The sequence below is a fragment of the Actinomyces sp. SKVG-SVH-4(1) genome, from assembly GCF_048514265.1.
GTDB lineage: Bacteria > Actinomycetota > Actinomycetes > Actinomycetales > Actinomycetaceae > Actinomyces > Actinomyces oris.
Genome location: NZ_JBGEVE010000003.1, coordinates 56,466 through 112,324 on the forward strand (window position 1 = coordinate 56,466; position 55,859 = coordinate 112,324).

At 69.7% G+C, this 55,859-nt stretch carries 50 protein-coding genes and 3 tRNA genes (2 of these 53 cut by a window edge); 25 read left to right on the forward strand and 28 right to left on the reverse strand.

Annotated elements, in window-relative coordinates:
• The 7 genes from gdhA to AB7V09_RS03645 all read left to right on the forward strand — a co-directional run.
• Positions 1-5 carry the end of an NADP-specific glutamate dehydrogenase gene (gene gdhA, locus AB7V09_RS03615; RefSeq protein WP_009405620.1) on the forward strand. It extends 1,333 nt beyond the left edge of the window, so the window shows 5 of its 1,338 coding nt (coding positions 1,334-1,338); its start codon lies beyond the left edge, outside the window; it ends in the stop codon at positions 3-5.
• 351 nt (positions 6-356) lie between these two features.
• Positions 357-2,786, forward strand: coding sequence for a 5'-nucleotidase C-terminal domain-containing protein (locus tag AB7V09_RS03620; protein ID WP_419142948.1), 2,430 nt, complete (start codon positions 357-359; stop codon positions 2,784-2,786).
• A 514-nt stretch (positions 2,787-3,300) separates the two neighbouring features.
• On the forward strand, positions 3,301-4,065 hold the full coding sequence (locus AB7V09_RS03625) for a DeoR/GlpR family DNA-binding transcription regulator (protein ID WP_314919958.1): 765 nt from the start codon (positions 3,301-3,303) through the stop codon (positions 4,063-4,065).
• Complete coding sequence (locus AB7V09_RS03630) at positions 4,062-5,072, forward strand: 1-phosphofructokinase family hexose kinase (RefSeq protein ID WP_419142949.1); 1,011 nt, start codon at positions 4,062-4,064, stop codon at positions 5,070-5,072. Before AB7V09_RS03625 ends, AB7V09_RS03630 begins: the two co-directional genes overlap by 4 nt.
• A gap of 252 nt (positions 5,073-5,324) precedes the next feature.
• Positions 5,325-7,487: a PTS fructose transporter subunit IIABC gene (locus AB7V09_RS03635; RefSeq protein ID WP_419142950.1), complete on the forward strand. Its 2,163-nt coding sequence runs from the start codon at positions 5,325-5,327 to the stop codon at positions 7,485-7,487.
• A gap of 616 nt (positions 7,488-8,103) precedes the next feature.
• The gene (locus AB7V09_RS03640) at positions 8,104-8,547 is read left to right on the forward strand and encodes a sterol carrier family protein (protein ID WP_419142951.1); all 444 of its coding nucleotides are present in this window, start codon (positions 8,104-8,106) and stop codon (positions 8,545-8,547) included.
• A 132-nt stretch (positions 8,548-8,679) separates the two neighbouring features.
• Positions 8,680-10,368, forward strand: coding sequence for an RNB domain-containing ribonuclease (locus AB7V09_RS03645; protein ID WP_419142952.1), 1,689 nt, complete (start codon positions 8,680-8,682; stop codon positions 10,366-10,368).
• A gap of 13 nt (positions 10,369-10,381) precedes the next feature.
• On the opposite strand, the gene AB7V09_RS03650 is transcribed toward AB7V09_RS03645, so the two are convergent.
• Positions 10,382-10,900 (reverse strand): TetR/AcrR family transcriptional regulator, encoded by a 519-nt coding sequence (locus tag AB7V09_RS03650; protein WP_419142953.1) that lies wholly within the window; start codon positions 10,898-10,900, stop codon positions 10,382-10,384.
• Between the two features lie 54 nt (positions 10,901-10,954).
• Between AB7V09_RS03650 and AB7V09_RS03655 the strand changes: the two genes are divergently transcribed.
• The 3 genes from AB7V09_RS03655 (at position 10,955) to purM (ending at position 15,042) form a co-directional block, all read left to right on the forward strand.
• Complete coding sequence (locus AB7V09_RS03655) at positions 10,955-11,803, forward strand: EamA family transporter (protein ID WP_419142954.1); 849 nt, start codon at positions 10,955-10,957, stop codon at positions 11,801-11,803.
• A gap of 76 nt (positions 11,804-11,879) precedes the next feature.
• A complete protein-coding gene (gene purF / locus AB7V09_RS03660) occupies positions 11,880-13,736 on the forward strand; it encodes an amidophosphoribosyltransferase (RefSeq protein ID WP_419142955.1) in 1,857 nt (618 codons plus the stop codon).
• A 154-nt stretch (positions 13,737-13,890) separates the two neighbouring features.
• Positions 13,891-15,042 (forward strand): phosphoribosylformylglycinamidine cyclo-ligase, encoded by a 1,152-nt coding sequence (gene purM, locus AB7V09_RS03665; protein ID WP_419142956.1) that lies wholly within the window; start codon positions 13,891-13,893, stop codon positions 15,040-15,042.
• A 273-nt stretch (positions 15,043-15,315) separates the two neighbouring features.
• Here purM and AB7V09_RS03670 read toward each other — a convergent pair whose 3' ends face one another.
• The 8 genes from AB7V09_RS03670 to AB7V09_RS03705 all read right to left on the reverse strand — a co-directional run bounded on the left by AB7V09_RS03670 (position 15,316) and on the right by AB7V09_RS03705 (position 25,397).
• Positions 15,316-15,519: a DUF3073 domain-containing protein gene (locus tag AB7V09_RS03670; RefSeq protein ID WP_003781441.1), complete on the reverse strand. Its 204-nt coding sequence runs from the start codon at positions 15,517-15,519 to the stop codon at positions 15,316-15,318.
• Positions 15,520-16,391: 872 nt separating this feature from the next.
• The gene (locus AB7V09_RS03675; protein WP_419142957.1) at positions 16,392-16,838 is read right to left on the reverse strand and encodes a DUF3618 domain-containing protein; all 447 of its coding nucleotides are present in this window, start codon (positions 16,836-16,838) and stop codon (positions 16,392-16,394) included.
• Entirely contained in the window at positions 16,835-17,311 is a 477-nt protein-coding gene (locus AB7V09_RS03680; protein WP_419142958.1) for a DUF3618 domain-containing protein, read from the reverse strand. The genes AB7V09_RS03675 and AB7V09_RS03680 overlap by 4 nt, the downstream gene beginning before the upstream one ends.
• On the reverse strand, positions 17,308-17,796 hold the full coding sequence (locus AB7V09_RS03685) for a phage holin family protein (protein ID WP_010613819.1): 489 nt from the start codon (positions 17,794-17,796) through the stop codon (positions 17,308-17,310). The genes AB7V09_RS03680 and AB7V09_RS03685 overlap by 4 nt, the downstream gene beginning before the upstream one ends.
• Positions 17,797-18,107: 311 nt before the next feature.
• A complete protein-coding gene (locus AB7V09_RS03690; protein ID WP_419142959.1) occupies positions 18,108-19,844 on the reverse strand; it encodes an ABC transporter ATP-binding protein in 1,737 nt (578 codons plus the stop codon).
• Positions 19,844-21,712, reverse strand: a complete 1,869-nt coding sequence (locus AB7V09_RS03695; protein ID WP_419143057.1) for an ABC transporter ATP-binding protein — start codon at positions 21,710-21,712, stop codon at positions 19,844-19,846. Before AB7V09_RS03695 ends, AB7V09_RS03690 begins: the two co-directional genes overlap by 1 nt.
• A 262-nt stretch (positions 21,713-21,974) precedes the next feature.
• Positions 21,975-24,557 carry an ABC transporter permease gene (locus AB7V09_RS03700; protein ID WP_419142960.1) on the reverse strand — a complete coding sequence of 861 codons (2,583 nt, stop codon included), beginning with the start codon at positions 24,555-24,557 and terminating at the stop codon, positions 21,975-21,977.
• A gap of 3 nt (positions 24,558-24,560) precedes the next feature.
• Positions 24,561-25,397, reverse strand: a complete 837-nt coding sequence (locus AB7V09_RS03705; RefSeq protein WP_419142961.1) for an ABC transporter ATP-binding protein — start codon at positions 25,395-25,397, stop codon at positions 24,561-24,563.
• Positions 25,398-25,702: 305 nt separating this feature from the next.
• On the opposite strand from AB7V09_RS03705, the gene AB7V09_RS03710 reads away from it, so the two are divergent.
• Positions 25,703-28,363 (forward strand): hypothetical protein, encoded by a 2,661-nt coding sequence (locus AB7V09_RS03710; protein ID WP_419142962.1) that lies wholly within the window; start codon positions 25,703-25,705, stop codon positions 28,361-28,363.
• A gap of 84 nt (positions 28,364-28,447) precedes the next feature.
• On the opposite strand, the gene AB7V09_RS03715 is transcribed toward AB7V09_RS03710, so the two are convergent.
• Together AB7V09_RS03715 and AB7V09_RS03720 are read right to left on the reverse strand one after the other, a co-directional pair.
• Entirely contained in the window at positions 28,448-29,788 is a 1,341-nt protein-coding gene (locus tag AB7V09_RS03715) for a glycoside hydrolase family 3 N-terminal domain-containing protein (protein WP_419142963.1), read from the reverse strand.
• A 69-nt stretch (positions 29,789-29,857) separates the two neighbouring features.
• Positions 29,858-30,289 (reverse strand): metallopeptidase family protein, encoded by a 432-nt coding sequence (locus tag AB7V09_RS03720; protein WP_075375560.1) that lies wholly within the window; start codon positions 30,287-30,289, stop codon positions 29,858-29,860.
• A 168-nt stretch (positions 30,290-30,457) separates the two neighbouring features.
• On the opposite strand from AB7V09_RS03720, the gene AB7V09_RS03725 reads away from it, so the two are divergent.
• The 3 genes from AB7V09_RS03725 (at position 30,458) to AB7V09_RS03735 (ending at position 30,762) form a co-directional block, all read left to right on the forward strand.
• A tRNA-Glu gene (locus AB7V09_RS03725) sits at positions 30,458-30,530 on the forward strand.
• Between the two features lie 38 nt (positions 30,531-30,568).
• A tRNA-Asp gene (locus tag AB7V09_RS03730) sits at positions 30,569-30,642 on the forward strand.
• Positions 30,643-30,689: 47 nt separating this feature from the next.
• Positions 30,690-30,762: transfer RNA gene (locus AB7V09_RS03735), tRNA-Phe, on the forward strand.
• Positions 30,763-30,839: 77 nt separating this feature from the next.
• On the opposite strand, the gene AB7V09_RS03740 is transcribed toward AB7V09_RS03735, so the two are convergent.
• The gene (locus tag AB7V09_RS03740) at positions 30,840-31,355 is read right to left on the reverse strand and encodes a permease prefix domain 1-containing protein (RefSeq protein WP_419142964.1); all 516 of its coding nucleotides are present in this window, start codon (positions 31,353-31,355) and stop codon (positions 30,840-30,842) included.
• A complete protein-coding gene (locus tag AB7V09_RS03745) occupies positions 31,355-31,684 on the reverse strand; it encodes a PadR family transcriptional regulator (RefSeq protein WP_419142965.1) in 330 nt (109 codons plus the stop codon). The genes AB7V09_RS03740 and AB7V09_RS03745 overlap by 1 nt, the downstream gene beginning before the upstream one ends.
• Before the next feature lie 165 nt (positions 31,685-31,849).
• Between AB7V09_RS03745 and AB7V09_RS03750 the strand changes: the two genes are divergently transcribed.
• The 4 genes from AB7V09_RS03750 (at position 31,850) to AB7V09_RS03765 (ending at position 36,123) form a co-directional block, all read left to right on the forward strand.
• Entirely contained in the window at positions 31,850-33,274 is a 1,425-nt protein-coding gene (locus AB7V09_RS03750; protein ID WP_419142966.1) for a mechanosensitive ion channel family protein, read from the forward strand.
• A gap of 97 nt (positions 33,275-33,371) precedes the next feature.
• A complete protein-coding gene (msrB, locus tag AB7V09_RS03755) occupies positions 33,372-33,842 on the forward strand; it encodes a peptide-methionine (R)-S-oxide reductase MsrB (protein ID WP_278698368.1) in 471 nt (156 codons plus the stop codon).
• Positions 33,839-34,810: an endonuclease/exonuclease/phosphatase family protein gene (locus tag AB7V09_RS03760; protein WP_075414771.1), complete on the forward strand. Its 972-nt coding sequence runs from the start codon at positions 33,839-33,841 to the stop codon at positions 34,808-34,810. Before msrB ends, AB7V09_RS03760 begins: the two co-directional genes overlap by 4 nt.
• Before the next feature lie 179 nt (positions 34,811-34,989).
• Positions 34,990-36,123: an AEC family transporter gene (locus AB7V09_RS03765; protein WP_419142967.1), complete on the forward strand. Its 1,134-nt coding sequence runs from the start codon at positions 34,990-34,992 to the stop codon at positions 36,121-36,123.
• A gap of 127 nt (positions 36,124-36,250) precedes the next feature.
• Here AB7V09_RS03765 and AB7V09_RS03770 read toward each other — a convergent pair whose 3' ends face one another.
• The 3 genes from AB7V09_RS03770 to xseA all read right to left on the reverse strand — a co-directional run bounded on the left by AB7V09_RS03770 (position 36,251) and on the right by xseA (position 39,995).
• Positions 36,251-37,192 carry a carbohydrate kinase gene (locus AB7V09_RS03770; RefSeq protein WP_314920116.1) on the reverse strand — a complete coding sequence of 314 codons (942 nt, stop codon included), beginning with the start codon at positions 37,190-37,192 and terminating at the stop codon, positions 36,251-36,253.
• A 599-nt stretch (positions 37,193-37,791) separates the two neighbouring features.
• Positions 37,792-38,142, reverse strand: a complete 351-nt coding sequence (locus AB7V09_RS03775) for an exodeoxyribonuclease VII small subunit (protein ID WP_256699556.1) — start codon at positions 38,140-38,142, stop codon at positions 37,792-37,794.
• A 464-nt stretch (positions 38,143-38,606) separates the two neighbouring features.
• On the reverse strand, positions 38,607-39,995 hold the full coding sequence (xseA, locus tag AB7V09_RS03780) for an exodeoxyribonuclease VII large subunit (RefSeq protein ID WP_419142968.1): 1,389 nt from the start codon (positions 39,993-39,995) through the stop codon (positions 38,607-38,609).
• A gap of 44 nt (positions 39,996-40,039) precedes the next feature.
• Here xseA and AB7V09_RS03785 point away from each other — a divergent pair, with 44 nt between their 5' ends.
• Both AB7V09_RS03785 and AB7V09_RS03790 read left to right on the forward strand, forming a co-directional pair.
• Positions 40,040-41,107, forward strand: coding sequence for a 4-hydroxy-3-methylbut-2-enyl diphosphate reductase (locus AB7V09_RS03785; RefSeq protein WP_419142969.1), 1,068 nt, complete (start codon positions 40,040-40,042; stop codon positions 41,105-41,107).
• A gap of 150 nt (positions 41,108-41,257) precedes the next feature.
• Positions 41,258-42,880, forward strand: coding sequence for an amino acid permease (locus AB7V09_RS03790; RefSeq protein ID WP_419142970.1), 1,623 nt, complete (start codon positions 41,258-41,260; stop codon positions 42,878-42,880).
• Positions 42,881-43,020: 140 nt separating this feature from the next.
• On the opposite strand, the gene AB7V09_RS03795 is transcribed toward AB7V09_RS03790, so the two are convergent.
• The 10 genes from AB7V09_RS03795 to AB7V09_RS03840 form a co-directional block, all read right to left on the reverse strand.
• Positions 43,021-43,392, reverse strand: coding sequence for a transcriptional regulator (locus AB7V09_RS03795; protein WP_419142971.1), 372 nt, complete (start codon positions 43,390-43,392; stop codon positions 43,021-43,023).
• Entirely contained in the window at positions 43,382-43,933 is a 552-nt protein-coding gene (locus AB7V09_RS03800) for an Asp23/Gls24 family envelope stress response protein (RefSeq protein ID WP_419142972.1), read from the reverse strand. The genes AB7V09_RS03795 and AB7V09_RS03800 overlap by 11 nt, the downstream gene beginning before the upstream one ends.
• Positions 43,930-44,586, reverse strand: coding sequence for an RNA polymerase sigma factor (locus tag AB7V09_RS03805; protein ID WP_419142973.1), 657 nt, complete (start codon positions 44,584-44,586; stop codon positions 43,930-43,932). Before AB7V09_RS03805 ends, AB7V09_RS03800 begins: the two co-directional genes overlap by 4 nt.
• Positions 44,576-45,223: a hypothetical protein gene (locus AB7V09_RS03810; RefSeq protein WP_419142974.1), complete on the reverse strand. Its 648-nt coding sequence runs from the start codon at positions 45,221-45,223 to the stop codon at positions 44,576-44,578. The genes AB7V09_RS03805 and AB7V09_RS03810 overlap by 11 nt, the downstream gene beginning before the upstream one ends.
• A 13-nt stretch (positions 45,224-45,236) precedes the next feature.
• The gene (locus tag AB7V09_RS03815; RefSeq protein WP_141407277.1) at positions 45,237-45,785 is read right to left on the reverse strand and encodes a DUF6286 domain-containing protein; all 549 of its coding nucleotides are present in this window, start codon (positions 45,783-45,785) and stop codon (positions 45,237-45,239) included.
• Positions 45,782-46,198: an Asp23/Gls24 family envelope stress response protein gene (locus AB7V09_RS03820; protein ID WP_009406016.1), complete on the reverse strand. Its 417-nt coding sequence runs from the start codon at positions 46,196-46,198 to the stop codon at positions 45,782-45,784. The genes AB7V09_RS03815 and AB7V09_RS03820 overlap by 4 nt, the downstream gene beginning before the upstream one ends.
• Before the next feature lie 2 nt (positions 46,199-46,200).
• A complete protein-coding gene (locus tag AB7V09_RS03825; RefSeq protein WP_003789010.1) occupies positions 46,201-46,377 on the reverse strand; it encodes a hypothetical protein in 177 nt (58 codons plus the stop codon).
• Positions 46,378-46,410: 33 nt separating this feature from the next.
• Positions 46,411-46,887, reverse strand: a complete 477-nt coding sequence (locus tag AB7V09_RS03830) for an Asp23/Gls24 family envelope stress response protein (RefSeq protein ID WP_009406062.1) — start codon at positions 46,885-46,887, stop codon at positions 46,411-46,413.
• 286 nt (positions 46,888-47,173) lie between these two features.
• Positions 47,174-47,431, reverse strand: a complete 258-nt coding sequence (locus tag AB7V09_RS03835) for a GlsB/YeaQ/YmgE family stress response membrane protein (RefSeq protein WP_075414783.1) — start codon at positions 47,429-47,431, stop codon at positions 47,174-47,176.
• 158 nt (positions 47,432-47,589) lie between these two features.
• Positions 47,590-48,885 carry a DNA recombination protein RmuC gene (locus AB7V09_RS03840; RefSeq protein ID WP_279012353.1) on the reverse strand — a complete coding sequence of 432 codons (1,296 nt, stop codon included), beginning with the start codon at positions 48,883-48,885 and terminating at the stop codon, positions 47,590-47,592.
• A gap of 372 nt (positions 48,886-49,257) precedes the next feature.
• Here AB7V09_RS03840 and AB7V09_RS03845 point away from each other — a divergent pair, with 372 nt between their 5' ends.
• The 4 genes from AB7V09_RS03845 (at position 49,258) to AB7V09_RS03860 (ending at position 54,028) form a co-directional block, all read left to right on the forward strand.
• Positions 49,258-50,859 carry an alpha/beta hydrolase gene (locus AB7V09_RS03845; protein WP_419142975.1) on the forward strand — a complete coding sequence of 534 codons (1,602 nt, stop codon included), beginning with the start codon at positions 49,258-49,260 and terminating at the stop codon, positions 50,857-50,859.
• Positions 50,860-50,940: 81 nt separating this feature from the next.
• Positions 50,941-52,026 carry a redox-regulated ATPase YchF gene (gene ychF, locus AB7V09_RS03850; RefSeq protein ID WP_065361938.1) on the forward strand — a complete coding sequence of 362 codons (1,086 nt, stop codon included), beginning with the start codon at positions 50,941-50,943 and terminating at the stop codon, positions 52,024-52,026.
• 294 nt (positions 52,027-52,320) lie between these two features.
• Complete coding sequence (locus AB7V09_RS03855) at positions 52,321-53,133, forward strand: FRG domain-containing protein (protein ID WP_419142976.1); 813 nt, start codon at positions 52,321-52,323, stop codon at positions 53,131-53,133.
• Between the two features lie 319 nt (positions 53,134-53,452).
• Entirely contained in the window at positions 53,453-54,028 is a 576-nt protein-coding gene (locus AB7V09_RS03860; protein WP_419142977.1) for a hypothetical protein, read from the forward strand.
• 491 nt (positions 54,029-54,519) lie between these two features.
• Here AB7V09_RS03860 and AB7V09_RS03865 read toward each other — a convergent pair whose 3' ends face one another.
• Together AB7V09_RS03865 and AB7V09_RS03870 are read right to left on the reverse strand one after the other, a co-directional pair.
• A complete protein-coding gene (locus tag AB7V09_RS03865) occupies positions 54,520-54,738 on the reverse strand; it encodes an AIM24 family protein (protein WP_419142978.1) in 219 nt (72 codons plus the stop codon).
• Between the two features lie 513 nt (positions 54,739-55,251).
• Entirely contained in the window at positions 55,252-55,449 is a 198-nt protein-coding gene (locus tag AB7V09_RS03870) for a hypothetical protein (protein WP_419142979.1), read from the reverse strand.
• Between the two features lie 166 nt (positions 55,450-55,615).
• Here AB7V09_RS03870 and AB7V09_RS03875 point away from each other — a divergent pair, with 166 nt between their 5' ends.
• On the forward strand, positions 55,616-55,859 hold the 5' portion of the coding sequence (locus AB7V09_RS03875; protein WP_419142980.1) for a nucleotidyltransferase family protein. 53 nt of this gene lie beyond the right edge of the window; only the first 244 of its 297 coding nucleotides appear in the window; the start codon lies at positions 55,616-55,618; its stop codon lies off the right edge, out of view.

Genomic DNA, 55,859 nt, shown 5'->3' on the forward strand with positions numbered 1-55,859 from the left:
TCTGATACCTGGCTGATCCGGGCTCGCGCCCACAGCGACGGCGTCCGTCGCCTCTGAGAACGAGGCGGCGGACGCCGTCGTTGTCGCGTGGGACGGGGCGTGGGCATGGGAGGGGAGTGGGATCGACGCTCATGGCAACCATTCGCGCGGCTCGTTCCTCGCCTCGCTCCCGCTGTGGAGGCATGGCCCGACGGCGTGGACGGGCACCCGGGGGAGGCGGGTACGAGCGCCGTCTGATGAATGTCAGTGAGTGCCACGAAAAATAATGCCCCGTATCGCAGGGGCGCATACGGTGACCCATGTTCCTCTCCTCACCTTCTCCCGGGTCACCATCCCTCCGCCTGACAAGGAACGACATGCGACTGCGCCCCACGCGGGCCGTCAGGGTCAGCGCCGTCCTGTGTGCGCTGACTCTGACAGCCCTCAGTCCCTTCCCGCTCAACCCTCCTGCCGGTGCTGACGAGGCGGCCGCCCCGGCCGACTCTCCGGCCGCCGGCGCCACCACCATCGACCTGCTGGGCATCACCGACCTGCACGGCCACATCTCCCGAACCACTCAGACGGACAGCACCACCGGACAGACATCCGTTGAGGACCCCGGTGCTGTCACGCTGGCCTGCGAGGTCTCCGCCGCCCGCGCCGCCAACCCCAACACGCTGTTCGTCTCCGCCGGAGACTCCGTGGGCGGATCGGCCTACGTCTCCTCCATCCTCCAGGACCGCCCCACCATGGAGGCGCTCAACGCGATGTCCCTGGATGTCTCCGCCCTGGGCAACCACGAGCTCGACCAGGGCCTGACCGACCTGGAGACCCGCATCCTGCCCGCGTCGAACTTCCCGATCCTGGCCGCCAACGTCTCCGGCTCGACTCCCTTGAGCGCCGAGGGCGGCGGCAAGGGGACCTTCATCAAGGAGGTCGGCGGTGTGCGCGTCGGCTTCGTCGGCGTCGTCACCGATGAGCTTCCCACCCTCGTGTCACCCTCTGCCCTGTCCACCCTCACTCTGAGCCCAGCGGTCGCCGCCGCCAACGCCCGTGCCGCCGACCTCAAGGACGGCGACCCGGCCAACGGTGAGGCCGACGTCGTCGTCGTGCTCAGCCATGAGGACGCGGCCTCCACGGCCACGAGCTTCTCCAAGAACGTCGACGCCGTCTTCTCCGGGCACACCCACGTGCCCTTCGCCAAGACCGTCACCGGCGCCGAGGGCAACCAGATCGCCGTCGTCCAGGCCGACCACTACGGCTGGGCGCTGGGACGCATCCGCCTGAGCTATGACCCCGCCAGCCGGAAGACCTCAGTGGTCAGTGCTGACAACGAGGACCTGCGCAGCTCGAGCTGCACCACCGATGCCTACGGCGTCGCCGGAATCGTGTCCCAGGCGGAGAAGGACTCCGCCGCCGAGGGCGGCAAGCCGCTGGCCAAGATCGGCTCGGACTTCCTGCGCGGCTCGGACGGCTCCGGCCCCGGCGCCAACCGCGGCACTGAATCCACTGCCTCCAACCTCATCGCTGAGTCCTTCCGCAGCTGGGTCGCCTCCGACATCCAGCCGACCGGCTCCACCCGCTATGTGGGCATCATGAACCCCGGTGGCGTGCGCGCCGACCTGCTCTACGCCGCCTCCGGCTCGGAGGGCGATGGGGTCCTGACCTCGGGGGAGGCCTACACCGTCCAGCCCTTCGGCAACGAGATGGCCTACACGACCCTCACCGGCGCCGAGCTCAAGGCTCTGCTGTCCCAGCAATGGCAGCCCGGCTCCAGCCGCCCCGTGCTCACCCTGGGGCTGTCCAGGAACGTCGACGTCCTCACCGAGGCCACCACCGATCCCGCATACGGGGGCGAGCCCGGAGCTGCCCCCGCGATCCGCGAGATCCTCGTCGACGGCAAGCCGCTGGCCGACGGCGACAGCGTCGTCGTCGCCTCCAACTCCTTCCTGCTGGCAGGAGGCGACGGCTACACCGTCCTGAAGGACAAGCCCGCGACCAACACCGGCGTCCTCGACCGCGACGTCACCTCCGCCTACCTGGCCTCCTTCGGCGACAAGCCCGTCACAGCCGACTACTCCAAGCGGCAGACCGCGATGACTGTGGGGCCCGTGTACATCAGCTCAGGTGGCGCGCGCAGCACCGACACGGTCTCCGTGACCCTGGACTCCCTGGCCTACACCAACCCCACCGAGCAGGCCGCCGGCGCCCGGCGCGTGCGCGTCAGCGCGGGGGATCAGGAGATCCTGACCAAGGACCTCGACCTCACCGTCAACCCCACCGGCCCGACCACCGGGCGGGTCGACTTCAACCTCACCTTCCCGGCCGACGCCCCCACGCGCGCCTGCCGCACGGTCCAGGCCACCACCTGCCGCTGGGCCTCAGTCGAGACCCTCGACGCCGCAGGCACGGTTCTCAATCGCTTCTCGGTCGAGATCGAGGATGAGGATGCGGCTGACCCTGGAGCGGACTCGGGAGACAGCACGGCGACGGGCGCTGACGCTGCGGCGGACGGGGCCGGCGGCAAGGCGGCATCCACCCCACAGGGCGGCCCTGGTGCTGGTGAGACCTCTGTGGGCGGCGGCACCGAGCCGTCTGCGGGGAGCGGCGCGCAGCCCGCAGCCACCGCCACTCCGACCGCGTCCGGAGCGCCCGCCCAGGCGGCCGGAGCCGAGCGTCCGAACCAGGCGGCCGGCGATAGTCCTCTGGCCCGCACCGGCGCCTCACTCGGTGCGGGGGTACTCGCCCTCGCCCTGCTCGTCGTCGGCGGCTACCTCATCCTGCGCCGCAGACGGCAGGTCGCCTGACGCTGCCTGACGCCGGCTGACTCGGCTGATGCCGGCTGGGTCAGGCTGACGCAGACCGCTCCAGGCTGACCCGCAGCGACACGCGGATCGAGACTCGTGCCCGCCTCCCCACTCGGGGGGGCGGGCACGAGTGCTGTCTGCGGGGCGTCGACGACGGGGCGTCACCGGGGATGGTTCGGGCGGCCCGGGCGGCCGGGGTTGTGGGGACTGCGGTTCGCGCCGAGGACGTACTTTCCGGTCGGGGACTGCGTTCTCCTCCAGGCTACTGGGATCTCACCGTCGTCTTTTGGGGGAGAACGCAGTCCTGGGCGCAGAAGGACGTCCTCGATAGGGCGGTGGTGCCCGTCGGGCGGACCCTGTTCTCAAAACAACCTATAGATTGTATTGTGGATCACAAAGGGGTAGACGTGAATGTTTGAACGGGCATACTCTTACGTCTGTTCAGACATTCAGGGTCGAGTGGATGCCCGAACGGGCGTACTGGTTGACGGCACGGACCTTCCAGGAGGTGAACATGCGCATTGAGGACAGGCACCGCCAGATCGTGGAGCAGGTGCGCGGTGCGGGGCGGGTTCTCGTCACCGAGCTCGCCGAGCACTTCGACGTCACCCCTGAGACGATCCGCCGCGACCTGACCGCCCTGGACCGCAGCGGCGTCTTGCGCAAGGTCCACGGCGGTGCCATCCCCGCCCCCGCCCTGCCGGAGACCGGCGTGACCCAGCGCGAGCAGGTCAACCCCACCGCCAAGCAGGCCATCGCCCGAGCCGCCCTGGCGCGGCTCGCACCGAAGCCCGGCACCACCCTCCTCATCGACGCCGGAACCACCACCGGATCGCTCGCCCGCCTCCTGCCGGGCGACACCGACCTGACCGTCATCACCAACTCCGTCCTGACCGCCGCCTGCCTGGCCGCCGCCGGACGCACCCGGGTGCGGATCCTCGGCGGCCAGCTACGCGGACTGACCCAGGCCGCCGTCGGCCCCGAAGCCGTCGAGGCCCTGTCCACCCTGAGGGTCGATGTCGCCGTCCTGGGAGCCAACGGCCTGAGCGCAGCCCACGGACTGTCCACGCCCGACCCCGACGAAGCCACCGTCAAACGCGCCATGGTGCGCAGCGCCCGCCAGGTGGTGGCCCTGGTCGACTCCACCAAGATCGGCCAGGAGCACCTGGTCTCCTTCGCCTCCCTCGACGACGTCGACCTCCTGGTCACCGACGTCGAGCTCCCGTCCGCACTCATCGACCAGCTCACCGCCACCGAAACCGAGGTACTTGTCGCATGATCCTGACCCTCACACCCAACCCGTCCCTCGACCGCACCGTCTCCCTGCCCGGACCCCTCCAGCGCGGCGCCGTCCAGCGCCTGACCGGCGTCGTCATGGAACCGGGAGGCAAGGGCGTCAACGTCGCCCGCGTCCTGTCCAACGCCGGGCGCGCCGCCACCGCCGTCCTGCCCGCCGCCGAGAACGACCCCATCCTCACCGCCCTGGGCGCCCTCGAGCTGCCCGGCCTCACCGTGCGATCCGTGCCCGTGGCCGGACCCGCCCGCATCAACACCGCCGTCACCGAGCCCGACGGCACCACCACCAAGCTCAACGAGCTGGGGGCGGGCCTGAGCGAGGAGGAGATCGACGCCGTCGAACAGGCCCTCCTGGAGACCCTCACCCTCACGGGGGTGTCGGCCGAAGCCGACACCCACCACTGGGCGGTCCTGTCCGGCTCCCTGCCGCCGGGTGCGCCGGCCAGGTGGTACGCCCGCCTCGTGGGGCTCCTGCGGGAGGCCGCTCCGGGGCTGCGCATCGCCGTCGACACCTCCGACGAGCCCCTGGCGGCCCTGGCCGCCGAGCTGCCCGCATCGGCCCCCGACCTCATCAAGCCCAACGGTGAGGAGCTCGGTCAGCTCGCCGGCCTGCCCGCCGAGCGCGCCATGGCCCTCGAGGAGGGTGCCGTCCAGGGGAACTACGGTCCCGTCGTCGACGCCGCCCGCCTCCTGGTGGGCCTGGGGCTCGGCGCCGTCATGGTGACCCTCGGCCCCGCCGGCGCCGTCCTGGTGACCGCCGACGGCGCCTGGCACGCCACCGCCCCCGAGGTCCCGGTGGTCTCCACCGTCGGCGCCGGGGACTCCTCAGTGGCCGGCTACATCCTGGCCGACGTCAACGGCGGCGACGAGGCCGAGCGCCTGCGCACCGCCATGGCCTACGGCTCGGCCGCCGCCTCCCTGCCCGGAACCACCCTGCCCACGCCCGCTGACCTGCCCGAGCAGGCGGCCGTCGTCACCCGGCTCTCCTGAGTTGGGGCACCCGCAGGCGCCGGGGCCGCGGACCCGCGAGCCCGCGGCCCCCGCATGCGCCGGCGGCTGCAGGCTGCGGCTACCGGCCGCCGAACCGGCTCCGCCACTGACCGTCCACTGACCTGTTCACCACCCGCCCGCCGATCCTCCGCATCACCATCACCGACCGCATGACCGCCGCCCACCACCCTTGACCACCTGTGACCCGCCGCAGCCCACCGGGCGACGGCACCTCGGACACCAAGGAAGACCATGACCGAGAACAAGCCCCTCATCATCCCCGAGCTGGTCGCGCTCGACGCCGACGCCGGCCCGGGCAAGGAAGACGTCATCGAGTTCCTGGCCGCCACCGTGGCCGGCGCCGGCCGGGCCTCCAGCCCCGACGGCCTGGCCGCCGACGCCAAGAAGCGCGAGTCCACCGCTCCCACCGGGATCCCCGGCGGCATCGCCATCCCGCACTGCCGCAGCCCCCACGTCCTGGCCCCCAGCCTCGGCTTCGCCCGCCTGGCCGAGCCGGTCGACTTCGGGGCCGCCGACGGACAGGCCGCCGACCTCATCTTCATGATCGCCGCCCCCGACGGTGCCGACGACTTCCACCTCCAGCTCCTGGCCAAGCTCGCCCGCGGACTCATGCAGACCGAGTTCACCGACGCCCTGCGCCAGGCCGCCGACGCCGAGGAGATCACCCGAATCGTCACCGGGCAGGTCCAGCCCGAGCTTCTCGACGGCGGGGAGGGCGCCGAGGACAGCGAGGCCGGCAAGGCTGGAAGCGCCGCGGACTCAGCCGCAGGGGTTGGTGCCGCGCAGACCAAGGCCGCTGCGGCGTCGGCGGCCCCGGCGGAGGGTGAGACCGTCATCGTAGGGGTCTCCTCGTGCCCCACCGGCATCGCCCACACCTTCATGGCCGCCGAGGCCCTGGAGCAGGCCGGCAAGGACCGCGGCATCACCGTGGCCATTGAGGGCCAGGGCTCGGGCAAGATCGACGCCCTCGACCCCGAGCTCATCAAGCGGGCCAGCGCCGTCATCTTCGCCCACGACCTGCCCGTCAAGGGCCGCGAGCGCTTCGCCGGCAAGCCCGTCATCGACGTCGGCGTCAAGGCCGCCGTCAACGACGCCGGCTCCCTGGTGGACAAGGCCCTGGCCGCCGTCGACGACCCGAGCGCCGCCCGCGTGCCGGCCGGCGGCGAGTCCGCCGAGGAGAGCGAGGAGGGCTCCGAGCACTGGGCCCGGCGCCTGCAGAGGTCCGTCATGACCGGGGTGTCCTACATGATCCCCTTCGTGGCCGCCGGCGGTCTGCTCATTGCGCTGGGCTTCCTCCTGGCCGGGTACGACGTGGCCAACCTCTACGAGAAGATCTCCATCAGCGACTACTCCCTGTGGAACCTGCCCGGCAACGAGTTCGTTCACGAGATCAAGAACTCGGCCGGCGACGTCGTCGGCACCGAGACGATCACCGTCTCCCAGTCCGGGCTGCTGCTGTACATCGGGTGGACGCTGTTCCTGCTGGGGCAGGCGGCCATGAGCTTCCTCGTCCCGGCGCTGGCCGGCTACATCTCCTTCGGGCTGGCCGGCAGGCCCGGGATCGCGCCCGGGTTCGTCATGGGGGTCGTCGCGGTCGAGGTCGGTGCCGGGTTCATCGGCGGCCTGGTCGGCGGCATTCTCGCGGGCTACTTCGCGGCCTGGCTCGCCGGGCTCAGCGTTCCGGCCTGGCTGCGAGGACTCATGCCCGTGGTCATCATCCCGCTGGGCACGACGCTGGTGGTCGGCGCTGTCATGTACCTGGTCCTCGGGCTGCCGCTGGCCGCCCTCATGACCGCGCTGCAGGACGGGCTGACCTCCATGTCCGGGGGCGGGTCGGCCGTGCTGCTCGGCGTCATCCTCGGGCTCATGATGTGCTTCGACCTGGGCGGGCCGGTCAACAAGGCCGCCTACCTGTTCGGCACCGCGGGACTGTCCGCGGCCAGCGCCAGCAACACTGCTCCCTACGAGATCATGGCCACCGTCATGGCCGCCGGCATGGTGCCGCCGCTGGCGATGTCCGCCGCGACCTTCCTGCGCTCGCGGCTGTTCACCAAGGCCGAGGTCGAGAACGGGCGCAGCGCCTGGCTGCTGGGACTGTCCTTCATCTCCGAGGGCGCCATCCCCTTCGCCGCCGCCGACCCGCTGCGCGTCATCCCGGCCACCATGGCCGGCGGCGCGGTCACCGGCGCGATGACCATGGCGATGCACGTCGGCTCGCGCGCACCCCACGGTGGCGTGTTCGTCGCCTTCGCCATCACCCACTTCGGTGGCTTCCTCCTGGCGATCCTGGCCGGGACGGTGGTGAGCACCGCGCTGGTCATCGTCCTCAAGGGACTGGGGCGCAACGCCGACGGCAAGAAGGGCGTTGAGGCGCAGGCCGCGGCTGCCGCCTGATCCGGCAAGCCTCATCACCGCGTCGTGCGGGGTCCCGCCAGGTGTGGGGCCCCGCACGATGTGTGTGGGGACCTCAGGGGCCGGGGTCGTGGGGCTCAGTGTCCTTGTCCTTCGGCGGGGACACTTCACGCGGCCGGGGACACTTCCCTCCCACCGGGGGCATCCCGCGCGTGCGGGGACAGGATTCCTGTCCCCGACGGCGTCGAATGCCCCCGGCCGTACGGAACCGTCCCCGACGGCGTCGAATGCCCCCGGCCGGGACGGCACGCATCCCGCCGCGCAGGATGCCCCCGTCTGCGCGGAACGTTCCTGTGGACTGTGTCGCCCCGGATCGAGGACGTACTTTTCGGTCGAGGACTGCGTTCTCCTACAGAAGGTGACGGCCCGGGCGCAGTCGTTTGGGGGAGAAGTACGTCCTGGGCGCAGAACGCAGTCCTCGATGTTCCAGTACGGCCGTGCGGTGCCGTTGTCGAGACTGGTCAGAGCCGGCCACGACTGCGGCGGTCCGCCTTGCCGATGTGGGGGTGCGCTTACCGACGGGCCGGGCCTGGCGCGAGGCGTCGTCGGGCGGGGCTTGCCTGCCAGTTCCGGGCTGCTCCGGCATAGGCTTCGCGCCATGGCTGCAAGACGACGCATCGACCCCGACGCCGGCGCCCAGGCCCTGCGCCAGTGGGCCCAGGAGCAGGGCACGTCCGACGACGAACCGGCCGGAGCTGGGAGCGGTGCCAGTCCCGGCTCCACCAGCCCCGCTGACCGGGCCGCCCGACGTCGGATGACCGCCACCGCCGTGCGCTACACCCTCGAGGAGCTCGCCGCCTGCGCGCCCGGGCGCTCGGTCGAGGTGCGGGTCCCGCCCTTCGGTGTCACCCAGGCCGTCGCCGGCACCGTCCACCGCCGGGGCACCCCGCCCAGCGTCGTCGAGACCGACGCCGCTACCTGGTTGGCCCTGGCCACCGGCCGACTCACCTGGCAGGACGCCCTGGCCGACGGCGCCCTGCACGCCTCCGGCGAGCGCTGCGACCTGTCCGCCTACCTGCCCCTGGTCCGGCTCCCCGGGTAAACATCAACATTTTCTTCAAAATCGACCCGGAGCCGCGTCGATTCTGAAGTTTTGGTCGATGTGTGGGGCGCGCTGGGGCTGTGCGCGCCCGTCGGTCGCTGCCCCGAGGGCCTGCGCCGGTAGGTTCATCCCATGAGTCGCACGCGCCTGAGTACCTACACCGCCCCTCCCGCCGAGGTCGCCCGGACCTTGGACGCGTTGCGCGCGCACTACGAGGTCCCTACCGCCTTCCCGCCCGAGGCCCTCGCCGAGGCGGAGGCCGCCGCCGGCGCCTGGGCCCAGGATGGTCCCGCCCGTCTCCTGGCCGACGGCGCGCGCGACGCCCGCGACCTGGAGCTGGTCACCATCGACCCGCCCGGCTCCATGGACCTCGATCAGGCGGTGCTCCTGGAGCGCCTGCCCGCACAGGCGGACCATGCTGACCAGACCGGCACGGCTGCTGGGGAGGTTGGGGACGCCCCCGAGCCGTCGGCCGCTTACCGCGTCCACTACGCCATTGCCTCCCTGGCCACCTTCGTCACCCCCGGCGGCGCCCTGGACACCGAGCTGCGCCGCCGCGGCGAGACCATCTACGCCCCCGACGCCGCCACGCCCCTGCACCCGGAGGTCCTCTCCCACGGCGCCGCCTCCCTGCTTCAGGACGCCGAGCGCCCGGCCTGCCTGTGGACCATCGACCTCGACGAGCGCGGCGAGGTCGTCTCCGCCCGCGTCGAGCGGGCCCTCGTGCGCTCGCGGGCACGCCTCACCTACGCCCAGGTCCAGGCCGCCATCGACGGGCAGGGCGCGCTGCCCCAGGAGGCGCCGGCCGACCTGCCCGAGCTCCTGGCCGAGATCGGCCGCCTGCGCCTGGAACGCGAGGCCGCCCGCGGCGGCATCAGCATGACCACGCCCGAGCAAGTCGTCGAGGTGACCGAGGCAGCAGAAGCAACAGAGGCAGCACAGGCAACGGAGCCGGCGTCACCGACCGAGGATGCGGGGGACGCGGACCCCACCGAGAGCGCAGGCCCGGCCGGCTACCGGCTCGCCTACCGCGTGCCCGTGCCCGCCGAGCAGTACAACGCCCAGATCTCCCTGCTCACCGGCATGTGCGCCGCCCGGATCATGGTCGAGTGCGGCGTCGGCATCCTGCGGACCTTGCCGCCGGCGCGCCCCGAGGACTACGCCCGCCTGCGGCGCGTCGCCGCGGCCCTGGGCATCGACTGGCCGGCCGCCCAGCCCTACCCCGAGCTCGTGTGCGGCCTGGACCACGCCATCCCCGCCCACGCCGCATTCCTGGAGCAGGCCATGTCCCTCTTCCGTGGATCGGGCTACCTCGCCTTCGGGGTGGGCGGCGTCGGTGTCCCCGCCGACGACGAGGCCGCCGACTCCGAGGAGGCCGTCCACTCCGCGATCGCCGCCCGCTACGCCCACGTCACCGCGCCGCTGCGCCGACTCGTCGACCGCTACGGCGAGGAGGTCTGCATCGCCGCCTGCGCCCAGGCGCCTGTGCCCGAGTGGGTCCTCCAGGCACTGCCCGACCTACCGGCCGTCATGGAGCAGACCGGCAAGCGCGCCCGCGCCATCGGCCGCGGAGCCCTGACCGCCCTGGAGGCCCTGGTCCTGCGCGGACACGAGGGCGAGGTCTTCGACGGCGTCATCACCTCCGAGCGCGACGGCCGCGGCGAGCTCGTCCTGACCGAGCCCGCCGTCGTCACCGAGATCCGCGCCGGCAAGAAGGCCTCCGACGGCGGCCTCCCGGTGGGTGAGCGCGTGCGGGTCCGCCTCCTGTCCGCCGACCCCGCCTCCGGCATCCGCTTCCAGCTCCTGACGCACCAGCCCTGAGGCGCCCGATGCGTCAGTCCTGCGGGAGAATCTGATCCAGCAGCTCCTGGGCATCGGTTCCGACCAGGTCCAGCACGCCCCGTGAGGCGAGCGAGGCAACGCCGTGGATGGCCGCCCAGGCGGCGGTCGCGGCGGCGTTGGGAGCGTCCGGGTGCTGCTCCGCGAAGCGGGTCTGCCACTGCTGAAGGAGCGGCAGGGACGTGGCCCGAAGCTCCCGTCCGCTGCCGGCCAGCACGTCGTGACGGGTGATGAGGTCGAAGGCGTGGGGGTGCTCGACGGCGTAGGCGACGTAGGCCCTCGCGGTCTCCTTGAGGCTTCCTCCGGCGTCGGCGATGCGCTCGCGGAGCTCTCCGAGGCACGCCTCGGCGATCGCGGCCAGTAGCAGCGCGAGGGTGGGGAAGTGGCGCCTCGGTGCTCCGTGGGAGACGCCGCAGCGCCGAGCCACCTCCCGCACCGTCACCGCGCTGATGCCGTCGTCTTCGAGCAGCTGCCGCCCCGCCTGGATCAGACGGTCCTCCGTTGTCGGGCTCATGGCCCTAGCCTGCCTCTTGTAGACGGTGTCTACAACCTGGTAGACAATTTCTACATGATGGCTTTCGGATACTCTCTCGCCCTGGTCTCGGCCGGGTCCGCCCTGCACGCCCTGTGGAACGTGCTGGTGAAGAGGTCCGGTACCTCGGATGTCGCCTTCGTGTGGGTCTACAGCGCCATCACTGCACCGCTGTGGCTCGTGGTACTGACAGTGGGGGCGATATGGGGAGGTCTGGGGCCGGCCTGGTGGGCGGCCCTCGTCAGCACGGCGCTGCACACGGCCTACGCGGCGGTTCTCCAACGCGCCTACTCGGCGGCGGACCTGTCAGTGGTCTACCCGGTCTCACGCGGACTGGCGCCGGTTCTGGTGACGGCGGTGGTGGCGCCGTGGACAGGGGGCCCGAGTGCCATCCAGACGCTCGCGCTGATGGCGGTCCTCGTCGGCGTCGTCCTCGCCTCGAGGGTCACCTGGCGGAATCTGACCCGGGCCCGAGGCCTCTGGGCGGGCGGCGCCGTCGCGTCCTGCACCGCCGCCTACACCCTGTGGGACGCTTTTGCCGTCGCGGAGCTGCACGTCGCGGTCGTGCCCTACATGGCGCTGTCCAGTCTGGCTCAGTTCGTGCTGCTCACCATCGTGCTGGGCCGGCGTCGTCGCGAGCTGCCCGCTGCTTTGGCTGCAGGCTGGACCCGAGCCCTCCCGATCGCGGTGCTGGTGCCGGCGAGCTACGCGCTGGTGCTTGTCGCCATGCGCTTCGGGCCTCCGTCCGTCGTCGCCACCTCCCGGAGCCTCAACGTCGTCTTCGGTGTCATCGCCGGCGTGTGGCTCCTACGTGAGCCCTTCACCAGGCGATCCATACTGGGCGTCTCGATGATCGTCGTCGGAGTCCTGATGGGCGCCAGCTGATTCCGAAGCCGCCCGCGCTGACCGGCTCCGGCGGACGCAATGGTCAGACGGCGCCCGGGCGTGACAGACTGTGCGTGTGCGCACCGGTGAGAACCCCTCGCAGATCACCTTCGACCATCCCGACGGCGCCCGCCCCACACCGCGGGCCGACTCCTCCGAGCCCCTGGGGCGGACCAGCCGTCCGAGCCCGCCCGACCCGGCGGCCCCTGAGGCCCCCGGGGCTCCTGCGGCTCCCGCAGCGCCCGCCGGCGTCCCCGGCCTGACCGTCCTGCCCGACGACCACTCCGACGAGCTCGAGCCCTCGCCGCGCGAGGAGTGCGGTGTCTTCGGCGTCTGGGCCCCTGGCGAGGAGGTCTCCCGCCTGACCTACTTCGGCCTGTACGCCCTCCAGCACCGCGGCCAGGAGTCGGCCGGCATCGCCACCTCCAACGGCTCCCAGATCCTCGTCTACAAGGACCTCGGCCTGGTCTCCCAGGTCTTCGACGACCAGGCCCTGTCCAACCTCACCGGCCACATCGCCGTCGGCCACGTCCGCTACGCCACCCAGGGCGCCACCACCTGGGAGAACGCCCAGCCGATGCTCGGCCCGGCGGCCGGCTCCACCCTCGCCCTGACCCACAACGGCAACCTCACCAACACCCGCGAGCTCATGGACGCCGTACGCGCCACCTCCGGGGAGGACCTCAGCGGCGAGCTCGGCCGCGGCTCCTCCACCGACACCGCCGTCCTGGCCGCCCTGCTCAACCTCGTCTCCGAGCGCGGCGCCCTGGAGGGCTGGGACTCGGCCGCCGACATCCTCACCTCCGGCATCACCGACGACGCCGAGCTCGAGGCCGCCTACAGCGCACCGGCCCCCCTGAGCGTCCACCAGGCCGCCCGCCGGGTCCTGCCCATGCTGCGCGGCGCCTTCTCCCTGGTCTTCATGGACGAGCGCACCCTCTACGCCGCCCGCGACCCCCACGGGGTGCGCCCCCTGGTGCTCGGGCGCCTGGGCAACGGGTGGGCCGTGGCCTCCGAGACCGCCGCCCTGGACATCGTCGGCGCCACCTTCGTGCGCGAGATCGAGCCCGGCGAGCTCATCGAGATCGACGAGGACGGCGTGCGCTCCTCGCGCTTCGCCACCGCCCGCCGGGCCGGCTGCGTCTTCGAGTACGTCTACCTGGCCCGCCCCGACACCCGCATCGCCGGGCGCAGCGTCATCACCTCACGCAACGAGATGGGAGCGGCTCTGGCCCGCGAGCACCCGGTGGAGGCCGACCTCGTCATCGCCACCCCCGAGTCCGGCACCCCGGCCGCCATCGGCTACGCCCAGGCCTCCGGCATCCCCTACGGGCAGGGCCTGGTGAAGAACGCCTACGTGGGGCGCACCTTCATCCAGCCCACCCAGACCCTGCGCCAGCTCGGCATCCGCCTCAAGCTCAACCCCCTGCGCGAGGTCATCGAAGGCAAGCGACTCGTCGTCGTCGACGACTCCATCGTGCGCGGCAACACCCAGCGGGCCCTGGTGCGGATGCTGCGCGAGGCCGGCGCCGCCGAGGTCCACGTGCGCATCTCCTCCCCGCCGGTCATGTGGCCCTGCTTCTACGGCATCGACTTCGCCACCCGCGCCGAGCTCATCGCCACCGGCATGAGCGTGGAGGAGATCGGTCAATCCATCGGCGCCGACTCCCTGGGCTTCCTGTCCGTCGAGGGCATGGTGGCCGCCAGCGGCCAGAAGGCCGACGACCTGTGCCTGGCCTGCTTCACCGGCGACTACCCGATCCCGCCGCCCGTGCGCAGCCTGACGGGCGCCGCCATCCCGGTGCGCCGTGTCCCCACCGCCTACCGCGGTCGGCGCCGCGATCAGGCCGACGACGCCGGCCGCACCGTGCCGCCGGGCAGCATCACCCGCCCGGACCTGGCCTCCGGCAGTCCCCTGGGGTCGACGACCTAACCAGGGCCCCGGTGCCCGCCGCGCCCCGGCCGGCTGGCCCGGTCCGCCGGAGTCCCCGAGTCCGCCGTCGGCGATGCGTACCGGCCACCCGCTGCGCCTTCACCCCTTCCGCCCGCCACCGCACCTTCGACCCGAGTCCACAAGGAGCCCCCACATGACCCAGCAGCCCGAGCAGTCTGAGCAGCCCGCCCTCGCCATCACCTACGCCGATGCCGGCGTGGACACCGCCGCCGGGGACCGGGCCGTCGCGCTCATGAAGGACGCCGTGGCCTCCACCATGACCCCGGCCGTCGTCGGCGGCGTCGGGGGTTTCGCCGGGCTCGTGGACGTCTCCACCCTGCGCGACTACCGCCGCCCCCTGCTGGCCACCTCCACCGACGGGGTGGGCACCAAGGTCGCCATCGCCCAGGCCCTCGACATCCACGACACCATCGGCCAGGACCTGGTGGGCATGGTCGTCGACGACATCGTCGTGGTCGGCGCCCGCCCCCTGCTCATGACCGACTACATCGCCTGCGGGCACGTCGTCCCCGAGCGGATCGCCGACATCGTGCGCGGCATCGCCCAGGCCTGCGCCGCTATCGGCACCCCGCTGCTGGGCGGGGAGACCGCCGAGCACCCCGGCCTCATGGCCCCCGACGAGTACGACGTCGCCGGGGCCGCCACGGGCGTCGTCGAGGCCGACCGGATGCTCGGGGCTGAGAAGGTGCGCGCCGGCGACGTCCTGGTCGCTTTGGGTGCCTCCGGGCTGCACTCCAACGGCTACTCCCTGGTGCGCCGCGTCATCGAGCACGCCGGCTGGGGCCTGGAGCGCGAGGTGCCCGAGTTCGGCCGCACCCTGGGCCAGGAGCTGCTCGAGCCCACGCGCCTGTACACCCGGGTGTGCCTGGCCATGCTGGAGACCCTCTCCTCGCCGGCCGCCCCGGGGCCGATCCACGCCCTGTCCCACATCACCGGTGGGGGGCTGGCCGCCAACGTTGCCCGGGTCCTGCCGGCTGGGCTCATCGCCGACGTCGACCGCTCCTCCTGGACGGTGCCGCCGGTGTTCTCCACCGTGCGCGAGCTCGGCTCGGTGCCGTGGGAGGACCTCGAGGGCACCCTCAACCTGGGCGTGGGCATGGTCGCCGTTGTTGAGCCTGGTGTGGTCGACGCCGTCCTGCGGGTCGCCGAGGGCTCCGAGATCCCCGCCTGGGTGCTGGGCGAGGTGCACGACGCCGGGAAGTATGAGGCCCAGGGTCGGGTCGTCTCCGGCACGAAGGGCGTCGACGGGGGAGCGGTCGACATCCACGGCACCTACACCGCCTGAGCCACGGCGAACGCCCCGGTGGATACGTCCGCGGGGCGTTCGCGTCGCGAGGTGTCACGGATGGCGACTATTCACACCCCACCGGGCCGGTTCTGGAGAAACGGATCAGGGCAGCACCGCCCTGACCTGGGTCGATGCGACACAGGTGTTTCGGTTCGGGAGTGAAAAGTCGCCGAGAGTGACACGGATGGCCGCCCGACGGCCTCGACGTGCGCGTTCGTAGGCGCGAGGAAGGGCCGGCAGATGCATTCCTCCGGCCCTCACTGGGTGGGGCTACTTGCCGCCCTCGTCCCAGTCATCGTCGTCGACGGCATACTTGGCGGCCAGCTCCTCGTAGTCGATCTCGTCGTCAGGCTCGGATCCCGAGGACGCTGAGACGAGCTCCCGCTCCAGAGCCTTGTAATCAGTCTCCGGGCTGAAGTACTTGAGCTTACGGGCAACCTTGGTTGCCTTGGCCTTCTGACGGCCGCGCCCCATAGGCTCGACCCCCTCCAACGTGTCACGGCGCGCACGTGGGCGCGCTCTTCCTGGTCAAATATGTCGTGGGGCAACCGTACAACGTCAATGGTCGCGAACACCATTCGGACACCGGGGGAGAGTCGTGGTGACGCACACCCCACATGTTGGACATGGGGTCCAAGAGTCCCATAGGGATTGCCCAGAGGGTCTTCGGTAGGCCCTCAGTGGGCCTGCGGATGCTGCCCAATATCGGCCCGACGTTCCTTCAGAAAGGCGGGGATTCTCGAGGTTACGGGGCTGCTGGCTCGGAGAGCCCTGGGAACGGGAAGGGAGGCTGCCTGGTGAGTTGGGGCCGGTACTTCGCCGGGGGCGTACGCGGAGGGCCTGACATGTGCGGGGGTGGCAGCCCTGATGGACGCGTGGGTGCGCGGGTAGCAGCCTTGACGGATGCACGGGTGCGCGTGAGGTGGTCCTGACCGACTGAACCACGAGGACGCACCCTAGGGGCCGAGGACTGCTCCTAGGGGTGCAGTCCACGAGCCCGATGGTGCGTCCTCGGTGTGTCGGGCCTGTTGCTCGGCCCGTTCGAGGGGTGTGCGTCCTCGGCTGGTGGGGAGGTGTCTGGGGTGGGGCTGCGCTCGGTGTCGAGGACGTACTTTGTGGTCGAGGACTGCGTTCTCCTCCAGGTCACTGGGGTCTGAACGCAGTCATCTGGGGGAGAAGTACGTCCCCGGCGGACATCGCAGTTCCCGATGCGGGCCGACTGGCTCCTGGCGCTGGAGTACGGCGGAGCGCCGGTGTGACACGAGGACGCACCATAGGGACTGAGGACTGATCCTAGGGATGCAGCCCGTGAGCCTGATGGTGCGTCCTCGACGGGTGGTTCTGTGTCAGCGGCGGGCGAGGCGGGTCAGGACGATGCCGGCGGTCACCACGCCCCCGGCGACAGCGGCCGCCTTGGCGAGTTTGGAGGACGCCTCGGAGTCGCCCTGCTTGGCGCGCTCCCAGGTCTCCTCCGCCTGCTCGGCCCAGCGTCGGGCCCCCTCGCGCAGTCGGCCGGCGCCGGCCTCCGCCTGCTCACGCAAACGACCGGCCCCGGCCGCGGCCTGCTCTCGCAGGTGGTCGGCCTTGGCGCTCGCCTGCTCACGCAGATGCTCCCCGGCCTCCCTCGCCTGCGTACGCGGGTCGACCCGCGAGGCGAACTCATCGACGCTCGCCGCCAGGGCCTCGCGCTGGGCGCGCAACCGCTCCTCGATCTGCTCGGGGCTCAGCGACCCGGACCCGGCGGCCCCGGCACCCTCAGTGCCGGAGGTGCCGGCCTGCTGTCCGCTGGTCATGCTCGACCCGCCCGGGCGCGGAAGGCCTTGACCGCGGCGACGGTCGCCGTCACGCTCAGGCCCGCCAGGGCGAGACCCGCAACCGTGACGATCCCCAGGGAGGCGGGGTCGCCGTCGCGGGCGTCGTCGAACAAGCGGGAGACGCGCTGGCCGAGGGTCCGCGTGCTGGGATCGTAGGTATCGACCCCACCCTCGGGGTCGGTGCCGCCGCCGGCCAGGGAGACCAGGCGGTTCTTGACCTGCCTGGCCGTGTCCTGGGCCTTGCTGACGGCCTGGCTGCGCAGCTCCTGGACCTTCTCACGGGCCTTGAGCTTGGCGACCTTGGCCAGGTTGTTCGGCGCCAGGCGTGCGGCGAGCTCGTCGACGTCGGCGGCCAGCGTCAGGCGCCGGGCCGCCAGGTCGGACAGGACGTCGTCAGCCGACGGCGCCGCCGGCGCGGTGGGGACGGGCGTGGGTGCGGTGTTGGCGCTCACTGGGCGTTCCCCCTCTGCAGGCCGGAGGTCACGGCCCCCTTGACGGCGTTGACGGACTCCTTCAGCCCCTCCTGCGGCGTCGGCGTGTCGGCCTTGGCGGCCTTGAGGCGCTTGATGCCGATGAGGGCCATCGTCACGGCGATGAGGGTGAGGATCAGCGCGACCACGAGGAAGGCGGCCCACAGCGGCATGACGTGGGACAGCCCGGTCGTCAGGGCCCCCAGCAGCAGCCCGAAGATGAACAGGGCCAGCACCCCGGCGGCGGCGAGCAGCCCGGCCCCCAGCCCCATCTCCTTGGCCATGCGCTGGCCCTTGGCCTTGGCCAGGTCGATCTCGCCGCGCACCAGCGCGGAGATGTTCTCCGAGATGCGGGCGATGAGCTCCCCGAGCGTGGGCTGCGCGCTGCCGGCAGCCCTGCGAGGAGGCGTGGTGGAGGCCGACGGCGTCGCCTGCGACGGCGTGGGAGGTGGCTGGTTGTTGGGCATGAACGAACCTTCTTGTGTGAGGCACGGCGTTGGACGCAGTCAGCTGACTGCGAGGCGGCGGGATCGCGACAGTGGGACGACTCGCCGCCCTAAGAATCTCACAGCCTGCGCCCTCGTGGAACAACGCAGGCCCGAGCGGGTTTGTAGGTTTGGGCGATAAGGCCCGGCTTTCGCCACCGGCGATCTGTGAAGGGCCGCCATCGTCGCCCTGATCGGCAGCGCGTCCCTAACTGTGCCGACGGCGCGGACCGGCCCGGTGCCCGACGTCGGCACGGCCGACCCACCGGCCGCCCCGCGGCACCTCCGCCCGGCTACTCCTGGTTCCAGGCCTGCCAGAGGCGCGCGTACTCCCCGCCGAGGGCCACGAGCTCGTCGTGGGTGCCGAGCTCCACGATCCGCCCGTCCATGACGACGGCGACCCGGTCGGCGTCGGCGGCCGTGTAGAGACGGTGGGCCACCTCGATGACGGTGCGTCCGGCCAGTGCCGTGGACAGGGTCCGCTCCAGGGTGCGGGCGGCGCGCGGGTCCAGCAGCGAGGTGGCCTCGTCCAGGATGAGCGTGTGCGGGTCCAGCAGCACCAGCCGGGCCAGCGCCACCTCCTGGGCCTGGGCGGGGCTGAGCTCGAGGTGCCCCGAGCCGACCATCGTGTCCATCCCCTCGGGCAGCCCGTCCACCCAGGCATCGGCCCCGATGGCCTCGATCGCCTCGCGGATCGTGTCGTCGGAGGCGCCCGGTCGCCCCAGGCGCACGTTGTCCGCCACGGTGCCGACGAACACGTGGTGCTCCTGGGTCACCAGGGCCACGTGGCGGCGCAGCTCGTCCTCGGTCAGGTCCGTCAGCGACACCCCTCCCACGGTGACGCTCCCGGAGGTGGGCGGGTTGATGCCCGCCAGCATCCGCCCCAGCGTGGACTTACCCGACCCCGAGGGTCCGACGACGGCCAGCCGCTCCCCGGGCACGAGCTCCAGGTCGATCCCGTGGAGCACCTCGACGCCCTCCCGGTAGGAGAAGCGCACGTCGTCGAGCACGATCCGCGTGCCCTCGGGCTCTTCACCGGTGGGGGTGCGGTCGTCGGGGACCTCCTCCACCCCCAGGATGCGGGACAGGGAGGCCTGGGCGATCTGGACCTGGTCGACCCAGAACATGAGCTGGCCCACCGGCTTGCGCAGCTCCATGGAGTAGAGGGCCACGGTGGTGATCGCCTCCAGGGTCGCATAGCCGCGGCCGGCCAGGAACCCTCCCCACAGGAGAACGGCGACGACGGGCGCCCGCCAAGCGACGTCGAGCACCATGAACAGGCGAACCCGCAGCGCCGCCGTGTAGCGCTCCAGGGACCAGGCCTCCTTGATGGAGGTCATGATGGCCCGCTCGCGGCGCGCCCCGATGCCCAGGGCGTCCACGGTCTCGGCGTGCTCGACAGTCTCGGAGACCGCCCCGTTGAGGCGGGCCTGGGCGGCCGACTCGGCCCGGTAGGCGGGGATGGAGATCGGCAGGTACCAGCGCATCATCGACCACACGGGTGGGGCGATGACGAGCAGCCCGAGCGCCAGGAGGGGGTCGGCGACGGCGGCGGCCAGGAGGGTGAAGACGATCGTCACCACGCACACGAGGATCTGGGGGATCCCCATCCGTACCAGGAACTCGATGCGGGAGACGTCGGTGGTGGTGCGCCCCACGAGGTCGCCGGTGCCGGCGGACTCCACGGCGCTCAGCGGCAGGTGCACCACCCGGTTCATCATGCGCTCGCGCAGCTCGGCGAAGACCGACTCGCCCAGGGTGCGGGCGTGCTTCTGGGCGAAGCGGTTGATGAGCGCCCCCACGAGCGTGACCGAGATGATGGTCAGCACGATCCGGTCCACGTAGCCGGCGTCGGCCCGCCCGGCCGAGACCCTCCCGACCAGCCGCCCCAGCAGCTGGGGGGCCACGAGCGTGGACAGGACCGCCGTGATCTGGAGGGCTAGGACGACGGCGAAGCGCCACCGGTAGGAGGCCATGATGCGGAAGGTCTTGCGCAGGGCGACGGGCCCGGGCGCGACGGGAAGTGCCATCAGCAGCTCGCCTCCGTGTCCTCGCCCATGGCCCGCGAGACGACGGCGCGGTAGTCGGCCGCCTGCGCGTGGCCGTCGCGGGCCATCGCCATGAGCTCGCGGTGCGTGGAGCGCAGCAGCTCGGCCCCGCTGGAGTCCAGGAGGATGACCTCGTCGCAGGCCTCCAGGACCAGCGGCGAGGCGGTCACGACGACGGTCGTGCGCCCGGCGCGGGCCCGGTGCACCTGGGCGGCCACGCGGGCCTCGGTGTGGGAGTCCAGGGCGGAGGTCGGCTCGATGAGCACGAGCGTGGGCGCTTCGGTCAGCAGCGCCCGGGCCAGGGCCACGCGCTGGCGCTGCCCGCCGGAGAGGGACCGGCCCTTCTCGGTGATCATCCCGGCCAGGCCCTCGCTCAAGGAGGTGAGGACATCGCCGGCGTCGGCGATCCCGATGGCCTCGATGAGCCGGTCGTCGCCGGGCGCCTCGCGCTCCTGGGCGCGGACCTGCTGGTCGACGTCGGCCCCGGTGGTGCGCTCGGTCTCGGCGCGCACGAGGTCCTCCAGGCCCGCCGGCTGCGGGTCGGGGCCGCCGCGCACGTCGAGGGCCTCACGCAGGGTCCCGGTGAAGAGCTGGGCGGTGGCGCCGGAGACGACGACGCTGGCGCGCACCTGCTCCAGGGGCATGGTGGTCAGTGGCCGGCCCGCCAGGGTCACGGTGGGGCCGGCGTCGGTGAAGCGCCCCAGTCGCGTGGCCAGGTCGGCGGAGACCTGCGGGTCGGGGCACACGAGGGCCGTCATGCGGCCCTCCTTGAGGCGCAGGCCGCTGCCGGTGTCCACCAGGTCGCCGCTGACGGGGTGGGCGGCGGCCGGGTCCAGGTTGAGGCGCTCCACGAGGCTGCCGGCGGCCGGCGCCACCTCCAGCAGGCGGCTCAGGCGCCGGGCGCCGACGACGGCCCGGGTGTAGTCCTGCACGGAGCTGGTGAACACCCACAGCGGCCAGGACAGGTAGGCGGTGTAGCCGTAGAAGGTGATGAGCCCGCCGGGGGTGAGGCTGCCGGCCACGGCCATGCGCGCCGCCACCCACACGACGATCGCGGCGAAGAGCCCGGGCAGCAGCACCTGGAGGGTCATGAGGGTCGCCTGGGAGGAGGCCACCTCGACGCCGCGGCGCCGCAGCTCCTGGGAGGCGTCCCGGTAGCGGCGGGCGAAGACGTCCTCCCCGCCGATGCCCCGCAGGATCCGCAGCCCCGCCACCGTGTCCGTGGTGATCGTGGTGACCGCGGACTGGGCCTCGCGCTGGACGGCCTGCCGTTTCTGCAGGGGGCGGATGACCAGGGTGACGATGGCCGCCACCAGCGGCATGCCCAGGATGACGATGAGCCCCAGGCTCACCGAGGTGCGCAGCATGAGGACGGCCACGACGAGGAAGCTGGCCGCCGCCCCCAGCAGGAACGGCAGGTGCTCGATGAGCTTGCCCAGGTAGTCGGCGTCGGAGGCGATGATGGTGGCGACCTCACCGGTGGAGACCTGCCGGGACAGGTCCTTGCCGGTGGCGGAGATCTGCCGGCCCACGAGCCGGTCGACGTCGAAGGCGGTGCGCATCCAGGCCGTCACCCCCAAGTAGGACAGCATCGTGTCCCCGACGGCGTAGACGACGAACAGCACCAGCAGCAGCGCGCCGATTCCCCAGACACGGCCGTTGAGACCATTCTCGATGCCGGCGTCCAGGGCCTGGCCCAGGAAGGCCGGCACGATCGCCTGGATGATGTTGGAGGTGCAGGCCGCCAGGGTCGCCAGGGTGACCGGGACGGCGGCGCGGCGCAGCAGCCAGCGCAGAAGCGCCCCGGCCCCCAAGGACGGGGGATGGGGCAGCGGGGCGTCGGGGGTCATGGACTGTGCGGTCAGGGCGGACAGCGCGGTCGGGACGGTCGGGAACGACCGGGAGGACGATTCGGGCATGATCGCATGAGGCTATCGGAGGGGAAGCCGGCGCGGCAGAGGCAAAGGCGGTGACAAGGAAGATACCGGGCGCGGGAATACGCGCCGGGGACGGCTCGGGCGGCTTCCGTGCGGGCCGCGCAGACGGACCGGCGCCCCGGCCCGTCCCTCTCGGGGGTCGGCCGGGGCGCCGGGCTTGCTCGGCGAACGCCGCTCACTCGGTGGCGATGGCGTCCAGGACCGGAATCCGGGAGGCGCGCAGCGCCGGCCACAGGGCCGCGATGACGCCGACCACCACGGAGAGCACGAGCATGCCCACCATCTGGCCCCAGGGGATGCTGAGGCTCGTCAGCCCCTGATCCTCCAGGACCTCCTTGAGAGCGGCGGCCAGGACCACCCCGGTCGCCCCGCCCAGGACAGTGCCGTACAGGGAGGTGAGGACCGACTCGGTGATGATCTCCCCGGACAGCTGGGCCTTGCCCAGGCCGACGGCGCGCATGAGCCCGATCTCTCGGGTGCGCTCCGAGACCGAGAGCACCAGGGTGTTGACGATGCCCAGGATGGCGATGGCGATGCTCAGCCCCAGCAGGCCGTAGAGGACGGCGAGCATCTGGTTGATCTGCTGGCCGACCTGGTCGGAGATCTCGCTGGCGTCGCGCACCGCGTACTGGTAGGTGTCGGCCACGATGTCGCGGGCCTTGTTCCGCACCGTGTCGAGGTCGGTGTCCTCCTTGAGGGTCAGGAGCATGCCCTGCGGCGAGTCCAGGACGTGGGCCGGGTCCGTGGTGGTGCTCGGGGAGTTCCAGGAGCCCACCGCGGCCGCCAGCTCGGGGGAGACGTAGTAGTTCCCGCCGGTTCCCTTCGGGTCGACGATGGCGCTGACCGTGGCCTCGACCGACCCGGTGGGGCCGGTGACGGAGACCTTGTCCCCGAGCTTGAGGCCCTCATCCTTCTTCGCGGCCACGTGGGTGGCGTCCAGATCCTTCATGGACCCGGCGCTCGCGGAGACGTCGTAGGCCTTGGAGTAGGTGGCGGGATCGACGACGATGACGGTGGCGGTGGCTTTCTGGGTGCCGTCGGGCTTGGTGACGGCGTCGACGTAGATGGAGTAGGAGGAGGTCTCCTTGACCCCGTCGATGGCGGCGATCTCCTTGGCCTTGTCGGCCGAGAGCCGGGTGCCCAGGCTGCCGATGGTGGCGGGCTGGACCACGAGGTCGGCCTTGAGGGACTTGTTGATCTCGTCGGAGGTCGAGGACTGGAAGGAGGCGGCCAGCGTGGCGCCGGCGCACACCAGAGCCATACCCACCATGAGGGCGCCGGAGGTGTTGGCCGTGCGGCGCGGGTTGTGGACGATGTTGCGCACCGCCAGGCGCCCGGCGGGCCGCAGCAGCCGGAAGGGCAGGCCCAGCACCGCCACCACCGGGCGGGCCAGGGTCGGGGAGACGACGAGCAGTCCCAGGACGGTGCCGCCCGCTCCCAGCCCCATGATGAGACCGCGCTGCGTCAGGTCCGCGTTCACCCACGCGGCGGCGATCGCGGCCGCTCCGGCCGCCAGCAGCAGCCCGCCCAGGATCGTGCGCAGCACCAGGGACTTCTCCCGGGAGCCCGACACGCCGCGCATGGCTTCGACCGGGTGGGTCAGGGCGGCCTCCCGAGCCGGCAGCAGAGCACCGACGACGGTGACGGCCAGGCCCACCGCCAGCGAGATCGCGATGATCGTCCCGCTCAGGCCCGTGCCCTCCAGCAGCGGCATGCCGGCGGCGTCGAGCAGCGCGGACAACCCGGCCAGCAGCCCCGCGCCCGCGGCCACGCCCAGGGCGGAGCCGACGACGCCGATGACGACCGCCTGCAGGAACACCACGCCGAACACGGAGGCCGGTGAGGCCCCGACCGCCCGCAGCAGGGCGAACTCCTTGACCCGCTGACGCACGCTCATCGCGAAGGAGTTCATGATGATGAAGGAGCCCACGAACATCGCGACGACGACGAAGACCAGCAGGAAGACCTGAACGAAGCCCAGCTGCTCCTCAATGGCCTTGTTCTGCTCCTTGATGACCTCGGCGCGGGTCTGGACCTCGGCGCCATCGGGAAGGATCTTGGTGATCTCGGACTTGACGGTGTCCACTGAGGAGCCCTGAGCGACGTCGACGGCGATGGTCGTCACCTTCCCGTCCGGGGCGGCGATGGGCATGAGCCAGCTCGGATCCACGCCCACGACCGTCGCGCTGGCCATGGAGGACTCGTAGTGGAACTCGCCGACCACGGTGACCTCGGAGGGTGAGCCCTGCACCACGATGTGCGTCTTGTCCCCGACCTTGAGGCCGGAGTTCTTCAGGGCCCCGGACTCCAGGGTGATCTCACCGGCCCCCTGAGGCTTGTGGCCCTGGACCCAGGTCAGGCCCTTCTCGTTGTCGTACAGCGGTATGAAGAGCGTGGGGGCGCCGGTGGTGGTGACCGGGGCGTCGTTGGAGCCGACGAGGACCCCGACCATCTGGACACCGGGGTTGGCGGCCTCGACGCCGTCGATCTGCTTGATCTGCTCGGTCAGGGAGCTGTCGATGGGCTGGGTCTGCTGCGAGCTCGACGAGCTGTCGTCGCCGCTGCCGGCGATCTTGGGGCCTTGGGCGTACAGGTCCGAGGTGACGGTGGAGGAGGTCAGATTGGAGAAGGTCTCCGACATGGAGGCGCGCAGGGCGAGCGTGCCCGACAGGAACGCCACCCCGAGCATGACGGCGAAAGTGGTCAGGAAGAATTGTTTGGCGTGGGCGCGCACGGAGCGCCAGGCGACTCGTCTCATGGCTCAGGCCCCCTTGACGGCCGAGCCGGACTGCGGGGCGGCTGCGGGGGCGGGCTCGGTCTCGCTCAGCTCGCGCAGGGCGTCCAGGACCCGGTCGCGGTCGGGGTCGTCCAGCTGGGCGACGACGTGCCCGTCGCGCAGGAAGATGACGGTGTCGGCCCAGGCGGCCGCCTCCGGCTCGTGGGTCACCATGACCACCGACTGCCCCAGGTCGTCGACGCTGCGGCGCAGGATCTCCAGGACCTGGTCGGTGGAGTGGGAGTCCAGGTTGCCGGTGGGCTCATCGGCGAAGACGACCGCCGGCTCGCCCACGAGCGCCCGGGCGCAGGCCACGCGCTGAACCTGGCCGCCGGAGAGCTCGGCGGGCCGGTGGGACAGGCGCTCCCTGAGGCCGACGGCGTCGATGACCTGGTCGAAGCGCTGCGGGTTGACCTTCTTGCGGGCGATATCCAGGGGCAGGGTGATGTTCTCCGCCGCCGTGAGGGTGGGGACCAGGTTGAAGGACTGGAAGATGAAGCCGATGCGCTCGCGGCGCAGGCGGGTGAGGCGACGCTGATTCATGGAGGAGACCATGTCGCCGTCGAGCATGATCTCCCCGGAGGTGATCGAGTCCAGGCCGGCCAGGCAGTGCATGAGCGTGGACTTGCCGGAGCCGGACGGCCCCATGATGGCGGTGAAGCGGGCACGGGCGATGTCGACGTTGACGGAGTCGAGCGCTGCGACGGCGCCCGATCCACGGCCGTAGACCTTGGAGAGGTTGCGTGCGGAGACCACGGGGTCATCCACCGGATGGTGAGGTGTGAGGACGGATGATGCGGGAGCTGCGGTGGAACTACTCATAGATTCAGTCTGACAGTGGTATGGGGGACGCGAATCCTCCTGGCGGAGGACAGGTCCCCTGAGCGCGTGGAGGCTCGACCCTGAGCCGGGGTCGGGGAGGTCCCTGAGACTTGGGGACATCGAGGAGCGGATGGGGGCGCATGGAGGGTGCGGGTGTTGAACGCGGCTGAATCCGTTTTCTAACTTTTCCGACGATTCGTGATTACCATCGGGGATGATCGGAGCCTGGTGTAAGGACCCGGGATGGGTTGGCTGCGCGCCCGATCAGTCGAGGTCACCCATACGTTCTCCCGGAAAGGCTCTGCATGGATCCGGTTCAGCTCATGATGGCGGCGCATCAGGCCGATGCGACGGTTGCCGCTCAGACTCCGGACCAGGCCCTGCAGGCCGCCATCGCACAGAGCCGGCCCGACCTGTGGGCGCCGCTGTCGACCAACCCGGCCGCCTATCCCGACCTGCTCGGCTGGCTGGCCAGTACCGGGAACGTCGAGGTCCTGGCCAACCTGCGGGCGCGCGGCTACCTCGCCGACGACGTGGCCGCCAATCCTGCTGATGGCGCGGGCGGCGTGGGGGCTGTGGCCGCGGCTGATAGCGCGGGCAGCGAGCCCACTGTGGACCCTGCTTTCAGTCAGGGGGACCCGGCGCAGACGGAGCCGACCGAGTCGGCGGAGTCGGCCGGAGACGGCGGCACGCCGGTGGACGAGGACGAGGCCGCCGATGAGCCCGGGCCGGTTGACGGCGATGAGGTCGAAGGTGTCGCTGGCGCCGACTTTGGCGAGGCTGGTGACACCCAGAAGACGGACGAGCCTGCCGAGGACTCCGAGGGCGCTGAGGATGCCGAAGCTGAGAGCCAGGCTTCGGAGGACCCGCACGTCAAGGACGCCGCCGTCGACGAGTCTGCCGATGAGCGCAGCGCGGAGCCTGCTGATGAGGCCGAGGAACCGGGAACTGACGAACCTGCCGAGGACTCCGGCGCGGCTGAGGCTGCCACCGAGCCCGATGCGGAGGACTCCGCGGAGGAGACCACAGATGCCGACGACTCTGGCGAGGTCGGCGACGAGCAGGACACAGACGAGCCCGCCGAGAACTCCAACACGGCTGAGACTGCCGCCGAGCCCGATGCAGAGCCAGAGGTTGCCGACGAGGTGGCCGCGGATGTCGATGAGGTTCGGGAGTCGGGGACCGACCAGCCTGAGGACGAGGCCTCTGAGGAGCAGGCAGCCGAGGACACCGTCGTCGACGAGTCTGCCGATGAGCGCGATGCGGCTGAGGCTGCCACTGAGCTCGATGCGGAGGACGCCGCTGTCGATGCCGACTCTGGCGAGGTCGGCGACGAGCAGAAGACGGACGAGCCTGCCGAGGACTCCGACGCGGCTGAGACTGCCGCCGAGCCCGATGCAGAGCCGGAGGACGCCGCTGTCGAGGCTCAGGAGCCGCGCCCCGATGACTCGGGTGACGAGGCAGAGGACGGCGCTGAGGATGCCGGCTCTGGTGAAGCCGGTGTTGAGCCGGAGACAGAGGAACCTGCCGAGGACTCCGACGCGGCTGAGACCGCCGTCGATCCCGACGAGGAGACCGCAACCGACGAGGCTGCGGACTCCGACAACAACGACACGACCGTCCTCGCCCCCGCATCGCAGTGGCACGAGGTCGACTCGGCTGACACGACTGACGTCACGGCGTCAGCCCAGTCCGCGGCCGTGACCTCCGGTTGGACAGCGGGCTCGGCCGCTCCCGCCGCGGGCTCGGCCGAGTCGGTGGCCTTCCCCGTGCCCCCGCCGCCGTCGGCCGAGGACATCGCCGCCTGGGCCGAGACCCCCAGTGGGGCGCCGTCGGGCTTCTCCGCCGCTCAGCCGGCCGTGGAACTGGACATGTTCGGCCCCCAGATGGTGGCTCAGATGCCGCCTCCTCAGCAGAAGCAGCCGTCGAAGTCCAGCAGCGGTCGCCTGGTCGCGATCATCGTGGTCCTCCTGCTCGTCATCGTCGGCGGAGGCGGCCTGTGGGCCGGCAGCCACTTCGCCAACAAGGGCAAGAGTGAGGACACCTCCCAGGACAAGGCCGACAGCGACGGGGGCGAGGACGGCAAGCAGAACGGTCAGGCCGATGCCGCGGCCACGTCAACCGCGGCGGCCCTGCCCTCGGGCGCGGTCAAGGCCTGCTCCAGTATGCCGACCTTCACGATCACCTCGGTGGAGGACGGCCAGGGCGAGCTCAAGGTCCACGGCAACATGGCGACCTCCTGCGCCGAGGGCGACTTCCTGGCCGGATCGTCCAGCCAGGTCCTCGTCTACAGCTCCACCAGCCCCACCGGCGGCGCCGACGTCGACCACCTCGTGGCCTCGGGAACCTTCGACCTCTCCAGCGACCCGCTCATCATCCCCAACGGCGGACGGGCGGTGACGCTGCGCTTCGGCGAGCAGCACTACTTCCGCACCGCCAAGGACATCGACCTCAAGGGCCTGACGGTCCGGCCCTCCTTCGACCGCGGCAGCTCATCGACCGCCACCGCGAAGAGCTCGACGAACTCCGCGATGACCATCGCCTCCTCCGCGAGCTCCAACGCCAACCAGGAGGCTCAGGACGAGCAGGCCGCCGGAGACGCCATCCAGTGGCAGATCAAGCACGACTACCCCACCGTGATGAACAGCTTGCGGGGCAAGTGGACCCCGCAGCTGTCCTCCAAGCAGGTGGGGCTCGTGGCCGACGGGCAGACCTGGACCAAGCGCTCGATCCTCGCCGAGTACCTCAGGACGCAGCAGGCCAACCCGAAGGCCGTCATCATCGACACCAGTCAGTGGCCGGTCTACGACACCGGCGGCTGGTGGGTGACTCTGCAGGGTGATACCTACTCCGACGGCGACCAGGCCAACGCCTGGTGCGACGCCCAGGGCTACGACTCCGACCACTGCCTGGCCAAGCGCATCGAGTCCAACGGAACATCGCAGGGCACCACCAAGCTTCGCTGAGACCTGAGCCGGCTCGCCCGACAACGTGATCGGCCCGCCTCGAGCCACTGGCTCAAGGCGGGCCGATGCGCATATCGGCGCGCGTCAGGACTGCAGGCTCTTCTTGAGGTTCAGCACCCGCGTGGCCGACTCGTCCACCCGTGCCGCGAAGGCCGGATCGGACTGGGCGGTGGCGATGAGGGCCTTGACCATGTCCGCGGCCACCGTCGGGTCCGCCGAGGCCAGCACGAGGTCGCAGCCGGCCCGGATCGCCCGCACGGCCCGATCGCCCGCGCTCACGTCCTGGACCTGGACGGCGGCGGAGACGTCGTCGGTGATGACCACTCCGGAGAAGCCCATTTCCCTGCGCAGCATGTCGGTGACGATCGTCGAGGAGAAGACCGCCGGCGCTGAGGGGTCGATGAGGGAGTACGTGGCCGAGGAGACCATGATGACCGGCGCCCCGGCGGCGATGGCATTGGCGAAGACGCCGACGGCGGCGTCGGGCAGGCGGGTCGTGGTGGAGTCGACGACGCCCGCTGAGGTGTCCGTGTTGTCCTTCACCCGCCCCAGGCCCGGGAAGTGCTTGTAGGTGGGGATGACCTTCGAGGCCTGCATCCCCTCGGCGAAGGCACCGGCCTGGGAGGAGACCGTGGCGGCGTCGTGCCCGTACTCCCGCCCCCAGCGGCCGATGGGCTCGTTGGAGGCCGGCCGGGCGATGTCGACCAGGTCGGCGACCGGGGCCAGGTTCATGTTGACGCCGACGTCGGCCAGCTCCTTGCCCCAGGTGCGCGCCGAGGCCACCAGCTGGTCGCGCGGCTGAGCCGACTGGTCCAGCGCCGAGGGGATGTCGGAGAAGCCCGATCCGGCCAGGACCTGGACCTCGCCGCCCTCCTGGTCGGTGGCCACGAGCATTGGGGTGGCGTGGGTCGTGCCCGGGCCGACCTTGGAGGTGAAGGAGCTGATGACCTTCTGGGTCGCCTGGCTGCCCGCGGTGGTGCGCCCGGCGATGAAGATGTTGCCGACATGGTGGGTGTCGACGGCCTCGTTGGAGGACTGCTTGGGGGCCTGGGCGTCCACGCCGACCATCATGAGCTGGCCGACCTTCTCCTCCAGGCTCCAGCCGGCCAGTGGTCCGTCAGTGGCCGTCGCGGTCGCCGTGGCCGCCGTGGCCGACGGAGCCGGGCTCGCGGCCGCGGTGGGCGAGGGGGTGGCGCTCGACGCCGCCGGCTCCGGGGCCTTGGGCTTCGCACTGGAGGAGGAGCCGGCCGACGAGGAGCCGGGGATGAGGGAGCATCCCGCCAGGGACCCGGCGCCCACCAGGGCCGCCAGGAGCACCGGTCGTCGACTCATGTGGTGCTGCGGGGACGTGCTCGGGTCGGCGGGGGTGGGAGTCTCCCCGGCATCCGGAGCTGCAGGCCGATGACGGTCGTTCATGCCGGCCACACTAAGACAGGTCCCTGGGTGCTCGCGAGGTAATGACCCTGACGGTCTGTTCACGCACTGCTCGCGGCGCTATTCCCAGCCCAGCTCGTGGAGGCGCTCGTCGGGGATGCCGAAGTGGTGGGCCACCTCGTGAATGACGGTCACGGTGATCTCCTCCTCCAGCTCCTCGCGACTCGTGCACCAGCGCTCCAACGGCCCGCGGAAGATGAGGATGCGGTCGGGCAGCACCATGGACCAGCCCTCGTCGCGCTCGGTCAGGGGAACGCCGTCGTACAGCCCCAGGAGCGTGGGCAGGCCGGCGTCGTCATAGTCCTCCTCGGTGAGCATCTCCGGATCGGGCTCGTCCTGAACGAGGACGACGACGTTATCCATCACCTCGGCCAGGTCCTCCGGGATCCGGTCGAGGGCGTCGCCGACGACGTCCTCGAAGTCCTGCTGCGACATCCTGACCGGCTGCGGCTCCCGGGGGCGGTCAGGCTCCTGCTGGTGCTCGTGGCTCACGGGCACAGCCTGCCAGACCGTCCGGCTCCGGCCCGGCAGTCCTCGCGGGCCGGAATTCCGCCGAAAACCGAGCGGTGAGGAGGGTCACGCTCCTGGGATTTGCGCTGCGGAAGACTGTCCCCTTAGTGTTCATCCCGGTTCGAGGCGCGACGACGTCGAAGGCCCCTGGCCCCCATCGTCTAGCGGCCTAGGACCCCGCCCTTTCACGGCGGTAGCACGGGTTCGAATCCCGTTGGGGGTACGGATTCGCACAAGTGAATAACACAGTGAATTCACACTGGCCTCGTGGCGCAGTTGGTTAGCGCGCCGCCCTGTCACGGCGGAGGTCGCGGGTTCAAGTCCCGTCGAGGTCGCGGAACGGTCGGTCCGATCAGAAATGGTCGGGCCGATTCCATCCCGAGGCTCTGTAGCTCAGTTGGTAGAGCGTTCGACTGAAAATCGAAAGGTCACCGGATCGACGCCGGTCGGAGCCACTGCGAAAGGCCCGGAACCCACAAGGTTCCGGGCCTTCGCTCATGACCAGGTGAGCCTCGCGCCGGGGCGGAGGGACTCACTGGCGGTCGCGCCGGTAGCGGCGCACGGTGGCGAAGATGCCGAAGGCGACGGCGGCCACCGGCCAGATGATCCAGGAGATTTCCCAGGCGCTGAACAGGAAGCTCCACAGCAGGTAGATGATGAGAGTGGCCGGCCAGTAGATCCCGGCCACGAGGTTGGTGAAGGGGTCGTCATCGTCCTGCTCGCCCTGCCAGGAGGACGGCTGGCCGACAGGGGCGGGGGTGGTGGGACGATTGGGGGCGAATGTCGTCGGGGCGCCGGCGGGGGCCACCTGTGGGGCGCCGCCGGGCTGGATGTCCTGAGCGATGCCCAGGACCGGGGCCAGCTCGTGAAGGTTGCCGAAGTCAGTGATGACCTGCCCGACCGCCTCATTGTGGGTCTTGCCCTGGGCGATGGCGTCGTTGTAGGCGTCCTCCATCATGGCGCGCAGCTCGGAGCGGGCCTCGATCAGGCGAGGGGTGGCGGGGTAGGGGGCGAACATGTTGTCGAGGAAGGTCTCGATGGTGTCCATCAGTGGGCTCCTTTCGCGAAGCGGTCGACGAGGGTCTTGGTGTCCTCCCACTCGGCGACCTTGGCGGTCAGGTGGGTGGTGCCTTCGGGGGTGAGGCGGTAGTAGGTGCGGGACTTGCCGGAGTCGGACACTCCCGAGTAGGAGGCCGCCAGGCCGGTGGACTCCAGGCGCTTGAGGGCCGTGTAGAGCGTGGTCTGCTTGATGGTGTACTCGCCGTCGGAGACCTCGGTGATGGTCTTGGCCAGATCGTAGGCGTAGGACGGCTGTCGCTTGAGCAGGGACAGGACGATGAGGTCGATGTAGCCGCGAATGGCGTCTGCGCTAATCATGTGAACCCTCCTTCCTTGGTTCGTGATGACGGGGCCCTGAGGTCCTTGTGTGCATCTAACGTACTACGGCACACGTAGTACGTCAAGCGGGTGTTGGAGGGGGATGCTTCCGCTGGCGGCCATACGTCACAGCCCAGGCACAGCCGGGCTGCTTAAGGTGGCTTCATGCTCGTCGCAGCCACCACCCCTCCCGCGACCCCCAGCGCAGATCCCAGTGCGAGTGCCTCGACCACGCCCACTCCCACGGGTGTGCCCGAAGTTAACGTCGACGAGACCGTCAAGGCGGTGACCAAGACGACCAACGACCTGGTCACCATCGCCTGGCAGGCCGGCGTGGGAGTCGTCATCGGCCTGGTCATCGCCTTCGTGGTGGTGGCGATCCTGACGTTCATGGGCAGGCGCCGCCTCCTGTACCGCGAGATCGTGGACTTCGGGCGCCGCCCCGCCTTCGCCGTCGGCGCCATGACCGGAGCCTTCCTGGGCTCCCAGCTCGCCCTGACCGGGCTGCGGCACACCAAGAGCGACTCCACGACGATGGTGGTCATCGAACGCGGGGTCACCATTGCCCTCATCTTCGCGGTGACCTGGCTCGTCGTTGCCTTCGCCAAGGCCATCGAGTCCACCGTCGTCAAGGGGGCGCAGGCCGGCGGGAACCAGGGGCGCGCCAACCGGGTGACCACCCAGAGCCAGATCATCCGGCGCGTCGCCCAGGTCGTCATCGTCATCGCCGGGCTCGTCAGCGCCATCATGACCTTCCCCAGCGTCCAGTTCGCCATGGGCTCGCTGCTCGCCTCGGCCGGCCTGGCCTCCGTCATCGCCGGTATGGCCGCCCGCTCCATGCTCGGCAACGTCTTCGCCGGCCTCCAGCTGGCCACCACCGACGCCATCCGGGTGGACGACATCGTCGTCGTCGATAACGAGCAGGGCACCATCGAGGAGATCACCCTGACCTACGTGGTCATGCGCACCTGGGACGACCGGCGGCTCATCCTGCCCTCGACCCACTTCACCGAGAACCCCTTCGCCAACTGGACGCGCGGAGGCTCCCAGGCCACCGGCTCCTTCACCCTCGACCTGGACTGGCGCGTGCCCATCGCCTCGCTGCGTGCCGAGCTGGCCCGCCTCGTGGCCGCCTCGCCGGTCTGGGACGGGCGCCAGGCCTCCCTGGAGGTCTTCGACGCCGTTGGCGGCCACGTCACCGTGCGCATCGTCCTGACCGGGGACGATCCCGGCGACGTCGGTGCCCTCAAGTCCTACGTGCGCGAAGAGCTGGTCACCTGGCTCCAGCGGGAGGCCCCCTATGCCCTGCCGCGCACGCGAGTGGAGGTTGAGCAGGTCGAGGTCACCCAGGACCTCGGCCTCGAGGAGGTGGCCCGCGCCGCCGAGCAGATCGTCGCCAAGCAGAAGGCCGGCCCCTCCGGCGCCACCACGGCCGCTCCAGACAACGGAGACGATACCGCCGCGACCACGGAGGCCGAGGGGGAGAGCGCCGCCCACGGGCTGGGGGCCCGGCGGGCCGTCACCCTGGGGCGGGCCATGGGGCGCTCCCTGCTGCACCGCGCCCGGCGCGGGGGCCTGGGACCCAGGTGAGCCGAGCCGCTACGTGGCCGACGCCCCGGCGGATGGGTGAGTTTTCGCTGCGTGAACGCAGGTCGCCCGGCGCCGTCGGGCGGGTAACGATGAGCCCATGAGTACCAACGCCAGCAGCGACCCCTCCGTGACGCCCGCCTCCGAGCCCTCCGGCCCGGCCCTCGACCTGGAGGCCGCCGCGCGCACCGACGCCCAGTGGCGCGCCGCCCTGAGCCCCATGGAGTACCACGTGCTGCGCGAAGCCGGCACCGAGCGCCCCTTCACCGGAGCCCTGCTCGACGAGCACCGCGAGGGCGTCTACCGCTGCCGCGGCTGCGGCGCCGAGCTGTTCCGCTCCACCACCAAGTTCGACTCCCACTGCGGCTGGCCCTCCTTCTACGACCCCTCCGACTCCGAGGCGGTCACCCTGAGCACCGACACCTCCCACGGCATGGTGCGCACCGAGGTCCGCTGCGCCACCTGCCACAGCCACCTGGGACACGTCTTCGACGACGCCCCCCAGACCCCCACCGGCCAGCGCTACTGTATGAACTCCGTGAGCCTGACCTTCGAGGAGGAGCAAGCATGATCCGGGTCCTGAGCCTCAACCTCCAGCACGGCCTGCCCGGCGCCGGGGCCGGTGACGGCAGCGCCTCGACCGGCTCGCTGGCCGGCGCCGACATCTCCGACCCCGCCACCGCCCGCGCTGTCATGCGGGCCACGGCCGAGCAGATCGCCGAGCTGGCCCCCGACATCATCGCCCTCCAGGAGGTGGACCTGGGGCAGGCCCGCTCCGGGCGCCTCCACCAGGCGGCCTTCCTCGCCGAGGAGCTGGGCATGCCGACCTGTCGCTTCTCCGCCAGCTACGCCGGGCCGGTGGTGGGGCTGCGCCGTCGGCCCCTGCGCACCGCGCTGAGCTCGCCGACCGACGACGTCCTGGGGCTGCTGCGCGCCGCCGTCGGGGCCGGGCCGATCGGCTACGGCAACGCCCTCCTGTCGCGCTTCCCGGTCTCCGGCTGGCACGTCAAGCGCCTGGGGCGCGGGGCCTCCAGCGTGGAGAAGCGCGGCAAGCGGGCCTGGGACCCGCGCTCCTACCACGTGTCCACCGCCTCCCAACGCGTCATGGTGGCCGCCACCCTCGAGGTGCCCGAAGGCGCTGGCGGGCCGATCCGGCAGCTGTCGGTCGCCTCCACCCACCTGGCGACCCGCGAGTCCATGGCGGCGCGCCAGCTCGCCGCCGCCTGGGGGGCGCTCGCCGGGCTGCCCGGGCCGCACCTGCTCGTGGGCGACTACAACCTCTCCGCCGAGCAGGTCGACGTCCTGGGGCTCGGGCGGACCGTGGGGGAGGGGCTCACCTTCCCGGCAGCCGACCCCAAGCGGCGCATCGACCATGTGCTGACCGACCTGTGGCCCACCGGCCCCGACGGCCTGCCGCTGACCGATGAGGCCGCCGCGTCGGGCGGGAGCCCGCTCCTGCGTGCCGTGGAGTGGGGCACGAGCTCCTTCATCATCTCCGACCACGTCGGCACCTGGGTGGACCTCGAGCCGGTCGGCTGAGGGGCGTCCGCCAGGGCCCAGTACCCGCGAGGTCGTACTGCCGGCTTCGTCGTTGTCGGGCCCCGCCGCAGCCCTGCCCGCGAGGTCGTACCTTAGGCCGCGCGGTCGAGGGTTAAGGGTACGACCTCGCGGGTTAACCAACGACCTCGTCGCGGCGGGGCCCATGAGAGGGGGAGACCATGGCCGATGTGGTGGCGGGACTGGCCGTCTTCGGCGCGGTCATCGCCGTCGGTTGGCTGCTGGTGCGCACCCGCGCCGTGCCCGCTGACGCCGACGGGGTCCTCACCCGCGTCTGCTTCTTCGCCGCAACCCCGGCCCTCCTCGTGACCACGCTGAGCCGCGCCGACCTGACGGCGGTCCTCTCCCGCTCCACCGCAGTGGCCGTGGCCGCTGAGCTCACGGCCATCGTCTCGGCCTGGTGCCTCCACCGCCTCGTGCTGCGCCGCCCCACCGCCGAGGCCACCATCGGCGCGCTCGCCTCCGGCTACGTCAATGCCGCGAACCTGGGGATCCCGGTGGCCGTCCTCGTCCTGGGGGATGCGGCCACGATCGCCCCGATCCTTCTGCTCCAGCTCCTCGTGCTCACCCCGGCCACCTTCACCGTGCTCGACGCGGTCACCCGCCGCGGCAACCCGTCCCGCCTGGCGACCCTGACCGTACCGCTGCGCAACCCGCTGCTGTGGGGAGTCGTGGCCGGGACCGCGGCGAACCTGGGTGGGGTGGACCTCAAGGAGTGGGGCGGCGGCTATCCGGCCCAGGGGCTGGAGATGCTCGGGCGCGTCGCCGTGCCGCTCATGATGCTGGCCCTGGGGATGAGCCTGGCCGGGGCGCCCCGGCCCCTGCGCAATCCCGCGCCGGAGGAGGCGTCCCCGTCCCCGCAGGGCTCGCCGGCCCAGTCAGCCCGCCAGGGGAAGGACCGTCAGGGTCAGGAGCTACCGGCGGCGGAGGCCGGATCGGAGGCGCACGAGATCGACACCGCGGGAGGCCGACCACCCCGGGTGGAGGAGGAGCCGGTGCACGGGGTGAGATCGACGTCCCAGCGCGGCGCGGGCTGGCGCAGTGGCCTGTGGCTGGCGGTGGGCTGGAAGCTCGCCGTCATGCCGGGGCTGGCCGTCGTCGTCGGAACGGCGGCGGGACTCAGCGGAGGCCAGCTGCTCGCCCCGGTCGTCACCGCCGCCCTGCCCACGGCGCAGAACGTCTTCATGTACGCCTCGCGCTACGGAGCGGCCAAGGACCTGGCCCGCGACGCCGTCCTGCTGACGACGGCCGGATTCGTGCCCGTGGTCCTGCTGGCCGCTGCGCTCCTGCACTGAGCCCGCGGCTAGCACTGCCCAGTGTCGGCGTTTCTCTCACCCGCGCAGTCGTGCCTGAGGTCGCGCGTTCGAGGGTTTCAGGAGACGAGCGTGTGGACTGCCCAACGAGCTCCTCGCTGCGGGCTCCTCAGGGAAGCTCGTCGCGAGTGGGAGGGTTGGCTCCGGCCCGCGAGACCGTGATGTCGGCGATGGCCGCGGCGTGGCGCACGATCCGTTCCAGGGTCTCGGTGTCCACCGCGCGCAGCGCCTCGCGCCGGTCCGCACCCACGAGGTCCTCGCTCCACAGGGCATCCTCCAGACCGCCCATGAAGGAGTCGCCGGCGCCCACCGTGTCCGCCACCACGACGCTCGGGTCGGCGGGCACCTCCAGGCGCACCCCCGAGGCGGACAGGGCCAGGGCCCCCTGCTTGCCGCGCGTGACGACCACGACGGCCGCGCCCTTCTCCAGCCAGGAGCGCAGCACCGTCTCCAGGTCCGCGCCTTCGCCGTAGAGCCAGGCGATGTCCTCATCGGAGCACTTGACCAGGTCCGACAGGCCCACCAGGCGCTCGACGACCTCACGGGCGTCCTCGGGCTCACCCATGAGCTGAGGCCGGGCATTGGGGTCGTAGGCAATGGTGGAGGTGGCTCGGGTCTCGCGCAGCACCTGCTCCACGGTGGCGGCGCCGGGCGCCAGGATCGCGGCGATCGAGCCGGTATGCACCAGCAGCGGCGCCTGCCCGTCGGGCAGGGCCGGGCGCGGCGGGTTCCAGTCCAGGTCGAAGACGTAGCTGGCGGCGCGGTCCTCGCCGATGGTGGCCTGTGCCGTGGAGGTGCGCGCCGCACCGTCGGCGCCCGGAGCCAGACGGACCCCGGAGGCCTCCAGGTGGGAGCGCACGGCCTGGCCGCGCTCGTCGGTGCCGATCCAGCAGTGCAGCTCGGCGTCGCGGCCCAGGCGCGCCAGTCCCAGGGCGACGTTGGCAGGCGAGCCGCCGGGGATGTCCACGGGCTCCTGCCCGGGGTGGATGACGACATCAACCAGGGCCTCGCCGATGACGAGAGCGGATCCTGGGCGGCCGGGTGCGGACATGGGCGACTCCTTCGTGCAGGACCGGGGTCCGGTGGTAGTGAGCTGAGACGTGCGAGGGGTGGAGAGCTGGCCGGAGTGGTGGACCGGGAGATTGAGAAGAGGTGGTGAGAGGGTCTCGGGCGGATGAGGAACGCGGTGGCGCCATACTGCCCGGAAGTGGCCGGCGCGCTGATCGATGCGCGTGGCCGGAGGGCGAATGCTCACAGACTACCGATCCGGCGCCGCCCTCAGGGCTCATCTCGCCCAAGAATGTCCAAATCGGATACAAAGGGCTTTCATTGCACAGGCCGCATGAATGAAAACCTTGGAATCATGCGGTTGTGTTCCGTCCGGATGAGTGCGGCCCAAGCCTTTGTGTCCGATTTGGACATCCACGGCTCCTTCCGGGCTCCTGCGCTGGTTCCCAGCGGCCCCCGATGGGGGCACCACCGCCAGAGGGGCCCGGGCAACTCGGTCAGTTCGCCGCGCAGGCGGGCGCATGCCAGGCCCCCGGGCCAATGGTCACGTTGCTAAGACGGTCGATTCGTCGCGCGTGCGGGCACGCGCCCGGCCTGGAGCCGCTGGCCCGGCGGGTCATGCCTGGTCAGCCCCAGGTCGCGTCAGTCCTCAGGGTCCTCCTGCGCGACTGCGGCCAGGCGGGCGCGGGCCTCATCGAGCCAGGTCTGGCAGCGCTGAGCCAGGGCCTCGCCGCGCTCCCACAGTGCCAGGGAGTCCTCCAGAGGGACGGAGCCCGCCTCAAGACGCTGCACGACGGCCACCAGCTCCTCACGGGCCCGCTCATAGCTGAGCGAGGCGACGTCCTCATTGGCACCGGACGCCCCGCCGGCGGCAGGGGCAGACGACGCTGAAGACCCTGACGACCCTGAGGACGCCGAGTAGGGGCTGCTCTGGGGTGAGTACTCGTCTGGGTACTGGTCGGAGTACGGGCCGGGGTTCATCTCGGAGCTCACGCCCCGATTCTCGCACGGGCCGGCCCAGGGACAGAGTGGACGAGCGGACTGAGGTGATGCCCCTCGGCGCAAAAGTGTCCAAGAGGGACGACTTTGACGGTGCCCTGTCTCAGTGGCGTTCGCATCTGTGCTGGCCAGAGCGTTTTGGTGCGGTGTCGACTGGTTGTGGAGGCTCCAAAATCGTCCCATATGGACAAAATCCTGACCTGAATCTCTCTTTGACTCCTGCTGGTTCCGGTCCAAGAGCACAGATGCGTCAGCCCCACTTCTATCCTGCTGCGTCGTTGGAGGCCGTTTCATCGAGGCGCGTCAGCAGGTCTGCCACACCTGCCTGCGCCAGTGCCCCGCGGCCGGCCTCAGTGAGCTTCACTGCCCGGGTCCGCCCGATGCGCGCGATCCAGGCGCGATTGACTAGCGCTTGTGTCGGCGCGGTGCCCGAAGTGCAGCCGGCACTTAGCTGCCGCTCAGTCGATATCGGCGGGCCGGGGCTTGGTGGCGCCGACGACCTGGGCGACGAGCCGCCCCGAAGCCAGGACCCCCTCGATGAGGTCGCCCTTCTTGACATCCTCGGCGCTGGTGATGACCTTGCCGCCGGGAGTGCGCAGAATCGTGTAGCCGCGATCCAGGACCCCCTGCGGCGACAGCGCCGTCAGCCGGGCGCGGTCGGCGCGCAGGTCCGCGGCCGCCAGCGACAGGCGATGCTCCACGGCCCGGCGCATCCTGTCGCGGGCCTGCCCCAGCTCGATCACCCGGTCGCGCACGATCGAGGTGGGGTCGGCCAGGACCGGCCGGGCCCGCAGCTGGTCCAGGGCCGCCTGCTCGGCGTCCAGCCGCGAGGCGAGCACGCTGCGCAGGCGCTCGCGGGCCGAGTCCAGACCCACGGTCTCCTGGGCGAGGTCGGGGACGATCCTGCGGGCGGCGTCGGTGGGGGTGGAGGCCCGGTAGTCGGCCACCAGGTCCAGCAGGGGGCAGTCGGTCTCGTGGCCGATCGCCGAGACCAGCGGCGTGCGGCAGGCGGCCGCGGCACGCACGAGCCCCTCATCGGAGAAGGGCAGCAGGTCCTCGACGGCGCCGCCCCCGCGGGCCACGACGATGACGTCGATCTGCGCATCGGTGTCGAGCTCCTGGATGGCCCGGGTGACCTCGCCGACGGCGCGCGCCCCCTGGACGGCGACCTCGCGCACCTCGAAGGGCAGGCCGGGCCAGCGCAGGCGGGCGTTGACGAGCACGTCGTCCTTGGCCTTGGCCTGGCGCCCGCACACGAGTCCCACCTTGCGCGGCAGGAAGGGCAGGGGCCGCTTGCGCTCGGCGTCGAACAGGCCCTCGGCGGCCAGGATGCGGCGCAGCTGCTCGATGCGGGCCAGCAGGTCGCCGACGCCGACGGGCCGGATGTCGTCGGCCTGCAGCTGGAGCGAGCCCCGCTTGGCCCAGAAGGTGGGCTTGGCGCGCACCACCACACGGGCGCCCTCGCCGAGCTCGGCGCCGGTGCGGGCCAGGACGGCGTCGAGGACCCGGGCGTAGATGGACACCGACATGGAGATATCGGCGTCCGTGTCCCTCAGGGTGAGGAAGGCCATGCCGGCGCCGGGGCGGCGGTTGAGCTGAATGACCTGCCCCTCCACCCACACCTGGCTCATGCGGGCCACGTACTGGTCGATCTTGGAGGACAGCAGCCGCAGCGGCCACGGGTTCTCCGCGGTGGTGAGGTTCGCTCGCGGCGCCAGCTCCCGGGGGCCGTCGGGGCTGCCGGAGTTGCCGGGGCCGCCGCCCGCGTCGGGGCCGGACGCGCGGCCGGCACCGGGGGAGGGCTGCGGGCTGGGCTGGGAGGGGCTCTGGCCTGTCACATGCACCACTGTGCCACGTCCACCACTGGGGACCTGGGTCCCACTGTGGCACAGTGGTGACCGTGACGACCATCGAGCTCTCCAGTGAGCACACCGACGCCGCGGCCCCCTCTCCCAAGGGCGGCAAGCGGATCCTCATGGCCTCCCCGCGCGGCTACTGCGCCGGCGTGGACCGCGCCGTCGACGCCGTGGAGCAGGCCCTGGCCCACTACGGGGCGCCGATCTACGTGCGCAAGGAGATCGTCCACAACAAGTACGTCGTGGAGACCCTCTCCAAGCGCGGCGCCATCTTCGTCTCCGAGACCGACGAGGTGCCGGTGGGCGCCCGCGTCGTCTTCTCCGCCCACGGTGTCTCCCCGGCGGTCCACGCCGAGGCTGCCGAGCGCCGGCTGGACACGATTGACGCGACCTGCCCGCTGGTGACCAAGGTGCACAAGCAGGCGGTGCGCTTCGCGGACAAGGACTACGACATCATCCTCGTGGGTCACACCGGCCACGAGGAGGTCGAGGGCACCCAGGGCGAGGCCCCCGACCACATCCAGGTCGTCAACGGCCCCCACGAGGTGGACCAGGTCGAGGTGCGCGACCCCTCCAAGGTCGTGTGGATCAGCCAGACCACCCTGAGCGTCGACGAGACCATGGAGACAGTGCGCCTGCTGCGCGAGCGCTTCCCGGAGATGATCGATCCGCCCGGTGAGGACATCTGCTACGCCACCCAGAACCGTCAGGCCGCGGTCAAGAAGATCGCCCCGAGGGTTGACCTCATGATCGTGGTCGGCTCCGGCAACTCCTCGAACTCGGTGCGCCTCAAGGAGGTGGCCCTTGAGGCCGGTGCGGGCGCCGCCCACCGGGTGGACTTCGCCAGCGAGATCGACCCGTCCTGGTTCGACGGCGTCGAGACGGTCGGCCTGACCTCGGGCGCCTCGGTGCCGGAGATCCTGGTGCGCGAGGTGGTGGAGCGCCTGGCCGAGTTCGGGTTCGACGACGTCGAGGAGGTGCGCACCACCACGGAGAAGATCTCCTTCTCTCTGCCCAAGAACCTGCGCGCCGACCTCATGGCGGCCCAGGGGGCCGCTTCGGCTCACAAGCGTCGCGAGCCGGCCGCCGACCACACCTGCTGAGGCTGCGCCGCCAGCCCCTTCCGCACCGGCCGCAGGGCCTTCCATAGGGCCGTCCGCAGGGCCGGCCGTGAGCGTCAGCACACGCCCGGCTGCGTGAGACAGGCCGAAGGTGAACGCCGGGTTGCATACGTGACCATTACCCTCGGTCGGGTGACACATTCTCATGACGAGTCGGCCCCCAGTGGCCCTGCCCCCGCCGCGTCGGGTGGGCGGCCCGCTGCCGACGGCGCCGGCAGCTCCGACACCGCTGACCCTGTGACCTCCGCAGACCCCGTGGGCGCGGGGGTCTCCGGCGCCTCCGGCCAGGTCTCCAACGAGGCCCTGGAGGAGGACGGCGGGCTGCACCGGAGCCTGACCAGCAGGCACATGCAGATGATCGCCATCGGCGGCGCCATCGGCACGGGGCTGTTCGTGGCCTCGGGCGCCACGGTCTCCACGGCCGGCCCGGGCGGCGCCCTGGTGGCCTACGCCGCCATCGGCCTCATGGTGCTGCTGCTCATGCAGTCCCTGGGCGAGATGACGGCGCACATGCCGGTGGCCGGCTCCTTCCAGACCTACGCCACCCGGTTCGTCAGCCCCTCCTTCGGCTTCGCCATGGGCTGGAACTACTGGTTCAACTGGGCGATCACGGTGGCGGCCGAGCTGGTGGCTGCCGGGATCGTCATGGCGTACTGGCTGCCGGGGGTGCCCTCGTGGATCTGGGCGGCGCTGTTCTTGGCCCTGCTGACGACGCTCAACGCCCTGTCGGCCCGCGCCTTCGGGGAGGGGGAGTTCTGGCTGTCGGCCATCAAGGTGGTCACGGTCATCGTCTTCCTGGTCGCGGGCGTGGCGATGATCGCCGGCATCATCGGCGGCAAGCCGGCGGGCTTCGGCAACTGGACCACCGGAGACGCGCCCTTCCACGGCGGGATGCTGGCGATCGTGTCGGTGTTCATGGTGGCCGGGTTCTCCTTCCAGGGCACCGAGCTGGTGGGCGTGGCTGCCGGCGAGGCCCGCAACCCGCGCCGGGACGTGCCCAAGGCGATCCACACGGTGTTCTGGCGGATCATGATCTTCTACATCGGGGCGATCACGGTTGTCGGCTTCCTGGTTCCGTACACCGACCCCAACCTGCTGCGCTCGGATACCTCCGACATCTCCTACTCGCCCTTCACCCTGGTCTTCGAACGGGCGGGGATCGGGATCGCGGCCGCCATCATGAACGCGGTCATCCTCACCGCCGTGCTCAGCGCCGGGAACTCGGGCCTGTATGCCTCGACCCGCATGCTGCACTCGATGGCCCTGCAGGGCCAGGCACCGGCTTGGTTCTCCTACGTCAACCGTCACGGGGTCCCGGTGCGGGCCCTGGGGGCGACGGCGCTGGTGGGGGCGGCCGGCTTCCTGACCGCCGTGGTGGGACAGGACACCGCCTACACGTGGCTGCTCAACGTCTCCGCCCTGTGCGGCTTCATCGTGTGGCTGGGGATCGCCGTGTGCCACTTCCGCTTCCGGCGCGCCTACCTGCTCCAGGGCAATGACCCGGCCGACCTGCCCTACCAGGCGCCCTGGTTCCCGCTGGGGCCGGTCCTGGCCTTCACCCTGTGCGCCCTGGTGATCCTGGGCCAGAACTACGAGGCGATCTTCAAGGGCCAGCTGGTGGAGGTGCTCTCCTCCTACATCGGCCTGCCGGTCTTCGGGGCCATCTGGCTGGGGCACCGCCTGGTGACCGGGTCGCGCGTCGTGCGCCTGGAGGAGGCCGACGTCTCCGGCGCCGTCGTTCGCGAGCGCAGCTGAGCCTGGCTGAGCCCCGCGTCCGCTGGGCTCGCCCCCTTGTACCCCATGACCGACGTCGGGGCACCGATCATCTGACCGGTGCCCCGACGTCGACTTGTGCTGGAACCTGCACGAGGCTGGTGCTGCTGTGGGCTGGGCGCCTACAGCAGGGACTGGACCCGCACCGTGACCTGAGGCGCGCTCTGCTCCCCGACGTCGGAGGAGTCGGAGCCCTCCTGGGCCTCGGAGGGGGCGCCCGACTCGCCCGTCCGGGACAGGGATCGGATGATGGTCTCCTGGACGTCGCGCACGATGTCCTTGACGGGCCGCGAGCCATCGATGCCGATCTCGATGACGGCCTGGCGCGAGCCCTCCTCGACGATCACTCCGAAGCGGGCCTGTTGAGAATCCTGCTGGCGCATGCGGCTACCGAGCGCCCTTAACGTGCTGCCGATCCCCGGCTCGATTCCTCGAACGCCGGGGACAGCAGTGACCAGGTGGGTCAGCTCGGCCGCTGAGAGACTAGTCGTCATCGTGGAGATCCTCGATGTGGACGTTGACGGTTGGGGACACCCCAAGGTTCTCATGGCAGGCGGCCCGAACGGCGTCGCGCACCTGCTGGCCGAGCTGCGGCAGGCTGTCCACGCTGAGGTGGGCGGAGATCCGGCAGGAGATGGTCTGAGGAACCCCCAGGCCACGGTGGCCCCCGCTCGAGGGCGCGTGCTCGAAGGTCGAGCGCAGGGCGCGCGCCCCGGGCACGCCGTCCACGGTGCGTCGGATGAGCGCCCGCAGCGAGAACTCGGACATGCTGTACGGCCCCAGGTCGGTGGCGGGCATCTCCACCTGGGCGCCGTGACGGGTCTCGGCGAGGATGGCGTCCATCAGGTGGCGCTTGGGCATGACCGAGGCGCTCGCCTGAGACTCCAGCCGGTCCCACTCCTCGTGCAGGGATGCGATCAGACGCTGGTACTCGCGCGTGTCGGTGTCGTCCTGCTCATGAGACCGGGCGAAGGACTTGGAGGCCGACGCCGTCGCGCGTCGGACGCTGTGTGAGAGCTGGTTGACGGTGCTCATGCCCACTCCTTCATCTGGCGCATGACGAGAGAACGGGCACGTGCCAGCCTCCCTCGGACGGTGGACTCGGTCAGGTTCAGGGCCTGGGCGATCTCCTCGTAGGACATGTCGTCGACCTCTCGGAGCACCCAGACGATGCGCAGCTCAGGCTGCACGGAGGCCAACAGGTCAGCCAGCGCCTCGATCTGGGCGTTGACCTCACTGGACTCGGCCGGGTCAGCGGTGCTGCTCGACGTCGTCTCCGCCATGGCGCTCGCGGTCTCTAGGTCCTCGGCGTCGTAGGCGTCGGTGGCCCGGCGCTGACGCTTGCGCGCCATGCTGGTGGCTTTGTTGGTGCAGATCCGCATGAGCCAGCCTCGGAAGGCGGCGGGCTCCCTGACGAGGTGAAGACTGCGCCAGGCCTGGATGAGGGTGTCCTGGACGATGTCCTCACTATCGTGACGGTTGCGCACGATCATGTAGGCGGTGCGGAACAGGCGCCCCTGGTAACGCTCGACGAGCTGCTCGAAGGCGTTGATGTCCCCGTCCTGGGCGCGCAGGACCAGGCAGCGGTCCTTGTCTGGCGACGTGCCGGACGAAGCGCTCGGTTGTGCGGCGTGGTCTGGACGCGGGCGAGGCGCCGCCGCGGCCTCGTCCCGCGTCTCACGCACCATCGCCGTTCCCGATGGTCGTGGGCGAGTGCTGCCCCGTGACGGTCTGCGAGACGCTGCGCTTGCTCGTGGAGCGCTCCAGCCCCACCAGGACGTCGACCTGCCGGGGGCGTGTGCCCAGGGACGTGGTCACGTCATCCTCGAGCCGGCCCCTGAGCTCCGCCACGGCCCATGCGATCTCGCAGTCCTGGGACACGGTGGCGTCCGCCTGGACCCACAGGCTGCTGGGGGAACCGGTGACCCATACGGCGCACTGCTCCACCCCGGGAACGTCCTCCGCCCGCTCGGACAGGGCCTGTGACAGGACCTCGGGGGCAACGGTGGCCATGAGGACGCCCTCGGAGTCGCTGAACCTCAGGGGAGAGGCGGCCGCCTTGCGGGGGATCTGCATGGCGAGTAGGACCAACCCGGCGATGACGGCGAGCACGGAGACCAGCGCGGCCATCGGCAGGAGCCAGTGCGCCTGGGCTGCGATGAGGCTGCCGACTCGGTCCTGCGCCGTGGCCAGGTAGGGGGCGGCATCGGGCCAGGACCGACCGGCACTAAGGCCGGAGGCCAGGACCCAGGATGACGCTGCCGCGATGAGAAGCCCGCAGCCGGCCAGGGCCGTCCGGTTGAGGACACCAGAAACTGAACGCATGGTCGTATCTCCTTCAGCTCGTGCGCTTGATCCGCACGCGGCTGCGCGTGATGCCCGCGGGCTGGAGTGTCTCCAGGGCCTCGTCGGTCGTCTTGCGGGCGGCTTCCTGCACCGGCTCGAGGTCGTCCAGGACACTGAGGACGACGACGTCGACCCGGGAGCGACGGGTGGTGACGGTGGCGGAGTGGACGCCGCCGATCTGCTCGACCTGGTTCCTCACCAGGGTGGCCAGGTCACGGCGCCTCACCGCGGTCTGGCCCGGGACGGTGTCGGGCAGGAGCGTGACGCGCTCGGGCAGCCCCGGCCACAGGGCCGCGAGGATCATGGCCAGGGCGCAGGCGGCGGCGATCCCGGCGGCGGCGAGCACCGCGACGGAGCCGAGGGCGGTGGAGCCAATGGTGTCGAGCGTGGTGACTGTGCGGTCCGGCCAGGTGCCGGTGACAATCCGGTGCCCCGTCAGCCAGGCCCCCAGGCCTCCGGCCGTGAGCAGCAGCAGTGCCAGGAGGACACTGGGGGTGCTGCGCGAGGGGCGACGAATGAGTTTCGGGACGGGTGTTCTCATTTCAGGCTCTTCCTGACGTGGCTGCTCGGATTGAGCCAGGAGATCTCGATGGTGATCTTGCCGACGCTCAGCCCGGTGAGGTGCTCGACGCGGCCGCGCACGTGGGCGCGCAGATCGTCGACGGTGGAGGACAGTGGCGTGGGAAAGACCAGGCCGAGGTCCAGGTGGAGGACGGCGACCTGCCCGTAGAGCTCGCACTGGGCCTCGGGTCGGGAGGCGAAGTTGCGGCGGGCGCCAATTCCCAGGAGTCCCCCGGCGTTCGAGCCGACGTTGCCGGTCTCATAGGCGGCCTGGGCGGCGATCTGGGCGACGACCTTGGCCGGAATGGTGGTGGTGCCGCGCTGCTCCCAGGAGGACGCCTCGTCCTGGGCGGGTCCCGGCTGTGTGATGGCGGGCTGGGTGGCGGTCGCCATCGTCACTTCTTTCGCCGATCCAGGATGCTGTGGACATCGACCCGGCCCTCCAGGTAGAGGCCCACCCCCAGTCCGGCCGCGCCGCACAGGGCCACCAGGACGAAGTCGGCGAAGGAGCCGAAGGCGAGAATGGTGCCAAGGAACAGGCCCACCAGGAGGGCCAGGTACGTTGTCTTCATTGAGAGCTCCTCAGATCAGGGCGTCAGGATGGGTCACTTGAGGTCGGCGGCCTCGGAGCTGCCGGAGTCGTCGTCGGGCAGGTGGACGTCGGTGACGTTGATGTTGACCTCGACGACCTCCAGGCCGGTGGTGCCCTCGATCTGCTCGATGATGTTGCGGCGGATGGCGTCGGAGACCTCGACGATGGAGACACCGTACTCAACGACCACCGTGACCTCGACGGCGGCCTGGGTCTCGCCCTTCTGGACGCTGATGCCGCCGGCGACGTTGGTCTGGGCGTTGGGGATGCGGTCGGTCACGGCGCTGAAGGCGCGGCGAACGGCGTTGCCCATGTCGTAGACGCCGGGCACCTCACGAGCAGCCATACCGGCGATCTTGGCGACGACGTTCTCCTCGATGGTGGTCACGCCGTGCGAGGTCTGGAGGGGGCCGCGGGGGGTCTTGTCCTCCTCGGCCTGCTCGTTGCGCTCGCGCTGCTGACCGGTCTGGGGGATGGCGTTGTTGCTCATAGGAGCCTCTTTCGTTGATCCGTGAATGGACAGTGACGGGATGTGTAGTGCGCGGCTCAGCAACTGGTCCGTCACGGCGCCGTTGTGGCTGCCGTGGCCGGCTCGTATGAGTGGCCGACGTGACTGACTGGTGTTGCTGCCCGTCTTGATTGCCGCGCTGTAAGGAGGACGCCGCAGGCGGGGGAATCCTCACGGCCCCAACCCATGGCTTGCGTCACAAAAGTCGAAGCGGGTTCTGCGGAGGCGGTGGCTGCCTCCGCAGAACCCGCTTCAGGGTGCTGACGTGTCACTTGCGGCCGGTGACGCCCAGGTAGACGGAGATCGCAACGATGGCGGCGACGAGGGACAGGGCCCAGCGGATCCAGTCGATCCCGTCGGTGTGGGCGACGCCGAAGAGGCTGGCGACTGCGCCTCCGACGAGTGCGCCCACGGCGCCCAGCACGATGGTCCACAGGATCGAGATGTTCTGCTCGCCCCGCATGACGAGGCGGGCGAGGGCGCCGAGCACGGCGCCGGCGATGATCATTCCGATGAATGACAGCATGGTGTCTTCCTCCGAGAAGGTCCGATGAGGGGAGGCATCCGCCCATCGGGTATGGAAACGTTCTGGCAGCGTGTCAGCCGGTCATGAGACGGCAGGCAACGCTGCCTGATAGACGCCATGGAAGCGTCAATCGTCACGGGCCGGGAGTGTGGCATGCGTTACGTCGTGGAGGCGGGGTGCCCGTCGGCGGTGAGCTCGGGTGCGGTGAAGGTGCGCACCTGGGCGGCGTCGGCACTGATGAGCATGGGGGAGTCCACCTGCTCCCCGAGGGTCTCCAGGGAGCGGGCGGTCACCAGGAGCCGATTCTCCATGGAGCCGACTGCCTTGTTGTAGGCGGTGACGCTGCGCCGCAGCGCTCCACCGAGGGCGTCGAGGTGACCGGCGACGGTCCCCAGCCGCTCGTAGAGGGTGCGACCGAGCTCGAGCAGCTCGCGGGCGTCGTCGTTGACGGCGGTGCGAGCCCAGGCCGTGGCGCAGGTGCGCAGCAGGGTCAGCAGCGACACGGGTGAGGCCAGGGCGACGCCGCGCCCCAGCGCGTGCTCCAGGAGCGCGGGGTCCGCCTCCAGGGCGGCCGAGAGCACCGCCTCCGCCGGGACGAAGAGGACCACGAGCTCGGGGGAGTCCCCCAGGGCCCGGTCGTAGCGGCGCGCGGCGAGCTGGTCGACGTGCCCGCGCAGCGCCCTGGCATGAGCCTCCAGAAGCTGTCTGCGCCGCTGCTCGTCCTCGGGCCCGGTGCCCTGGACGGTGGTGGCCGCCAGGTAGGAGTCCATGGGCGCCTTGGCGTCCACGGCCAGGTAGCCCTCCCCGGGCAGGTGGACGACGACGTCCGGACGGGAGCGGCCTGCAGCCCCCTCACCGGCGGCCGAGCCCACTGAACCCACTGAGCCCACTGTGCCCACTGCGTCCGGTGCGCCGGCCGAGCCACCGCGCCGCTGGACCAGCGCCCCGATGGTGCGCTGCTCGGAGAAGTCCACGTGCCGCATCATCCCGGAGGCCTCCAGGACCCGGGCCAGCTCGACCTCACCCCACATGCCGCGTGCCGAGCGTGAGCGCAGCGCCCCCTCCAAGGATGCCGTGGAGCGGGCCAGGTCCTGCTCGCGCAGGGCGGTGGCCCTCAGCTGCTCGGCCAGGGCCGCGTGCTGCTCGGCCCGCTGCTTCTCCAAGGACTCCACCCGGGCCCCCACCTGCTCCAGCTGGCTGCGCACGGGTGCGAGCGCCCGCAGCACGGAGCCGTCCCGTTCGGCGCGCTCCTCGGCCACCTGGGTGCGTGAGGACAGCTCCTCGGCCCGGGCCTGCCACTGGGCGGCCTGCGCCCGCAGCTCGGCCACCTGCTCGCCCTCGGACTGGTGCGTGGTGGTGCGCCGGGCGAGTGCGCCGAGGTAGCCGATGACCGCGCCGATCGCCAGACCGACGAGGAGCAGCAGGATGGGAAGCAGGACCGCTGAGGAGCTCATGAACCGATGGTGCCCGTTAGGTACGACATCTATTCGGAGCCCTTAATCCCCATGGAGCCCCGCCGGCGCAGATCGCCCCGCCTCGCTGGTTCGGCCGGCCCGTCCGCCCGCCGAACGGACCGGCCCTGCCCTGACCCGCCGATCCGGCCCACCGGTCCTGTTCTGCTGAGCCTGCCCACCGGCCCGCTGCTGCGGCGTCGTCGTTGGGCATATTTCTCCCGGGCGTGCGGAAATCGACCGTTCGGACCTGGGGCGACAGTCCTGCTTCCTGCCCGATCCTGCCTACGGCGGAGGGGAGGAGACCAAGAGCACGGTCCTTCTGCGACTCCTGGATGATGGGTATCTGGGCAGGTGGTGCCATGCTTATCGGACGTGAGCCTCTTGCGCAGCATCCCGCTGACCAGCCTGCGAACGATCGCAGTCGTGCTGGTCCTTGCCGTTCTGACCACCCTTGTCGCCGCGGTCCTTCTGCCGCGAACTGTTCCGGCCACCGCGCGCGCCAGCGGCGCGGACCGGCCCACCCGACTCGCCCGCCCCACGCTGCGCACGGTGCTGCGGGCTGTGGGCCGCTATACGGCGCGCACCGTCATGGTGGGCGTACCGGTGGTGCTCGTCATTGTGCTCGGGGGCCTGCTCATCAACCGGCCCATGCACTATGTGCGCAACGTCGGCGATGTCGTCAAAGCCCTGACCCCTCGCACCCAGGTCACCTCGCGCATCGCGCCCCTGCCGCAGGCCTCCGCCTACGATGCCGTCCCGGCCGCGGCCTGGAAGGCTTCCTTCCACGACGTCGGCGACGGCTCGCAGGAGGCCACCTGGACCGGCCCGGTCAGCGGTATCAAGCTGCCGGTGCGCGTCGTCGTGCCGGCGGGCTACCGGCCCGATGACGGCCGCACCTACAACGTCCTTGAGGGGCTCCACGGCTGGGTCGGCGACCCGCAGTCCCTGGTGACGGGCATCGCCTCACCTCAGCGGCTCCAGGAGGCGATCGACGCCGGCCGTATCCCGCCGTCGATCCTGGTGTTCCCCTCGCTCAACGTGGACGGCGGTCAGCCCGACTGCGTCAACATCGCCGGCCGCCCGGCCGTGGGGACCTGGACCGCGGAGGAGATTCCCCGCATGATCCAGGCGACCTTCCCCAACGTCACCACGCAGCGGGCCGGCTGGATGATTATGGGGATCTCGGCGGGCGCCTACTGCGCGGCCCGGACCGCCTACGACGTCCCGCAGCGCTTCGGCGCGGTGGGGGTCATGTCCTCCTACGACCTGCCCGGTGAGGGCTCGCTGGCGCACAGCGGTAAGACGCTCCAGGCGCAGAACGGGCTGTCCACCATGCTGGGGAAGCGCGAGCCCGACGGCATGCGCTTCTACGTCCTGGGGGCGCAGGACGACTCCTCCGGTGCGGCCCGGGCCGCCTGGCTCATGGATGACGCGGTGCGCAAGCCGGACTCGTTGACGGTCGACACCCCGGCCTCGGGCGGGCACTCCTGGACCCTGTGGAACAACTACTTCCCGTCGCTGCTGACCTGGTGGGGCTCAGACCCGGCGGTGTTCAAGGCGGCCGGTGTCACGGCGCCCCAAGGGGATACGTGGGCCAAGGCCACCGCCGCCGGCGTGAAGCCCCTGTCGGAGACGCCCAAGGACCAGCGCGTGGTAGGGTCGGTCTCGCCGGTGCGCGCCATGCCTTTCGAGATCAACGGCCTGGGCACGATCATCGTGGCCGTGGTCGCCTCGCTGGGGGCATTGGGGACGGTCATGTTCTGGTCGCCCCGCTGGGGCCGACGGCGTGACGGCGGTAGGCGGTCGGTGGCGCGGCTGGGCGGTGCGATCCTGGGGCGGGTCGTGGTGATCCTGGTGGCTGCGGGCCTGGTCGCGGTGACGGCCGGAATCGGGGCCAACGCCAGCGGCGGCTTCTACACCTCGTGGCGTGATCTGCGGGCCTCGGTCCGGGTGAACGAGAGAGCCGGTAAGTAAGCGGGGTTGCCGACGGCGTGGCTCGGCCTGGGGGCGCCGTCGGGGCGCACAGTGTCACAGGGGCCGTCTAAACTCTCCTGCGTGGCACTTACCATCGGAATCGTCGGACTGCCCAACGTCGGCAAGTCCACCCTGTTCAATGCTCTGACCCGCGCGACCGTCCTGGCCGCCAACTACCCGTTCGCGACCATTGAGCCGAACGTGGGGGTTGTGCCTCTGCCGGATGCGCGCCTGGACAAGCTCGCCGAGCTGTTCCACTCCGCGAGGGTGGTGCCGGCGACGGTCTCCTTCGTGGACATCGCCGGGATCGTGCGTGGCGCCAGCGAGGGCGAGGGGCTGGGCAACCAGTTCCTGGCCAACATCCGTGAGGCGGACGCCATCTGCATGGTGACGCGCGCCTTCGAGGACCCGGACGTGGTCCACGTGGATGGGAAGGTGGAGCCGGCCGGGGACATTGAGACGATCAGCACCGAGCTGGTGCTGGCGGACATGCAGACCCTGGAGAAGGCGATCCCGCGCCTGGAGAAGGAGGTGCGGGGCAAGAAGACGGAGCCGGTGGTGCTGGAGACGGCGCAGGCGGCCCTCAAGGTCCTGGAGGAGGGGACCCTGCTGTCCGCCGGGGCCGAGGCTGCCGGGATCGACGCGGAGGTGCTCAAGACCTTCCAACTCATGACCACCAAGCCGTTCATCTACGTGTTCAACATGGACGACGCCGGAATGAGCGACGAGGCCCGCCAGGCCGAGCTGCGCGAGCTGGTGGCGCCGGCAGAGGCGATCTTCTTGGACGCCCAGTTCGAGGCCGAGCTGGTGGAGCTGGAGCCCGAGGAGGCGGCGGAGATGCTGCACGACAACGGGCAGGAGGAGTCCGGCCTGGACAAGCTGGCCCGGGTTGGTTTCGACACCCTGGGGCTGCAGACGTACCTGACGGCGGGGGAGAAGGAGTCCCGCGCGTGGACGATCCGCAAGGGCGCGACGGCGCCCCAGGCGGCGGGCGTCATCCACACGGACTTCGAGCGCGGCTTTATCAAGGCTGAGATCGTGAGTTACGATGACCTGGTCCAGTACGGCAGCGTTGCCGAAGCCCGCGCTCACGGCCGAGTGCGCATGGAAGGAAAGGACTACGTCATGGCAGACGGTGATGTCGTGGAGTTTAGGTTTAATGTTTGATTAATGATGTGGGTAGATGAGTATTTTCCGCCCGTCTGCAATTCGATTAGGTGAACTGAAGTGATTTACTGAACAAATGTGCAGGCTTCTGCGGCCATCATTGACGGAATTCAATGCCCGATTCGAGTCTAGGATGGTCGAAGTGAGTTTCTTGACTTTAAATTAAGCATGCAGTTGACAAGATTATTTTGAAAGTGCTTCAACTTAAATTGCAAGGAGACTATTTTGCCATCCACTAGTATTTGGGTGAAGAGAAAATGGTGTTACGCCCCAAGGACAGCTGAAGGGGTGATGGTGGCTATTGCCAAGTTAGGGGTTCATAATTCAAAACATAGATTCGCTTGGCGAGGGCTCTCAAATTGCGACTACGAACTCACGTCATCGTTGCACAGAAGTTTAGAAAAGGGAGGAGAAACCTGCATCACGGAGGAGAAGATTAGAGAAAAAGAGAAGGATGTGCTCAAAAAGGCGAGAGACTGGGGGTTGGGAATTGAGGGCGGAAACATGGTTGACGATCTACAACTCTTAGCCGATTTGCAGCACTTTGGGGTTCCGACTCGATTGATAGATGTTACAAGTAATCCTATGACCGCGCTTTGGTTTGCTTGTAGATCAAGCGGACGTGAGGGAAACGATAGAAGTGGTGTCCTTATAGCCCTAAATATAGCTGCGTGGTACAAAGAAGGTAAGTCTGCTTTTCGTACTGTTGGGGACCCTGGTATCACCAAAGGAGATTTGGGTGCGCAACTTCGTGCTGGCCTGAGTTTGAAAACTCCATTCATCGTGAGTTCAGATGTTCAGAACCCAAGATTAAGGGCTCAAGATGGGTATTTTGTAGCGTGCCGTCATCCGAGTGAGCCGACAAACCCTTTAACTAGTTTGAATGTGAAATTTTCGAACCCCAACATAGACATTTCAAAATATTTCAAAGCAGATCGAGGAGTAGGTAGGCGGCCAACGATTCCTTACTTTGCTATTATAATTCCTTCTGGCGCAAAAAAAGACCTTCGATCCCATCTTCAAAACACCTTCAATCGGAGCCGAAAATCACTATTTCCAGATTATCAGGGGTTTTCTGATTATGTTAAAGAAGAGTTGTTTCGTTAAACTATATGACGTTTATCGCCCGTCTGTGACGAATGTCGATTCATGTCTGCGATGCTTAAATTCGAAGTAATCACATAAGTTGAAGCCAATCTTGTCTACTTGGAGTTTTTTGGCGAGGAAGTGCTTTTTTGTGACTTAGATAAATGTGGTTTCAGGAATCGATGAAGTAGGTGTGTGAATGACTTTCGATGGTCCTATTTGTTAGATTCTGTATATGTTCAGAATCTTGGGTGCTGGTGGGAATTTATAAACTTCATGGTATCCTGGTCGTGTAATAATTTTACTACTCTGCCCTGTCATTATATGCCTGGAGGTTGAAATGAGTGTTCCCGTCCAAGTGGTTCTTGACGTTCCTGCTGACATCGCTATTGGTATTGCGAATGGGACTCTGGTTCGTGTCGGGAGTGTCGTTCGTGATGGGGCGGGTCATATAGTCAAACATCTCAGCGAGGCAGGGCCTCGACCGGATGGTGATCTTGTTCGCGTGGGCGAGGTCGCCAGGAGTCTTTCGCGTTCAAAACTTGGGAAGACAATTGTTGTTGGTGGTGTTCTGCTGGTCGGGTTGTTTGCTGTCAAAAGTTGGAAGCGTCGGCGTTGTCTCGATAGTCTCAATGCCTCGCTGTATTCGTATTTATCGGCGGTGCAAGAGGGTGAGCTGACGGTGAAACAGATTGATGATCTATCCGATAATATCGAGCAGGTTAAGAAAATTTCGCCCAAAACGTCGGTGCTGATTGCCGAGCAGATCATTGATCTTGTCGAGGAATTTACTTTGAGACTCGCGAATGCGAATTCACTTGTCTGGGAACCTATCCAAGAGGGAGATATTGAGTCTATCGATAGAATGTGTCGTTCCCTTGATGCTCAGCGTCAGATTTTCGGCACTGCAGCCTGATAGATGTCTTGATTTAGTACATGTATGGGGTCAATTTGCGTTACATCAATTTACATTATATCAACTTCTGTCTGACTGATAATCGTTGGTGCTCCTGTGCTTCACTTGCCGTGCGAGCCATGTAGAGCCTGAGGTGTCCTCGGGTGCGCTACTCAATGACTACTTTATCTGTCGCGTATTTGTTTTCTCGAAGACTTGTATGTCCGTCTTAGGGGTGGATTAGTTCGGGTGTGTGCGGTATCCATCGTTGGCTTGTCAGAAATGCGCTTTCGTGACGTAATCTATACCCTTAGATCGAATAGTTAGACTGAGTTGGTATTTTTTTGGAGTCTGGATATCGCAGCCGAGATGGACAGGTGAAGTACAAAACTGATTCAGTGGACTTCATAGAACACTCTTTGACGATCAGCGGGCTCGCCGTCGGTAGGTCACAGCGATCGCCGCTGATCGCACGGCTGCCGGAGCCGCGCGATCCGCCGCCGTCGCCCGGCTCAGGACGATGCCACGACCGGCTGGCCCTCGCTGGGCTGGACCACCACGAAGCCCGGGCCGTGGAAGGCCAGCTGGAAGGACTCGCCCGAGCCGCGGCCAATGAGGGAGCCCATCTTGAAGGTGTTCTTGATCTGCGGCTGCAGGTTCGCCGACCAGCAGATCGCCGCCTGCGGGTCAACGAAGGTCGGCTGCTGCGAGTTGGCCAGACGCGCCAGCATCCCGTTATCGGGACCAGGTACCGTTTCATCCTTCGGTGGTGTCTGGTCTGAGCCCGATAAGATTAGGTAGGATATGAGGCTTTTTCGGTGCACATCGTCTCTGACTCAGCATCGGTTCTGCGGGCCTTCGTGCTTCTTCCCGGCGGCGGCGTTGATGGCTTCAGAAAGCTCTTTGTACGCAACTGAGGGACCGGCAAGTTTCTCCAAGGTTGCCAGGCCGATGGAGTCTTGGCCAAGGTCCTCTACCGTCTGCCTGGGAAGGACGTGGAAGCGCCATTGGGACGCCAGTAGAGGGTTGTACTCCTCGTGTGTGTGTGCCGTCTGGATGGCGAAGACGTACGCGTCAGCGTTGTAGGTGGGAGTCCGTATTAACCCGCCTTCTGTGGTCCATATGCGGCTGCGAAGCCCTGTGAACTGAATCGTTTAGAGCTTGTACTGGTCCCATGCCTGGAGATAGGCGGAGGTCTTGACCTCGATCGTGGTCCCGTCCGGCGCCAGAACATCGTAAGGATCCTACTCGATCCGCAGTCCGATCGAACCGATCGCCTTCGCCACCAGGAACTCAGCCAGGTAACCGCGGGCATTGTTCATCCGAAGATTGGACAGCGCGAAGCGCCAGAGATCCACCACCGTCGCATCCGTTCCGGCCACCACCTCCTCACCCGAAAGCGGCGTGGGCTTGGGGGCGCAGATCGGCGGGGGAGTCGTCATGGGGTCAGTGTCTCAACAGGAAGGCTGACCGGCTGCTACCGCGAGTCTCGAGCGATGGGTTGCGGATATCGGTTGTTGGCAGGGGGTTGTGCCAGCGATACGTGAGGGGAGGAGGAACCCGCTTCCGACCCGCGGCCGTGTGTCGCTCATCGCGTAGACTCGGCGCATGGAGACTCTAGATGTCGACCGAGTGAGGCTGGACGCGCTGTGTCGTCGTTTCGGGGTCGCACGTCTCGATGTCTTCGGGTCGGTCGCTCGTGGTGAAGCCGGTCCAGGAAGCGATGTTGATCTTCTCTACGAGCTTGCTCAGGGACGATCGCTCGGTTGGGAGATCGAGGACCTGTCGCAGAATCTTGCCGACCTGTTCGGGCGCCCCGTCGACTTGGTGCCGCGGCGGGCCCTGCACCCGC

Excerpts from the sequence above, each read along its gene's own strand:
- AB7V09_RS03620 (WP_419142948.1), top strand. The coding sequence starts at position 357 with ATGCGACTGCGCCCCACGCGGGCCGTCAGGGTCAGCGCCGTCCTGTGT.
- AB7V09_RS03625 (WP_314919958.1), top strand. The coding sequence starts at position 3,301 with ATGCGCATTGAGGACAGGCACCGCCAGATCGTGGAGCAGGTGCGCGGT.
- AB7V09_RS03630 (WP_419142949.1), top strand. The coding sequence starts at position 4,062 with ATGATCCTGACCCTCACACCCAACCCGTCCCTCGACCGCACCGTCTCC.
- AB7V09_RS03635 (WP_419142950.1), top strand. The coding sequence starts at position 5,325 with ATGACCGAGAACAAGCCCCTCATCATCCCCGAGCTGGTCGCGCTCGAC.
- AB7V09_RS03640 (WP_419142951.1), top strand. The coding sequence starts at position 8,104 with ATGGCTGCAAGACGACGCATCGACCCCGACGCCGGCGCCCAGGCCCTG.
- AB7V09_RS03645 (WP_419142952.1), top strand. The coding sequence starts at position 8,680 with ATGAGTCGCACGCGCCTGAGTACCTACACCGCCCCTCCCGCCGAGGTC.
- AB7V09_RS03650 (WP_419142953.1), bottom strand. The coding sequence starts at position 10,900 with ATGAGCCCGACAACGGAGGACCGTCTGATCCAGGCGGGGCGGCAGCTG.
- AB7V09_RS03655 (WP_419142954.1), top strand. The coding sequence starts at position 10,955 with ATGATGGCTTTCGGATACTCTCTCGCCCTGGTCTCGGCCGGGTCCGCC.
- purM (WP_419142956.1), top strand. The coding sequence starts at position 13,891 with ATGACCCAGCAGCCCGAGCAGTCTGAGCAGCCCGCCCTCGCCATCACC.
- AB7V09_RS03670 (WP_003781441.1), bottom strand. The coding sequence starts at position 15,519 with ATGGGGCGCGGCCGTCAGAAGGCCAAGGCAACCAAGGTTGCCCGTAAG.
- AB7V09_RS03675 (WP_419142957.1), bottom strand. The coding sequence starts at position 16,838 with ATGACCAGCGGACAGCAGGCCGGCACCTCCGGCACTGAGGGTGCCGGG.
- AB7V09_RS03685 (WP_010613819.1), bottom strand. The coding sequence starts at position 17,796 with ATGCCCAACAACCAGCCACCTCCCACGCCGTCGCAGGCGACGCCGTCG.
- AB7V09_RS03690 (WP_419142959.1), bottom strand. The coding sequence starts at position 19,844 with ATGGCACTTCCCGTCGCGCCCGGGCCCGTCGCCCTGCGCAAGACCTTC.
- AB7V09_RS03695 (WP_419143057.1), bottom strand. The coding sequence starts at position 21,712 with ATGACCCCCGACGCCCCGCTGCCCCATCCCCCGTCCTTGGGGGCCGGG.
- AB7V09_RS03700 (WP_419142960.1), bottom strand. The coding sequence starts at position 24,557 with ATGAGACGAGTCGCCTGGCGCTCCGTGCGCGCCCACGCCAAACAATTC.
- AB7V09_RS03705 (WP_419142961.1), bottom strand. The coding sequence starts at position 25,397 with ATGAGTAGTTCCACCGCAGCTCCCGCATCATCCGTCCTCACACCTCAC.
- AB7V09_RS03710 (WP_419142962.1), top strand. The coding sequence starts at position 25,703 with ATGGATCCGGTTCAGCTCATGATGGCGGCGCATCAGGCCGATGCGACG.
- AB7V09_RS03740 (WP_419142964.1), bottom strand. The coding sequence starts at position 31,355 with ATGGACACCATCGAGACCTTCCTCGACAACATGTTCGCCCCCTACCCC.
- AB7V09_RS03745 (WP_419142965.1), bottom strand. The coding sequence starts at position 31,684 with ATGATTAGCGCAGACGCCATTCGCGGCTACATCGACCTCATCGTCCTG.
- AB7V09_RS03750 (WP_419142966.1), top strand. The coding sequence starts at position 31,850 with ATGCTCGTCGCAGCCACCACCCCTCCCGCGACCCCCAGCGCAGATCCC.
- msrB (WP_278698368.1), top strand. The coding sequence starts at position 33,372 with ATGAGTACCAACGCCAGCAGCGACCCCTCCGTGACGCCCGCCTCCGAG.
- AB7V09_RS03760 (WP_075414771.1), top strand. The coding sequence starts at position 33,839 with ATGATCCGGGTCCTGAGCCTCAACCTCCAGCACGGCCTGCCCGGCGCC.
- AB7V09_RS03765 (WP_419142967.1), top strand. The coding sequence starts at position 34,990 with ATGGCCGATGTGGTGGCGGGACTGGCCGTCTTCGGCGCGGTCATCGCC.
- AB7V09_RS03770 (WP_314920116.1), bottom strand. The coding sequence starts at position 37,192 with ATGTCCGCACCCGGCCGCCCAGGATCCGCTCTCGTCATCGGCGAGGCC.
- AB7V09_RS03795 (WP_419142971.1), bottom strand. The coding sequence starts at position 43,392 with ATGACGACTAGTCTCTCAGCGGCCGAGCTGACCCACCTGGTCACTGCT.
- AB7V09_RS03800 (WP_419142972.1), bottom strand. The coding sequence starts at position 43,933 with ATGAGCACCGTCAACCAGCTCTCACACAGCGTCCGACGCGCGACGGCG.
- AB7V09_RS03805 (WP_419142973.1), bottom strand. The coding sequence starts at position 44,586 with ATGGTGCGTGAGACGCGGGACGAGGCCGCGGCGGCGCCTCGCCCGCGT.
- AB7V09_RS03810 (WP_419142974.1), bottom strand. The coding sequence starts at position 45,223 with ATGCGTTCAGTTTCTGGTGTCCTCAACCGGACGGCCCTGGCCGGCTGC.
- AB7V09_RS03815 (WP_141407277.1), bottom strand. The coding sequence starts at position 45,785 with ATGAGAACACCCGTCCCGAAACTCATTCGTCGCCCCTCGCGCAGCACC.
- AB7V09_RS03820 (WP_009406016.1), bottom strand. The coding sequence starts at position 46,198 with ATGGCGACCGCCACCCAGCCCGCCATCACACAGCCGGGACCCGCCCAG.
- AB7V09_RS03825 (WP_003789010.1), bottom strand. The coding sequence starts at position 46,377 with ATGAAGACAACGTACCTGGCCCTCCTGGTGGGCCTGTTCCTTGGCACC.
- AB7V09_RS03830 (WP_009406062.1), bottom strand. The coding sequence starts at position 46,887 with ATGAGCAACAACGCCATCCCCCAGACCGGTCAGCAGCGCGAGCGCAAC.
- AB7V09_RS03835 (WP_075414783.1), bottom strand. The coding sequence starts at position 47,431 with ATGCTGTCATTCATCGGAATGATCATCGCCGGCGCCGTGCTCGGCGCC.
- AB7V09_RS03840 (WP_279012353.1), bottom strand. The coding sequence starts at position 48,885 with ATGAGCTCCTCAGCGGTCCTGCTTCCCATCCTGCTGCTCCTCGTCGGT.
- AB7V09_RS03860 (WP_419142977.1), top strand. The coding sequence starts at position 53,453 with ATGAGTGTTCCCGTCCAAGTGGTTCTTGACGTTCCTGCTGACATCGCT.
- AB7V09_RS03865 (WP_419142978.1), bottom strand. The coding sequence starts at position 54,738 with ATGCTGGCGCGTCTGGCCAACTCGCAGCAGCCGACCTTCGTTGACCCG.
- AB7V09_RS03870 (WP_419142979.1), bottom strand. The coding sequence starts at position 55,449 with ATGACGACTCCCCCGCCGATCTGCGCCCCCAAGCCCACGCCGCTTTCG.